We start from the raw sequence: 56482 nt of genomic DNA on the forward strand, positions 1-56482 counted from the left end.
TAGACCGGGACGTCCCGGTGCACCGCCGCCAGCAACTCCTGCGTGAAGACGGGCACGTGCCCCACCAGCAGTGGAGTGAGTGACGGCGGCAGCGCCGTCCACGGCAGATCACGATCCACATCAGACACCCTGCCCCCCAATTCCTGGTCTCGTCACAGTCTCTCGGGTCCGCAGAGGACGAGCAATACTCAACGGATCCGGTGGATCGCCGGCTGCCGGCGAGCTGGTCCGAGCGCATCTGCCGTCCTGTTCAGGGCGATCCGAGGGCCGGGCGACCGGCTGCTCGAGCTGCAGATGACCGGTCCTGCCGGGCCGTGAGGCGTCCTCCGTTGCAGGGGGAGCCACGTGTCTCCAGGGGGGTGAACTAGAATGCACCTCCAGTGTGACGGCCGACACGTCACGCGCACTGACGACGGACGGGAAGGGCGTCACATGGTGTCGACATCGCGTACTCCCGCCAGTGCCCCCACGGCTCCGGCCCTGGTCACGTCGATCCAGGACTGGACGCGGCTTTCCTCCCGATCCTTCGTGCCCCTGACCTGCACGACGACATCCCCCCGCACCTTCCGGGGTGACATGACGGCACGCGAGGCCGGGAAGGTGCACGTCACCCACTTGCGCTTCAGCCCCCACGTCGTCGAACGGACTCCCGCGGCGCCTGGTGACCTCGGAGCGGGCCGATTCAAGGTCGGGGTGCAGCTGGAGGGGCGTGGAATCGTGGAACAGGGGGACGGCACCGCGGTGCTGGGGGTCGGGGACATGGCCCTCTACGACACCTCTGCGCCCTACCGTCTGGAGTTCCCCGACGACGCGCGGGTGCTGGTGCTGATGTTCGACCACGCTTCTCTGGATCTGCCCCCGAACGCGGTGACCCATATACGGGCCTGCCGGCTCGGGCCGGAGGATCCCGTCCACCGCATGGTGGGGTCTTTCCTCTCATCCTTGGCCGACCACATGGACGAACTGACGGGCATGACCGGCCAGCGCATGGGCAATTCTGCTCTGGACCTGCTCACCACGTCCTTCAACCGAGAGCTGGACGGCCAGGTCTCCGTCTCCTTGGACGAAGAGGATCGGCTGCGCGCCACCGTGCACGACTACATCGAGGCGCACCTGGCGGACCCTGAACTGGACCCGTCGATGATCGCCCGGGCCCACTACATCTCCGTGCGACGCCTGCACCAGGTGTTCCATGAAGAGGGCACCACCGTCTCGGCCTGGATCCGCACGCGTCGCCTGGAACGGTGCCGCCGGGCGCTGGAGGACCCCGTCAGCGCCGGTGTGCCGATCGCTCGAGTCGCGGCCCGGTGGGGCTTCACCGACGGCGCACACTTCTCCCGGGTGTTCAGGGCCGCCTACGGCATGACGCCCTCGCAGGTCCGGACGCGCGCACTGGCGGCTTGACCCGCCCGCCCGCGGGCAGATCGTCGCTCAGCCGTGGATGACCTGGGGGGCGCCCAAGTGCTTGAGGCCCTCGACGCTGAACTCCCGGCCGCCGCCGGCCCTGGCCTGCTCGACCAGGTTCGCGACGATGTCGTACTGGGCCTGGTTCTGCAACGGGCCCAGCACGTTGGTCTCGTCCAGCCCGATGCCCATCGGCGTCTTCGCGGCGACCTCGGTGAGAGCCTGGCAGACAGCGTCGTAGACGTCCTCGTGGACGTAAAGTCGCTTCAGCGCCGCACACGTCTGACCGGTGTTGATGAACGCTTCCAGAACAGGTCCTTGGCGATCGCGGCCGGGCCCACATCCGGGAGCAGCTGGTGGAGCACGTGGAGCAGGGCCCGCACCGACAGCGGGGTGTACTCCGACGGTTTGACCACCATGGTGCTGCCCATGCGCATGGCCGGAGCCAGCTGCCAAGCGGTGATCATCATCGGCCAGTTCCACGGCCCGATCGCTCCGACCACGCCCAGGGGGCGGTAGTGCAACTCGGCGCGGGTGCCGTCCTCCTCCACGAGGACCTCGGGTTCGAGTTCCAGGGCGGCGGTGCGCGGCCACCCCGCACACGCCCCGATCTCGAAGCGGGCGTTGGGGCCGTTGAGCGGCTTGCCCTGTTCCCGTGAGAGCAGCGCGGCCAGGGCCTCCGCGCTGGCCGCGACAGCGTCGGCGGCGGCCATGAGCAGGCTGCGGCGTTCGGCGTGGCCGCGGGAGGCCCACCCGGGTCGGGCGGCCCGAGTGGTGTCGAGGGCCGCCTCGAGGTTCGCCACGGAGTGCTCGGGGGCGCGGCCCACGCGCTCGCCCGTGGCGGGGTCCATGATCGGGCGCCCGCCTTCGGCCGACTCGATCGCCGCCAGGAGGTCCGCCGCGCTCGAGCAGGTGGGCTGGGCAGGGGAGTCAGCGGTCATGGTGCGTCTCCTCGTTGTCAGGCCGGTGCGTGGGTGACTGCGGAGTCCCGGTGTGGTCGGAGGCGGACTTCTCCGAGTACTTCCCCCACTGTGCTGGTCGTCGCGCCCCTCCGGGCAGGACGCGAGTGCCGAGGCTCTCGACGTTGCGTGCACGACCGTGATCGACATCGGAGGGCGGCGGACACCGCGGCAGGGAGGGGCAGCCGCGGTGGCCACGGTGGCCACGGTGTCGGAGACCACCGTTCTTGACTTTCCGTGCACGCCGACCGCCATCCCGGGAACGAACCCGTCCGGCCCGAGGACAAGCGGTGTAATGCACGTCACCATGGGTGGAAATCACCGTTTCCGCCGGAACCCCGGTCCGCTCCGTCACACCTGGAGAACTGCCATGAGCGACACCACCCACACCCTCCGCCCGTCAGCACTGGGCGTCACGCACCCCTTGGACCTGCTGACACCTGCCGAGATCTCGGCCGCCCGCGCCGTGCTGGAGAAGGCCGGCCTGCTGCTCCCGAGCACCCGGTTCCCCCGGGTGCTGCCGGTGGAGCCGTCGAAGTCCGTGGTCCTGCGCCACGTCGAGGGCGATGACGAGTTCGACCGCTCGCTCGACATCACTCTGCTGGACACCGACACCGGCCGCACGCGCCGGGCCGTGGTGTCCGTGACCGCGGGAGAGGTCCGCTCGCTCGAGACCCTGCCCACCGGGGAGCACCCCTACGGCCAGGCCCAGTACCTGTTCGAGGAGTACGACCGGGCCGCGGCGATCGTCAAGGCGGACCCGCGCTGGCAGGCGGCCATGGCCCGGCGCGGCATCGAGGACACCACCCACACGTTCGTCTCCCCGCTGGCGCCGGGATTCTTCCCGCGAGAGGACGAGACCGGCAAGCGGGTGATCCGCTCCCTGACCTTCCACCGCCGCTTCGAGGGTGACAACCCGTGGGGCCACCCGGTCGAGGGGCTCATCGCCCACGTCGACCTCACGGCCGGCGAGGTCCTCCGCCTGGAGGACGAGGGCGACGTGCCGGTGCCCATGGCCGACGCCAACTACACCCCCGAGCACGTCGGCCCTGCGCGCACGACATTGAAGCCCTTGGACATCGTCCAGCCGGAGGGCCCGTCCTTCCAGGTGGAGGGCACCCATGTCACCTGGGAGAACTGGAAGCTGCGCATCGGGTTCAACGCCCAGGAGGGCCTGGTGCTCAACCAGGTCACCTTCCGCGACGACACCGGGGAGCAGCCCGAGGACCGCTCCGTGCTCTACCGCGGCTCCGTGCCGGAGATGGTGGTGCCCTACGGGGACACCACGAGCACCCGCTTCTGGATCAGCTATTTCGACGCGGGGGAGTACCTGCTCGGCAAGAACGCGAACTCCCTGAAGCTCGGCTGTGACTGCCTGGGGGTCATCCGGTACTTCGACGCGTTCGTGGCCGACGACGAGGGCCACCCCATGGAGATCCCGCACGCGGTGTGCATGCACGAGGAGGACTACGGGATCCTCTGGAAGCACACCGAGCCCGGGGAGGCCCCGCAGGTGCGCCGCTCCCGCCGGCTGGTGATCAGCTACTTCGCCACGATCGGCAACTACGAGTACGGCTTCTTCTGGTACTTCTACCTCGACGGCTCCATCCAGGTGGAGGCCAAGGCCACCGGCATCGTGTTCGCCGGCGCCTGCCTGCCCGGGCAGCCCAACCGTCACTCGGCCGAGATCGCCCCCGGCATCCAGGCCCCGGTGCACCAGCACATCTTCTGCGCCCGGCTCGACGTCGCCGTCGACGGCACGGAGAACTCGGTGCAGGAGGAGAACCTGGTGGCCCTGCCCATGGGCGACGACAACCCGTACGGCAACGCCTTCACGTGGTCGCGCACCGACGTGACCCGCGAGTCCGAGGGCGTCCGGGACGCGAACACCGAGACGGGGCGCAAGTGGTTCGTCACCAATCCCCACCGGCGCAACCACGTCGGCGAGCCCACCGCCTACCACCTGATCCCCATGCCGGGCCCGCGGCTGCTGGCCGCGGAGGGCTCCTCGGCCCGGAAGCGGGCGGAGTTCGCCACCCACCACCTGTGGGTCACCGCCTTCGACGCCGAGGAGCGGTTCCCGGCCGGGGACTTCCCCAACCAGCACGCCGGCGGGGGCCTCGGGGACTGGGTGAAGCAGGACCGGGACCTGGTCAGCACGGACGTGGTGCTGTGGCACACCTTCGGGCCCACCCACATCCCGCGCACCGAGGACTGGCCGATCATGCCGGTGGACTACTACGGCTTCTGGTTCAAGCCCTACGGCTTCCTGGACCGCAACCCGGCGCTGGACCTGCCGGACTGGTCCACCGCCGGCGGGCGCTGCTGCGGCACCGAGGTCGGCCACGCCGACGCGGTCCCGGCGGCGGAGAGCGCCCACGCGATCACCGGCACCGGCGACCACCCCACCCACGACTGCCGCTGCGAGGGCTGAACCATGAGCACCAGCACCACACCGTCCGAGAACCTGCCCGCCCCCGGTGGTCCCCCGTCCCACGGCCACCTCGATGCCGGCGGGGGACTGGACCGCCGGACGCTGACCGTTCCCTCCCTGGTCTTCCTCATCATCGCGGCCTCAGCACCCCTGACCGTCCTGGCCGGTGGGGTGACCTCCACCTACGCCGTGGCCGGGCTGCTGGGGGTGCCCCTGGGCTACGTCCTGCTCGGGGTGCTGCTGGCCCTGTTCGCCGTGGGCTACGGGGCGATGTCCGCCCGGATCACCAACGCCGGCGCCTTCTACGCCTACATCGCCGACGGGCTGGGCCGGCGCCAGGGCATCGGCGCCTCCTGGCTGGCGCTGATCAGCTACAACGCCATGCAGATCGGCATCTACGGGCTCTTCGGGTTCGCCCTGTCGTCCTTCCTCGAAGCGCGCCTGGGCCTCGGGGTGCCGTGGTGGATCTCCGCCCTGGTAGGACTCGTCGTAGTGGGTCTGCTGGGCATCAGCCGAGTGGACCTCTCGGCCAAGGTGATCGCCGTGCTGGTCGCCCTGGAATTCGTGGTGGTGATCGTGGTCGACGTGCTCTGCCTGGCCGTGGCCCCGGAGGGCATCAGCGCCCAGCCGCTGATCCCCACCGAACTGTTCACCTACGGCATCGGCGCGGTCCTGGCCTTCGGGATCGCCGCATTCATGGGCTTCGAGTCCGGCGCCATCTACAGCGAGGAGGTGAAGGACCCCGCACGCTCCGTGCCGAAGGCCACGTTCACGGCCGTGGCGATCATCTCCGTGTTCTACGCCGTTTCCGCCTGGGCCCTGGCCGTCGGCGTGGGCCCAGGCCAGATCGTCGCGGCCTCCCGGGAGCACGGGCCCGACCTCGTGTTCGTCCTCCTCGCCCAGCACGGCGGGGTGCTGCTGACCGACACCGCCCAGGTCCTGTTCATCACCAGCCTGCTGGCCGCACTCATCGCCTTCCACAACGCCGTGGCCCGCTACTTCTTCTCCCTGGGCCGTGAGAGCGTGCTGCCGTCCTGGCTGGGCGCGGTGGGCGCTCGCAACCACGCTCCGGTGGCTGGATCCCTGACCCAGAGCGCCTTCGCGGTGGTCCTGGTGGCCGTCTTCGCGATCGCCGGCCAAGGCTCGGAACTGGGCCCGTTGTTCCCGGTGCTCACGCTCTTCACCTGGCTCACCAACGCCGGGGCCTTCGGGCTGATCTTCCTCCTGGCCGTCACCTCCGTGGCCGTCATCGGCCACTTCCGCCGTGATCCCGGTGGGCACTCGGCCTGGGTGCGCTGGATCGCCCCGGTGCTCTCGGCCGCCGGCCTCGGCACGGTCTTCGTTCTCATCCTGGTGAACTTCGACGTCCTCATCGGCGCCGAAGGCCCCAGTCCGCTGGCGGTGGTGATGCCCGGGATCATCCTGCTCACCGGCGCGGCCGGTCTCGTGTGGGGTGAGTACCTCCGGCGCCGCCGGCCCGAGGTCTTCACCGGAGTCGGCTCCGGTCGGACCGTCGACGAGGCCACCGCCGCGGTCCCGGCTCACCAGGCTGCCGGCGATGTCCGCCACTGAGGCGCGGCGACCTGCTCCTGCAGGTGTGCCAGGGCGGGGTGCAATGCCGCCTGTGCCCGTCGCGGTCGGGCTGCTGCACGGCTGTCTCGTGCTGTGCGTCGCCGGCTCGACAGCGGCTCACGGATGGATGGCGGTGGGCGGTGGACACGGTGCCGGGTGGTCGCTGGCCATGGCCGTCATGGCTGTGCTGTGTGCGTTCTGCGTGGTGGGTCTGATGCGCCGGCCGCTGGCGGTGGCTCCTGTGCGCATGGCCATGGTCATGGCGCTCACCATGGCGCTGCTCCACGTCCTGATGATTCCGCTCATGGCAGGTGCCGCAGGAAGAGCAACGCATCATCATGCGCATCACGGAGGGGGAGGCCCCGGGGCGGCTCCTGTGGCCTCGTCCGCGGGCGGAGCGGACCTCAGCGCCATGATGCTGGTCATCGTGCTCGAGCTGACCGCAGGGGGCTTGGCAGCCGCTCGACTGCGCCGTCGTTGACCCCGGGTCCTGAACGGCACGGTCGGCCGGGTGCCGCCGAGGATGTGCACGGGACAAGCCCTGCCGCGGTCGACATCCGCCCGAGGAGAAAGCCAGCAGGACCAGAGCTCCGACCGCCCGGTCGGCGTTGTTCCACCAGTGCTGCACCACGAGGTTCAGAATGGCGCCCCCGGTCAGCGCCACCACGAGCCCGGTCGGCACGCTGCCGTGTCCGCAGGCCCGCAGCAGGCGCCCGGTCTGGTCCTCGACGGCACGGCGTCCTCGGGACAGTTCGGCGCTGAGGTCGCTGCTCTCGCGGGTGGTGTCGATGAGCCGGCCCATGGTGCCACGCAGCGCGTCATCGCTCAGACCGGGCCCGGCGAAGCACCGGACCACCCGCCCGGCGGTAGTCATGGTGGGGGTGGCGCAATCCACTTCGTATCATATACGATATTAATCAAGAGACCTGGGCCACACCACTGGACGTGCTGGACCCGGGCCACCTCCGAGGACCACGAAGGCAGGACGGCATGGCAGAGACGACACCGGCTCCTCCCGGGGCTACCGGGCCCGTTGACTTCACCGATCGGGCGAACCGCCCCGGAAAGATCATCGCCCTGCACCTGAACTACCCCTCCCGCATCGCTCAGCGGGGCCGCTCCCCGAAGTTCCCCGGCTACTTCCTCAAGGCCGGGACCTCCGTCGCCCGGACCGGCGCCACGATCGAGCGCCCGGCCGGCACCGAGCTGCTGGCCTACGAGGGCGAGATCGCCCTGGTCATCGGGCAGACGTGCCGCCGGGTGCGCCCGGAGGAGGGCTGGTCCAAGGTCTCCGGCGTCACCGCCGCCAACGACTGGGGCCTGTACGACCTGCGCCATGCCGACAAGGGCTCCAACGTCAAGAACAAGTCCGGGGACGGCTACACCCCGCTGGGCCCGGACGTCATCCCGGCCGCCGGGCTCGATCCGGCCGCGCTGCGCATCCGGACCTGGGTCAACGGGGACCTCGTCCAGGACGACACCACCGAGGCGCTGGTCTTCCCCTTCGGCCAGCTCGTGGCGGACCTGTCCCAGCTCATGACGCTGGAGGAGGGCGATGTCATCCTGACGGGCACCCCGGCCGGCTCCTCCGTGGCCCAGCCGGGCGACGTCGTCGAGGTCGAGGTGGACGCCCCCGGCGCGCCCGGCGCTCCCTCCAGCGGACGGCTGGTCACCCGCGTGGTGGCCGGCGAGGAGCCGATGGCGCCCTACGGACACGGCCCGCAGGTGGACGACACGCAGCGGGAGGAGGCCTGGGGTTCGCGCGAGGCCGCCGGACTGCCGCCGGCCGCGGCGGACGCCGAGCCGTACCACTACGTGCCCGCCTCGCCGGCCCCCGATCGCAGCCTGCTCACCGACGAGCTCTCGGCGAAGATCAACGAGACGGCCGTGGCCACCATCACCGCGCAGCTGCGCAAGCGAGGGATCGACAACGCCACGATCGACGGCGTGCGGCCCACCCATCCCGGCCGCCGCATCCTCGGCTACGCCGCGACCCTGCGCTACGTGCCCAACCGGGAGGACCTGTTCAAGGCCTTCGGGGGCGGGTTCAACGCCCAGAAGCGCGCCATGGACACGGTGCAGCCGGACGACGTGGTGGTCATGGAGGCCCGCGGTGAGAAGGGGACCGGCACCCTCGGCGACGTCCTCGCCCTGCGCGCCAAGGTGCGTGGTGCCAACGCGGTGATCACCGACGGCGGCGTGCGGGACAGTGCCGCTGTCGCGGAGGTCGGCATCCAGGTCTACTCCAACGGCGCCCACCCGGCCGTGCTCGGCCGCCGCCACATCCCCTGGGAGGTCGGCGGAACGGTGGCCTGCGGCGGGACCACCGTCCAGCCGGGCGACATCGTCATCGGCGACGACGACGGCGTCGTGGTCGTCCCCCCGCAGCTGCTGGCCGAGGTGATCGCCGACGCCTGGGAGCAGGAACAACAGGACGCGTGGGTGTATGACCGGGTGGCCGAAGGCCACCCGGTGGACGGACTGTTCCCGCCCAACGCCGAATGGAAGCGCAAGTACCTGGAGTACCAGCAGCTGCGCGCCGGCCGGGACGACCGGTGAGCACCGAGGTCCTCCAGTCCAAGTCGGAGGAGGCCTACCAGGCCATCCTCGGGGGTGTCCAGCAGGGCCGCTTCGCCCCGGGCAGCCGCCTGGTGCTGGCCCAGCTGGCCGCCGAGCTCGGGATGTCCGTGGTGCCGGTGCGCGAGGCCGTGCGGAGGCTTCAACAGGACGGCCTGGTGGCCTATCAACGCAATGTCGGTGCCACCGTGGTGGGCATCGACCCCGTGGAGTACCAGAACACCATGGAGACCCTGGCCCTGGTCGAGGGATTCTCCACGGCCCAGTGCGCGCCGCTGATCACCGAAGCCGAGCTGCAACGGGCCCGCGGGATCAACGACCAGATGCGCCGAGTGCTGGACGAGTTCGATCCGGTGCAGTTCACCTCGCTGAACAAGCAGTTCCACTCCACGCTCTACGAGCACCACCAGAACGCGCACATCCTCGACCTGGTGCACCGCGGCTGGAACCGGCTGGCCGCCCTGCGCTCGTCCACCTTCGCCTACGTCCCCGGCCGGGCCCGTGCCTCCGTGGACGAACACGACCACCTGCTGGACCTCATCGCCGAGGGCGCCCCCTTCGACGTCGTCGAGACCGCCGCGAGACAGCACCGCCTCAACACGCTCGACGCCTACCTGGCCTCACGGACTCCACCTCAAGACGCTGCACGCCGAAAGGACACACCATGAGCACCGAGACCACCCCCGACACCGCACAGCGCTGGGTTCCGGCCAACCTGCCGGGAAAGATCCAGCACTACATCAACGGCGAGCACGTCGACTCGATCGACGGCGACACCTTCGACGTGCTGGACCCGGTCACCAACCAGTCCTACATCAAGGCCGCCTCCGGCAAGGTCGCCGACATCGACGCCGCCGTCGCGGCCGCCAAGGACGCCTTCGAGAACGGCCCGTGGCCCAGCATGCTCCCGCGCGAACGCTCCCGGGTGCTGCACAAGATCGCCGACATCGTGGAAACCCGCGGCCAGGACCTCGCCGAGATGGAGTGCTTCGACACCGGCCTGCCGATCAAGCAGGCGCTCGGTCAGGCCCAGCGCGCCGCCGAGAACTTCCGCTTCTTCGCCGACCTGATCGTCGCCCAGCACGACGACACCTACAAGGTGCCCGGCCGCCAGGTGAACTACGTCAATCGCAAGCCGATCGGCGTGGCGGGGCTCATCACCCCGTGGAACACCCCGTTCATGCTGGAGTCCTGGAAGCTGGGACCGGCGCTGGCCACCGGCAACACCGTGGTGCTCAAGCCGGCCGAGTTCACCCCGCTGTCCGCCTCCCTGTGGCCGGGCATCTTCGAGGAGGCCGGCCTGCCGGCCGGTGTGTTCAACATCGTCCACGGCTACGGCGAGGAGGGCTTCGCCGGCGACTCCCTGGTCAAGCACCCGGACGTCCCGCTGATCTCCTTCACCGGCGAGTCCCGCACCGGCCAGATCATCTTCGGCAACGCCGCGCCGTACCTGAAGGGCCTGTCCATGGAGCTGGGCGGCAAGTCCCCCGCCGTCGTCTTCGACGACGCTGACCTGGACGCCGCGATCGACGCGACGATCTTCGGGGTCTTCTCCCTCAACGGCGAACGCTGCACCGCGGGCTCGCGCATCCTGGTCCAGCGCGGCATCTACGACGAGTTCGTGGAGCGCTACTCCGCCCAGGCCGAGCGCGTGCGGGTCGGCCTGCCGCACGAGGAGGCCACCGAGGTCGGTGCCCTGGTGCACCCCGAGCACTTCGAGAAGGTCATGTCCTACGTGGAGATCGGCAAGGGCGAGGCCCGCCTCACCGCCGGCGGCAGCCGCCCGGAGGAGTTCCCCGAGGGCAACTTCATCCGGCCGACCGTCTTCGCCGACGTCGCCCCGGACGCCCGGATCTTCCAGGAGGAGATCTTCGGCCCCGTCGTGGCGATCACCCCCTTCGACACGGACGAGGAGGCCCTGGCGCTGGCCAACAACACCAAGTACGGACTCGCCGCCTACATCTGGACGAACGACCTGAAGCGGTCCCACAACTTCGCCCAGAACGTCGAGGCCGGCATGGTGTGGCTCAACTCCAACAACGTCCGCGACCTGCGCACCCCCTTCGGCGGCGTCAAGGCCTCGGGGCTGGGCCACGAGGGCGGCTACCGCTCGATCGACTTCTACACCGACCAGCAGGCCGTGCACATCAACCTCGGCGAGGTCCACAACCCCGTCTTCGGCAAGGACGAGGCCGCCGCCTCCGCCCGGACCGGCGACGCCTGAGCCACGGCGTCGTCCGTCCGCCAGCCCGACCGTCACCCCGCACCCCGACCAGAGCAAGGACAGCCATGACCCACCTCGACGACCGGACGATGACGTCCTCCGGCTTCTACGTCTCGCAGGAAGCCCCGATCCGTTCCGACAACCCGGTCCCCACCCCGCAGGCCCCCGCGCCGGACATCCTGCGCTGCGCCTACATGGAGCTCGTCGTCACCGACCTGAAGCGCTCGCGGGAGTTCTACGTGGACGTGCTGGGGCTCACCGTGACCGAGGAGGACGAGAACACCGTCTACCTGCGGTCCCTGGAGGAGTTCATCCACCACAACCTCGTGCTCCGGAAGGGCCCGGTGGCCGCCGTCGCCGCCTTCTCCTACCGCGTGCGCAGCCCCGAGGACCTGGACAAGGCCGTGGCCTTCTACGAGGAGCTCGGCTGCCGCGTGGAGCGCCGTCCGGAGGGCTTCACCAAGGGCATCGGCGACTCGGTGCGCGTCGAGGACCCGCTGGGCTTCCCGTACGAGTTCTTCCACGACGTCGAGCACGTCGAGCGGCTGGCCTGGCGCTACGACCTGTACACCCCGGGCGCCCTGGTCCGCCTGGACCACTTCAACCAGGTCACCCCGGACGTGCCGCGCGCCACGAAGTTCATGCAGGACCTGGGCTTCCGCGTCACCGAGGACATCCAGGACGACGAGGGCACCGTGTACGCCGCCTGGATGCGCCGCAAGCCGACCGTGCACGACACCGCCATGACCGGTGGCGACGGCCCGCGCATGCACCACGTCGCCTTCGCCACCCACGAGAAGCACAACATCCTGGCGATCTGCGACAAGATGGGCGCCCTGCGCATCTCCGACCGCATCGAGCGCGGACCCGGCCGGCACGGGGTCTCGAACGCGTTCTACCTGTACATCCTCGACCCGGACGGCCACCGGATCGAGATCTACACCCAGGACTACTACACCGGAGACCCGGACAACCCGGTCGTCACCTGGGACGTGCACGACAACCAGCGCCGTGACTTCTGGGGCAACCCGGTCGTTCCGTCCTGGTACACCGAGGCCTCCCTGGTCCTGGACCTGGACGGCAACCCGCAGGAGGTCGTGAAGCGCACCCAGAACTCCGAGATGGAGGTGACCATCGGCGCCGACGGGTTCTCCTACACCCGCGAGGGTGACGAGGACGGCACCTACAAGGGCGAGGCCGCCAAGGGCTTCAAGCTCGGAAACCAGCTCTGAGCGGGGGACCGGGACGATGCTGGACCACGAGACCCATGTGAAGATCGCCGATGAGCTGCACCGGGCGGGGCTGGACCGCACGCCGGTGCCGCGGCTGACGCAGAGGTACCCGCAGATGGAGATCGAGGACTCCTACGCGGTGCAGAGGATCTGGGCGCAGCGGCAGGAGGAGGCCGGCCGCACCAAGGCCGGGCACAAGATCGGGCTGACCTCCAAGGCCATGCAGGACGCCACCGGCATCGACGAGCCGGACTACGGGGTGATCTTCGACGACCAGGTGGTCGAGTCCGGCCACGTCTACGAGTGGGCGAGGTACACCCACCCACGCATCGAGATGGAGCTGGCCTTCGTCCTGAGTGAGGACCTCGCCGGCCCCGGCGTGAACCTCTTCGACGTGCTGCGCGCCACCGAGTACGTGGTGCCGGCCCTCGAGGTGCTGGACTCGCGCATCGAGATGGAGGGCCGGACCATCACGGACACCATCTCGGACAACGCCGCGCTCGGTTCCATGGTGATCGGGGGCCGCCCGGTCGCCCCGGACGCCGTCGACCTGCGCTGGGTCGCCGGGGCGCTGTGGCGCAACGAGGAGATCATCGAGACCGGGGTGGCCTCCGGGGTGCTCAACCACCCGGCCAACGGGGTGCACTGGCTGGCGAACCGGATCGCCGGCCACGGGGACCGGCTGGAGGCCGGGGAGATCATCCTCGCCGGGTCCTTCACCCGCCCCATGTGGGTCTACGCCGGGGACACCGTGTACGCCGACTACGGACAGTTAGGGACCATCACATGCCGATTCGCCTAGAACCGCAGCCCAGCCTCAAGGACCTGTTCACGACATCGGCGCGCGCCGACCGGAACGGCCGGCCCGTCGCCGGGATGTTCATCAGCTCCGGTGACCCGTCCAGCACCGAGATCTGCGCGTCCGCAGGTCTGGACTACCTCCTGCTCGACGGCGAACACGCGCCGCTGGGTCTGGAGACCGTCCAGTCCCAGCTGCGGGCCATGGCCGGCTACCCGGTCGTCCCCGTGGTGCGCGTGCCCGCCCTCGACACCGTGCTGGTCAAGCAGTACCTCGACCTGGGCGCACAGTCCCTCGTCATCCCGATGGTGGACAGCGCCGCGGACGCCGAGGCGGCGGTGCGTGCCATGCACTACCCGCCGCACGGGGTCCGGGGCGTCGGGTCCGCACTGGCCCGCTCGGCGAGATGGAACCGGATCCCGGACTACCTGAACCGGGCCGCCGACCTGGTCACCCTGGTCGTCCAGGTCGAGTCGGCGGCCGCCGTCGAGAACGCCCGGCAGATCGCCGCAGTCGACGGCATCGACGGCATCTTCATCGGTCCCTCCGACCTGGCCGCCTCCATGGGCCTGATCGGCCGGCAGGACCACCCGGACGTGGTCGCGGCCGTGAAGACCGTGATCGACCAGGTCAAGGCGGCCGGAAAGTTCGTCGGTGTCAATGCCTTCGCCGCCGACCGGGCCCTCGACTACGTGGCGGCCGGGGCCGACTTCGTGAACGTCGGGGCCGACGTCGCGCTCCTGGCCCGAGCCACCGAGACCCTGGCCGACACCTGGTGCGGCACCGCCGCGCCGACCGAATAGACCGCAGAACCACCTCCCCGCATTAGGAGACCCCATGCTGTTCCACCACCACGGGTACGTATCCACGGACCCCCGTGTCCAGCCCGCCGCCGGTGTGGGCATCGACCGTTCCCCGGAGCTGCCCGAGACCATGGACGTGCTCGTGGTCGGCGCGGGCCCCGCCGGCATGACTGCCACCGCCCAGCTGGCGAGCTTCCCGGAGGTCATGACCTGCCTCGTCGACCGCCGCCCCTACCGACTGGAGATCGGCCAGGCCGACGGCATCCAGGCCCGCAGCGTCGAGACGTTCCAGGCCTTCGGCTTCGCCCAGGAGATCATCGCCGAGGCGTTCCACCTGAGCGAGATGAACTTCTGGAAGCCGGACCCGGCCAACCCGGAGCACATCGTCCGGACCGCACGGGCCGTGGACGACCCCACGGGTGTCAGCGAGTTCCCGCACCTGATCGTCAACCAGGCGCGCGTGCTGGACTACTTCGCCCGCTTCGCGAGGAACGCCCCGTCCCGGACCGAACCGTACTTCGGCTGGGAGTTCGTCAAGCTCGAGGTCGGCGAGGGGGAGCACCCGGTCGCCGTCACCCTGAAGCGCACCGGCGACCAGCCGGAGGGCGGTGCAAGCCGGGGCGAGGAGCGCGTCGTGCGCACCAAGTACGTCCTCGGGGCCGACGGCGCGCACTCGAAGGTCCGCCGGGACATCGGTGCCCAGCACGTGGGCGCGGTGTCCTACCACGCGTGGGGCGTCATGGACGTCCTGGCCGAGACCGATTTCCCGGACATCCGCACCAAGTGCGCCATCCAGTCCAAGCACGGATCGATCCTGCACATCCCGCGCGAGGGCGGCTTCCTGTTCCGCATGTACGTGGACCTGGGCGAGGTCAACGCGGACGACGCCGGCGCGGTCCGCAAGACCCCGATCGAGTCGATCGTCGCCCAGGCCAATCAGATCGTCACGCCCTACACCGTGGACGTGAAGGACGTGGCGTGGTGGAGCGTCTATGAGGTCGGCCACCGAGTGACGGACCGCTTCGACGACATCCCCACCGAGGAAGCGGGACAGCGCAGCCCGCGGGTGTTCATCGCTGGTGACGCCTGCCACACCCACTCGGCCAAGGCCGGCCAGGGCATGAACGTCTCCATCCAGGACGCGTTCAACCTCGGCTGGAAGCTGGGCCACGTGCTGACCGGGTTGAGCCCGGAGTCGCTGCTGTCCACCTACTCGGCCGAGCGCCAGCCGGTGGCCCAGAACCTCATCGACTTCGACCGGGAATGGTCCTCCATGATGGCCGCCAAGCCGGAGGAGCTGGAGAGTGCGTCCGCGCTGGAGGACTTCTACCAGAAGACCGCCGAGTTCCCGGCGGGCTTCATGACGGAGTACCCGGCCGGGCTGCTCGTGGGCGAGCCGACGTACCAGGACCTTGCCACAGGTTTCCCGCTGGGCAAGCGCTTCAAGGCCCACCCGGTCAAGCGCGTCTCGGACACCAACCCGAAGTTCCTGGGCCACCAGCACACCGCCGACGGCCGGTGGCGTGTCTACGCCTTCGCCGACGCCGCCGTGTCGTCCGCTGAGGACTCGAAGCTGCGGACCTGGGCCGAGTGGATGGACTCCGCGGAGTCACCGGTGCGCCGGTTCACTCCGGGAGGCCAGGACCTCGACGCCCTGTTCGACCTCAACGTGGTCTACCAGCAGCCGCACGAGGGGGTGGAGCTGATGAAGGTTCCCTCCGTGTTCCGCCCGAAGGTCGGCAAGTTCCAGATCTCCAACCTGAACAAGGTGTGGGGCACGGACCCGGAGGACGACATCTACGAGGCCCGCGGCCTGAGCAGGGACGGCGTGGTCGTGGTGGTCCGCCCGGACCAGTACGTCGCCCACGTGCTGCCGCTGACCGCGACCTCCGAGCTGTCGGACTTCCTGACGCCGATCTTCACCCGCTGACCGGTCGCGGCAGGCTCCGCCCGCGGCTCCCGCCATCGACGTCTCCGAGGTGACCGTGAGCTGATCCCGGCACTCCGGCCGGACCGACCAGCGCCGTGGGGCGGAGCTCCTCGCCGGCTCCCTCCACGTGCGGTCGCGCCCCGAGCCGTCCGACCTCACACCACCCGGGCGTCGATGAGGGCGGGGCCGTCCGCCTGCAGAGCGTCCTGGTAGGCGCGCTCGAACTCCTCCCGCGTGGTGGTGCGGGTGGCGCGCACCCCGTATCCCTGGGCGAGAGACACGAAATCGATCTCACCCAGGACCAGGCCCGGCACGTCAGGCACGCCCATGCGTTGGGCGAATCCGGCCAGTGCGCCGTATCCGGAGTTGTTGACTATCACGAACACGGTGCGGGTGCCCCGCTGCGCCGCCGTGTACAGCGCGGTGATGCCGTAGTTGGCGGACCCGTCGCCGACAGTGGCCACGACAGTCGCCTCCGGCCTGGCGAGGGAGATCCCGACGGCGGCCGGCAGCCCGAAGCCGAGACCGCCGGAGGCCGGGAAGTGATACCCGCCCGGTCGGTCGATCGCGACCCGCTCGAGATATTCCAGGTCGAGGGTGGTGGTCTCATTGACGTAGACCACGCGGTCGTCGACGTGCTGGTTCAGAACCTCCAGGATCTCTGTTCCCGTCATCCCTTCCGGGGAGGTCCTCGCCGCGGGCAGCCGGCGCTCCGGACGCCGAGCACCGCGATCCCGCACGCCCTGGGCCAGCACGGTGACGGCGTCGGCGACGTCGGCGATGACTGCCCGGCCGAAGGGTGCGCGGGTGGCCTCGGCCGGGTCCTGGGTCACCTGCCACACCTGCGTGCCCGGCTCGAGGTAGGCCCCTGGCTCCCACCGGTGGTACCGGAACACGGGTGCACCAAGCACCAGCACCGCGTCGTGCCCGGACAGTCGGCGGCGCACCGACTCGATGCCCGGGACCATGACGCCGCCGAAGTTGGGGTGGGTGGTGGGAAACGGGGCACGCGACGGTGACGGTGCCACGTACACCGCCGCATCGGCGTGCTCGGCCAGCTGGACCACGGCATGGAGAACCGCAGGATCCGCGACGGCGGCTGCGTCGACCTGGGGTCCCAGCACCAGCGCCGGGCGCTGTGCGTCGTCGACGGCGGCGATCAGCTCACGGGCGATCTGGTCGGGCAGCGTACCCGCTGTGGTCACCGAGCGCTCGATGAGCAGGGCGTCATCGGGAAGGGCCGGTTCGTTCCAGTCGTCCAGGGGGACCGACACGTAGACCGGGCCTTGTGGGTGGGTGGTGGCCTCGAGCACGGCCTGGGACAGCGTGCGCGGCACATCGGCGGCGGACAGCGGTTCGTGCGCGTACTTGGTCAGGGGGTAGGTCAGCATTCCCGCCTCCATGTTGGCGAGCATGGCCTGCTGCCCGACGGTGCGCCGGACCTGCTGCCCCGCCAGCAGCACCAGCGGCATGTGAGCATACCGGGCGTTGGTCAACGCGCCCATGGCGTTGCCGGTTCCGGACGCGGCGTGCAGGTTCACGAGGACCGGCTTGCCGGTGGCGCGAGAATAGCCCTCGGCCATGCCCACCACCACCTGCTCGTGCAGTCCCAGCACGAAGTCGAAGTCCTCGCCCAGCCCGGCCAGGAAGGGCAGCTCGTTGGATCCCGGGTTACCGAAGATCGTGGTCATTCCGTGAGCACGGAACACATCCGTGGAGGCCTCCAGAACTGTCCTGTCGTCTCCCATTGTTCGACTCCCATCAATTGAGTGGTGCAACGTGGCCGGGACTGCCTCCAGTTTGGCTCACTCTCGGGGGGTGATCGTTCTCAGGCCGCTGGGTGGCCGTGGTCGATGGTCGCAAACTCCACTGGTGTCCGACGACCGAGACGTCGTTGCCGGCGCACGCTGCGACCCGTCCCATGGACCCACGAGGCCGGGACGGGTGAGCTCGTGCACGACCTCTCGGGTTCGACACCGGACCTATCCCACCGGTCGTGGCAACACCTACAAGATGAGGTGTTCGATGGGTGTCATCGAGAAGCAGCAGCGGGTCCAGGTCTGCCGAGGACGGATCGTCTCTCCCGGCCGCTGCCCCGGAGGGCGCGCACGGCCCAGGACCAGCGCATCGCGGCGGCCCTGCGCGAGGATGTGCAACCGCGTGGTCATCGGGTGATCTCGGGCGTGTGCCGGCCCGAGCGGCTGCCCCGCGGGGTGGGTGTGGCGTTCCGAGTCCTCGGCGGTCACTTCGGTGACTATCGTGGCTGGTCGGCGATCGAGGCCCGGGCCCGGCAGATCGCCCGGGAGCTGGACGCGCGACCGGTCGCCGACGGCATGTGACCCGATGCGCGCGCATCCCGACCACCGCCTCCGGCACGACGAGAGCCATGCCGCTGGTAACCCTGCTGATCGGGGTGCCCCTGCTCGTGGGGGCCGCAGCCCGGTGGCGGCGCGGCAGCACCCGGGCCGGGCTGGTGCTGCTGGGCGCCCTGGGGTATTTCCTCTACGTCTACGCCGGCTGCGCGCTGGGGGGCGATCGCCTACCACGAGCTGTTCCTGCTCTACGTGGTGCTCTTCTCCGCGGCCCTGTACGCCTTCGTGCTGGTCTTCGCGGCCCTCTTCCGGCAGGACCCGGCCCGGTTGTTCCCGCCCGGCACGCCCCGGCGGGGACCGGCGGCGCTGATGTTCGCCGGCACTGTGGTGCTGGTGGTGGTCTGGGGTGCCCCGCTGGTGGCGGCCGCGCTCACAGGGGTGGCCCCGGAGGGACTGGGCCCGTACTCCACCGAGTTCACCGAGGCCCTGGATCTGGCGGTGATCACCCCGGCCACCGTCTGGGCCGGGGTGCTGACCCTGCGCCGTGACCCGCAGGGGTACCTGATCGCGGTGTCCCTGCTGGTGCAGGAGATCCTGCTGGCGCCGCTGATCATCGCCCAGACGGTCCTGCAGCTGCGGGCCGGGGTGACCCTCACCCTGCCGGAGATCCTCGGACCGATGATCGGCTTCGTGGCCCTGGCCGTGGCGGCGATCGCGGTGCTCGTGATGGTCCTGAGGCCGGTCCCCGCAGCGGCGCCCCGAGCCGGGCGAGCACCACGGGCACGAGCGGGAGACGCGCCATGACGCTCCGTCCTCCCGCGGCGCGGAAGCACAGGGCCGGCCTCCGGTCCCGCCGCTGATCGTGCTGCCCGGACTCTGCCGATCGATGCCCCTGCGGCGATCAGGAGTCAGTGTTCGACGGGCATCGACTGGCTGGGCGTCCTGGGGCTCATGGGCCGGAGGGGTAGGCGGGACATGTGCTCAGGCGTCCACTGCGCGGCGCCTCCCGGGCTCTGTCAGCCACCCCCGTGCGGACAACCAGGAGGCGCACAGCGCCGGCCAGGCCTCCGGCTCGCCGGTGCCCTCGGCCAGCCTGAGGCCGTGCGCTCCTTCCGGGAAGACATGCAGGGCGTGGGGTACGCCCGCGCGTGCCAGCGACTGGGCCAGGAGGTACGAGTGCTGCACCGGCACCGATGGGTCGTCGGCGGTGTGCCAGACGAAGAACGGCGGGGCCGCCGCGGTCACCAGACGGTCCAGGGATGTGGCGGCTCGTGCCTCGGCGCTGGGGGTGGTGCCCAGGAGTTCCCGTTGGCTGCCCTTGTCGGTGTCGAGTTCCATGGACACCACCGGGTAGCAGAGGATCACCGCGTCGACCCGGTCGGGGCCCGACGGCGAGGCGGTCAGGGCGGCCTGACCGGCCAGGTGTCCACCTGCAGAGGACCCCAGCAGGGCAATCCGCTCAGCGCCGCTCTTTCTGAGCCGGCGGATCTCGTCCCGTACCGCTTCCAGCGGAGCAGGGTGCCTGGTGCGCACCGGGTAGCGGAACACGCTTGCTGGGAGGCCGAGCTGCCCGAGCCACTCGGCAATCGGTTCTGCCTCGTTGTCGGCATGAGCGGCGTACCCGCCTCCGGGGAGGACGACGACGTGCATGACGGTGTCCGGGTCTGTTGAGCGCGTGACGCCGCAGCTCGACGAGAGGGCCGGGACCGCTGAGGGCTGTGGTGGGGTCATGGGTTCAAGATCCTAGGAGCTGCGGTCCCTGCAGGCGTCGGCCTCGCAGCGGGACGGGTTGGGCATTCGGCGCGGATGTGGTGGTCGCCGTCCGTGCTGTGATCTCGGCTCCCTGGGCGGGTCGAACATGCGCCTCCGGTTCGGGGTGCCGAGGCACTCATTGAAGTCTATATGTTGACTGTCAACAGTCAGCCGCAGTACCGTGATCTGAAGCACAACCTCCCGCCGGCCTGAAGCAAGGATCCGCACTGCATGTTCTCCTCCCGACTGGGTTGGTCGTCCGTCAGCGTCCGGCACCGGCCGCTGCCCGAGGCTCAGCGCACCATCTGTGAGATCGGCTTCCAGGAGATCGATCTGGGGGCCCTGCCCGAGGTCTGTGATCACGTCCCCTCCGTGCCGGACGGCACCGCGGTGGATCAGATGGCCGCCGACGTCAGTGCCTCGGGCCTGCACATGCGCTCGGTCAACGGGGACGTGGGCGACCTCAACCTGAGCATCGGCAACGGCGAGGCCGACTTCGCCGCCGGTCTGCGGAGCCTCCAGCGCGCCGGATACGGCGGCCACTTCTCGCTCGAGCCCGAGACCCGGGGCGTCACCCACGAGCAGCCCCCGGCGGCCGCCCAGTACAACTCGTCCCTGCTGTCAAAACTGTTCACCAACCACCATCACCCGACCCAAGGAGCACCATGACCACCACCCAGCGCACCGCCGTCATCACCGGAGCCACCTCCGAGAAGGGCATCGGAGTCACCACCGCCCACCGTTTCGCCCGTGAAGGATGGGGGGTGGTGATCCTGGACCTCGACGCCGAGAAGTCGGCCCGGGTCGCCCAGGACATCGGACAGGCGCACGGTGGGCCCGCCTTCGGGCACGCGGTCGACGTCGCGGACGAAACCTCCGTGGCCGCCGCCCACGACGCAGTGGCCGCCGAGGTCGCCGCCGGCACCCTGCCGCCGGTCGGCGCCGTGGTCAACATCGCGGGCATCACCTCGCCGGTCCCGTTCCTGGAGACCACGCTGGAGCTGTGGCACAAGGTCATGGACGTCAACGCCACCGGCACCTACCTGGTCACCAAGGCGTTCCTGCCCGAGATGATCGAGGCCGGCTGGGGCCGGGTCGTGAACATGTCCTCCGTGTCCGCCCAGCGTGGCGGCGGGGTCTTCGGGAAGGTGCCCTACTCCGCGGCCAAGGCCGCCATCCTGGGCTTCACCAAGGCGCTGGCCCGCGAGCTGGGCCCGACCGGTGTCACGGTCAACGCGGTGACTCCCGGCGCGGTCGACACCAACATCCGGGTGGGCAGCACCGACGAGCAGGAGGCCGCCATCGCGGCGGGCATCCCGGTCGGGCGCACCGCCACCACCGAGGAGATCGCCGCGTCCATCACCTTCCTCGCCTCCGAGGACTCCTCCTACCTGACCGGGGTGACCCTCGACATCAACGGCGGAAGCCACATGCACTGACGCGGTTCATCCGCTTCGTGTCCGCCGCCGCCCCGCACCCGCGGGGCGGCGGCACCATCACATCCCAGGAGACGCCATGCACCGTTCTGCTCGATCCCTCTCCTCCGTTCCGTCCCGTGCCTCGGCATCGACGGGGGTGCGGGTCCACGACCTGACCGATCTGCGGGCCGGCGACGTCGTCGAGGTCCGGCGCTGGGACACGGTGCAACGCCGGGGGGTGGTCGACGTGGCCTGCCCTCGCCTGGGCGTGCTGTGGATCCTGGACGGTCCCCTGCGCGACCGGACACTGGTCCATGCCTCCGAGTGCTCCATCTGGAGGGTGCCACAGCGGGCGCGCGCCTCGTGAGGCGCCGGGGCTCGGCCCGACGACCGGTCGGCGGCGAACAGCGGTGAGGGCCGGACGGAGAACTTCTCCGTCCGGCCCTCACTGGTGCTCTGTGCCTCGACCTGCCGAGTTCAGTCCACGCGTTCGGTGTGGCGGGGGTGGAGCAGGGACCGGACCTTCTCGGCGATCTTGGTCGTGGAGACCCCGTAGCGGTCGTTGAGGGTGGGCAGGGCGCCGGCGTCGAGGAACTCGTCGGGCAGCCCGATCGGGGTGATCTGGCGCAGCACCCCGTCGCGGACGGCGGTGTGGGCGACCGCGTCGAAGAGTCCTCCGATGACGGTGTGGTTCTCGCAGGTCAGCACCAGCCGGTCCTTGGACAGCTCGGCCAGGATGGTGGCCTCGTCGAGGGGTTTGAGGGTGGGCACGTGCAGCACGGCGACGTCGACCTTGTCGGCTTCCAGGGCCCGGGCGGCCTCCAGTGCGCGTTCGGTCATGAGGCCGGTGGAGATCAGCAGGACCTCGGCCCCGTCGCGGATGAGCTTGGCCTTGCCGAGCTCGAAGGTGTAGTCGTACTCGTCGAGCACCCGCGGGACCTTCCCGCGTAGGATGCGCATGTAGGTGGGCCCCTCGTGGGCGGCCAGCTGGGCGACGGCCTGTTCGATGTCCACCGCGTCGCAGGGGTCCACGATGGTGAGGTTGGGCATCCCGCGCAGGATCGCGACGTCCTCGGTGGCCTGGTGGGAGGGCCCGTAACCGGTGGTGAGCCCGGGCAGGGCGCAGACCATGTTCACGTTGAGGTTCGCCTCGGCGATGTCCAGGCACAGGAAGTCGTAGGCCCGGCGGGTGGCGAACACCGAGTAGGTGGAGGCGAAGGGCACGAATCCCTCCATGGCCAGGCCGGCGGCGGCCCCCAGCAGGGCCTGCTCGGCCATGCCGACCTGGTAGAACCGGTCGGGCATCGCGTCGCGCAGGATGTGCAGGTCGGTGTACTTGGCCAGGTCAGCAGACAGACCCACGATCCGCTCGTCGTGCTCGGCCAGCTCCACCAGGGCATGGCCCAGGGGAGCCGCGGTGGTCCGCTGTCCCTCCCGGGCCAGGGAGGCGCTCATCGCGTCCGAGGTCAGCCGCTTCTTCTGGGCGGGGCTGTTCTGAGCAGTGGGGTTCGGGGAGGTGTTCATGCCTGGGACGACTCCTTCAGTCGGTCGTGGGCCTGCTGCCACTCGTCGGCGGCGACGGTCATGAAGTGCAGCTTCTCGCGGTTCTCCAGGAAGTCCACGCCCTTGCCGAGCTTGGTGTTGGCGATCAGGCACCGCGGCTGGCCGGCCTCGAGGCCGCGCAGCTCTTCCAGGGCGGTGAGCACGGCGGCGATGTCGTTGCCATCGACCCGGCGGGTGATCCAGCCGAAGGCCTCGAACTTCCCCTCGATCGGTTCCATGCCCAGCATGTCCTGGCTCTTGCCGTCGGCCTGCTGGTCGTTGAAGTCCACGATCGCGATCAGGTTGTCGAGCTCGTGGTGGGCGGCCACGGCGGCGGCCTCCCAGGTGGAGCCCTCGTTGAGCTCCCCGTCGGAGAGGATGTTGTAGACGAACGCCGGGTTCTTCTTGCGCTTCAGGCCCAGGGCGACGCCGTTGGCGACGACCAGGCCGTGGCCCAGGGACCCGCCGGAGATCTCCACTCCGGGGGTGTAGGAGGCCATCGCCGACATCGGCAGCCGGGAGTCGTCGGTCGCGTAGGTCTCCAGCTCCTCCAGCGGCAGGAACTTCGCCTCGGCCAGGGCGGCGTAGAGAGCGATGGCGTAGTGGCCGATCGAGAGCAGGCAGCGGTCCCGGCCCTCCCACTCCGGGTCCTCGGGACGAAGGTTGAGCTGGTCGGCGTAGAGCACCGCCAGCACGTCGGCGATGTCCAGAGCCTGACCGATGTAGCCCTGCCCCTGGACCTCGCCCTGGATCAGCGCGTTGGTCCGGATGCGGAAGGCCGCCTCCTTGATCCGTTGCAGACGCTCGGTCTCGGCCGGGGCCGGTTCGGTGGTTGTTGCCATGAGCTTCACCTCGGGTGACGTGGGGTGTGTGGGCGAGTGATGGGTCGTGGGGAGACGGCAGGGACCTGCCTCCGCTACGCCGTTCGGCACTGACGGGGCCCTCCTGCCCGGGTCGGCTCATGCCGCTCCGGGGCTGTCCAACCGCCGGGATCGCGGTGAGATCGAGGCCGGACCTCCACAGTTGACTGTTAACAGTGAAGCACGTCACGTCGTCCGCCGCAAGGGCCCCGAGGGCTGGTTGCGGAGGGGGAGCTCGTGGACCGCATCCGGTTGCCACCCTGGGGCCGCACGCCGTCAACGGTTAACCGCCACGTATGATCGAGGCACAGCCGGACCCGCCCGGACCAGTCTGGTGTTGTCCCTGCCAGTGGCCCTGGTGCTGACTCGGTGGGTGAGGAGGGCTTCGAGCCTTCTGTCGCCATCCTCGGAGGAGGGCGAGCACGCCCTCGCGCCCGAGGCGCGGTGCCGCAGCCATTCCCTCTCCCCAGCTCATGAAGGACAGCCTCAATGACTACTCGGACAGCGGCCCTCGCCGGACTGGCCAAGGTGAACCTGCGCCAGCAGGCGCTGACGGCACTGCGCCGGGCCATCACCACCGGGGAGCTGCCCCCGGGCACCCACCTGGTGGAGACGGAACTGTCCGAACAGTTGCAGATCAGCCGTGGCACCCTGCGCGAGGCCATGCGCCAGCTCCAGCAGGAAGGCCTCATTGCCGCCGGCGCCCGCGGCCGGCTGTCCGTGCGCAGCCTGGACGCCAAGGAGATCCTGGACATCTTCGCCGTCCGAGCGGCCCTGGAGGCCCTGGCGGTTCGGGCACTGAGCCAGGCGGAGGACCGCGATGCGGCCGTGGCCACCCTGCGCGAGGCGGTGCGGGCCATGGACGAAGCCGTCGACCACACGTTGGAGGAGCGCATCGAGGCGGACCTGAACTTCCACAGGACCCTGTGCCGGCTCACGGGGAACGCGATGCTGCTGCACTCCTGGAAGGCACTGGAAGGCTCGATCCGGATGTCGTTCATGTGGGCCGGCATGGATCGGGCGGTGGGCAACATGCGCGTGGATCGGCACACCGCCATCGTCGACGTCATCGCCGCCGGAGACGCTGCGGCAGCTGCCGACTACATGCTCGACCACATGGACGAGGCCGCCGCCAACCTCGTCTCCTGATGGCCTGATGGCCTGATGGCCTGATGGCCTGATGGCCTGATCGCCTGAACGACCGCCCACGGCCCCGGGCTTCCGCCGGTTCAGGGCGGCGACCCAGGCTGCCGGGTCGGCGCCGTCCGGCCTGGGTCCCTGGTGGACTGCCCGTCGGTGCGGCCGAGACCCGGTGCGGTGCCCTGGGTTCCGGCCGAGCACAGGGCCCTGGTCGTCGACCTGCCGCACCTGCCCGCCCGCAAGGGCAGCCCGCCCCAGGTCCTGCATCCCTGCCGCCTCGTCGCCGTGACCCACTTTTCCGGCCCACCATTGCGCCCCGCATGTGTCGTGTGACACACTGCCCGATACGAGCAGTTGACTGTTAACAGTCAACTGTGAGGGCGGGTCGTACGGCATCCGGCCGGACCCCGGACGGGTGCTCATCCCCGTCCACGGGGCCGGGCCGGCGCCCCGCGGTCTTCCGCCCCGCACCGTCCGGACACAGCGCGGGCACCCGGGCGAACGACGTCCGATCACCGGGTCGGTACCGCCCGTTGAGGACCGGTCGCCCCAGATGGACGACCGCCCGCCCGACTCCTGCCACCACCTTCCGACTGCCGGCACACCCGGCGCTACCCGTATTGGAGAAGACATGGACACGATCGTTCTGGTCCATCTCGCCATCGCGGTCATCGGCATCGTCCTGATGATCGTCTGGGCCAAGATCAATCCCGTCGTCGCGCTCGTCGTCGGCGCGCTGTACCTGGGTGTCGCTGCCGGGCTCGGCTTCGAAGCCTCCGTGACAGCCGTCAACACCGGTTTCGGCGCCCTGATGGCCGAGGTGGGTCTGATCATCGGCTTCGGCGTGATGATCGGCACCACGTTGACGGCGACCGGCACGATGCAGCGCGTTGTCGACGGCCTGCTGAAACTCGTCGGGCCCAAGCGGTCCCCGTACGTGCTGGGTCTCACCTCGGGCATCATCTTCCCGTCGATCTACTTCGACGTCGCCCTCGTGATCCTGGCCCCGATCGCCGGCGCCATCGCCAAGCGGACCGGCAAGAGCATCGCGACCCTGGCCGGTTCCCTGGCGATCGGCCTCGAGGTCGGCCTGCTGATCGTGGTCCCCGGCGTCGCGGCGATCGCCGTCGCCGGCCCTCTCGGGGTCGAGATCGGCACCATGCTGATCTGGGGCATCCCCCTGGGCATCTTCTTCATCGTCTCCAGCATCTTCGTGCACGACCTGATGATGCGGAAGTTCTTCAACCCGGCCACCGACCAGGACCACAGCTTCGACGACTCCATCTTCGGGGAGTCGATCGAGGAGGAGCGCGCCCGCCTCGAGACCCAGCGCGAGACGGGCCTGACCACCCGCGGGACCTCCGAGGTCGCCGGCAGTGCGGCCGGCGCCCTGGTGGTGACCACCCCGACCCGTCAGATGCCGCTGCTCGTGGCGATGCTGCCGGTCATCGTGCCGATCCTCCTCATCATCCTGGACACCGTCACCGGACTCATCGGCCAGGAGATCGCCGTCCTCGGCTTCCTCGGCAGCCCCGTCGTGGCCCTGCTCATCGGCCTGCTCATCGGCATCGTCCTGGCGATCCCGGCCGTCACCCGCGACGGCATCGACGACCTGCTCACCCGTGGAGCCCAGACCTCCGGCTCGATCCTCCTGTTCACCGGTGTGGCCGGCTCCCTGGGGCAGGTGATCACCGAGGTCGGCATCGGCGACATGATGGCAGCCCTGTTCCAGGCGAACGCCGCGATCCCGGTGCTGCTCACCTGGACCGTGGCCGCGGTCCTGCGCATCGCCCAGGGATCGGCGTCGGTGGCCGCGATCACCGCCGCCACCCTGCTCGCCCCGATCATGGGCTCCATCGACGCCCCGCCGATCCTGATCCTGCTGGCCGCCGGGACCGGCGCCGCGTTCGGTGCCCACGTCACCGACAACACCTTCTGGATCTTCAAGCAGATGCTCGGATTCACGACCAAGGGAACGTTCAAGATCTACACACTCGCGCAGTCGACCTTCGCCGTCATCGGTCTCGCCGTGTGCCTGCTGCTCGACCTCATCATCTGAGCACCGCCCGATCATCTGAGCACTGCCCGCCCCTCACATCCTCAGGAGACCTCATGCCACCCGTTCCACCGCGCCGGATCACCTTCATCGGCATCGGGGCCATCGGCCTGCCGATGGCCGAGCAGCTCCTGAGAGCCGGGTTCGACGTCACCGGTGTGGACCCGTTCGCCGACCAGCGGACGAAGGCGGCGGCACGAGGACTGCGCGCCGAAGAGACACCGGGATCCGCGGCCGAGGCCGACGTCGTCGTGTGCATGGTGGCCACACCGGAGCAGCTGCGGGCGGCCGCCCTGGGCGAGGCCGGCGTGCTCCAACAGATGCCGGCCGGCAGCGTCCTGGTGGTGATGAGCACTGTCGGACCTCGCGCGGTGCGCGTGGTCGCGGATGCGGCCCCACCTGGTGTGCGCGTGCTCGACGTCCCCGTCACCGGAGGGGTCGCCCGCGCGCTCACCGGGGAGCTCAGTCTGTTCGCCTCGGGTGACCCCACGACGATCGACGACGTCCGGCCGGTCCTCGGCGCGCTGGGCACGGTCATCGACTGCGGCCCCGAGGTCGGCCAGGGCCAGGCCTACAAGGCGGTCAACCAGCTGCTGTGCTCGGTCCACATCGTCGCCGCGGCCGAGGCGCTCGCCTTCGCGGAAGAGCTCGGCCTGGACCCTGCTGACGTGCTTCCGGCTGTCTCCGGCGGCGCCGGGGGCTCCTGGATGCTCTCCGACCGGGGCCCGCGCATGCTGCAAGGACTGGATGCCGAGGTGACCAGCACCATCGGCATCTTCGTGAAGGACTCGACCCTGGTGAAGGACATCGCCGACGAGATCGGTTTCGACACCCCGATGCTCACCGCAGCCCAGGCGAAGTACCAGGCCGCGGCCGAGGCGGGCTGGGAGCGGAAGGACGACTCCCAGGTGATCCGGACCTACCGACGCTGACCCGCCCGCAGCGCCCCAGCGCATCCGTGCGGTCACGGCGAGGTGGTCCCCGGACGGCGCCGCTGCTCGAGGACGGTGAGAGAGCGTCCGCCGAGGTTCCGGACCGAGGATCGGGCGCAAGGGATCAGCGGGGCAGGGTGTCCGTGGGTGCTTCACCGTACTGGGTGCGGTGGACGGCGGCGAAGCGACCCGGGGGGTGAATCCCCACCGGGCGGACACCGTGGCCACGGTGGTCCGGGACGCGGGATCGGCGGCCAGCAGGTCGGCGTGGGCGGCGTCCAGCCGGGCCGTGCGCAGGTATCCCAGTGGCGTGGTGTCCAGGTGGCGGCGGAAGGCTGCCTGCAGGCCCCGCGGGCTCATCCTGGCCGCGGCGGCGATCCCCGTCAGGCCGACGGGATCGGCCAGGTGGGCCTCGATGAAGGTGATCGCCCGGCGCAGCGCTGCTGGGTGGGCCTGTTCCGGCGGATCCGGGTCGGAGCAGGCCTGAAGCGCTCTCCGGCGCGGAGCACGGCGGACCCGGTCCGGGCGGGTCGTGACGCCGCTCCGTCCCAGCCCCTTCCCCCTCATGGGTCCGGCAGAAGCGGCGGGCGGCCCACCGAGCCACCTACGGTGCCCCCCCCCGAAGCACACCCCCGATCGGTGACCCCGAAATGCCACCGCTCCGCAGAACCAGCTCCACACCGACGTCCCCCCGTGCCGGAACAGGGGCGCGGCACGGGGTGCTGCGGCTCGCCGGGGGAGCGTCCATGGCGGAATATGCCCCGTGGGCGACACTGTTGACGTGGGAACGTCAGTGTCCAGCGCTCAGGAGGCCGGTTTGTCCCCATCACGACCGGAGCGCGACGGCAACGATCCTCCGGAGCCCGAGCAGAACCGCTGGGACGCCGAGATCGAGTCGCTGATCAGCGACTACCAGGAGCTGCACAAGGACGACGCGCGCCTGCGTCGCATCGAGCGCATCATCCACACCGGGCACCGGGTCCACGACGAGGAGTCCGGGGCCCGTGCCGGCGAGATCCGTGAGGAGCAGATCGCCCCCGAGCTGAGGACCCAGGACGTCCGGCGGGTCGCCGCCGGACTGCTGCGCACCGAGGCGGACATGAAGGCCTACGCGGCCCGTTTTGCCCGGCGCAGCACCGAGACGGACCCGGCGGGACGAGACCTGGATCGCCAGGCGCACGCGCTGGACGCCGCCGGCAGGCACTGGCTGCTGATGATCGGCCAGAACCGTGACCACGGGCTGGTCGCGTGCCGCTTCGTCCGGGAGAAGGGCATCCCGCACGCCCGGGTGGTGTCCTTCACCGCCCAACGGCTGAGGCTGCCGATCCTGGTCGTGGAGCTCGGCCTGGACGAGGACGGACCCGCGGCGGGGTGCTGATCCCCGCTCCGTGCGGTACGGCTCCGGTCCGGAGGAACCGGAACGGGTGCCGCGCGGGGCATCGATGACCCCTCTGTGACGTGCTCCGGGAGCCCCATCGGCGGGCGCGCTTGAACCGGCACGACCACGCGCTCCGGCGCGGCGCCGGGTGGGACCCCGCACGAGATCCGGGGCGGTGGCAGGCGGTGCGCACGGATCTCACCCGCCGCCTGGCGGTGGGCATGCTCGAGTGCTTCCCGCTGATCGGGGACAGGGAACTGCGCTCCCTGTCCACGGCCGCGCAGGCCCGCCGCTACCGGATCGCCGTGGCGTTCCTCGACGACAACGCCCAGCTCCCCGTCACCGTCGAGGACGCCGCCCGGGCCGCGAGCGCCATGACGACCGCCCTGGTGCGGGTCTTCCGCGCCCACCACCCCTGGGCCGCACTCCCGGCCAGCACCTGCGCCGGGTCCGCCCGGCCGAGGCCCACGCCGACTGGTGGCCGGGGACCCCACCACCGGGGACACCGTGACCGCGATCGCCGCCCGGTGGGGTTCTCCCCACCCGGGCCACTTCGCGCCTGCCCCGACGCCTACGGGGTCACCCCGCGCCGGACCCTCGAGACCTGACGCCCGTCGCAGCCGGCGGGAGCGGAGGCGCCATGTCCGCGCTGAGGTCCGGCCGGGGGTGCCGCGGGGTCAGGTCCGCGTCGCCAGCACCAGCTCCGTGAGCGCGCTGAGCAGCGGACCCTCGACGCCCAGGGCGGGTGCCTGTCCGAGCGTCCCCACGGGATCGCGCCGCACGGCCTCGTGCACCCGCCGCTTGACCTCGTAGCTGATCTGGGCGTCGTTGAGCAGGTCGAAGACGCGGTCCGCGGGATCCTGGGCGGCCACGGTGCCCAGTCCCGCCGACCGCACCACGATCCGTGCCCCGGACGCGACCCCCTCGACGGTGACCGAGGTGCGGTGCCCGCGCACGCCGTCCCCGCGCCGGACCGCACGGACCGGGACGATCTCCCCGTCCACGGTCACGGTCGGCTCCGCCACCTCCTCGAAGCCGACGAAGGTGAGGGTCCAGGTGCGCGCCGCCGGCAGGCAGCCGAGGTTGCCCCGGGCCGGGCCGAGCGTGAACTCCCCGGCGGCGGCGTCGAGGGCGAGCGGAGTGCGTGCCCAGCGGGCCGCGTCGCGGCCGTCGCCGCTGTCGTCGTCCTCATCCAGGACGGTGCGGTGCGAGGCGCCGGCGACCACCAGGACCTCCAGCTCGGCGGGATTGCCGAAGCCCGGGGCGGCGTCGTCGTCGGACCCGGCGAGGGGCACGATCGCGCCGGCCCGGGCCAGGACGGGCACGTCGTCGAGGCCGCGGTGCAGCACGAGCTCCCGCCCGCCGTCGTAGACGGTGCCCGTGAACAGGTCCGTCCAGGACCCCTCCGGCAGCCACACCGGCACCGCCGCGCGGGTGACCACGGGGTCCGCGGGGGAGGTGACGGGCGCGACCATCAGCTCGGCCCCGAACAGGTACTGGTGGCCGTACCGGTAGGCCTGCTCCGCCTCCGGGTGCTCGTGGTACAGCGGCCGGACCAGGGGGACGCCCTCCACGGCGGCGGCCCGGTTCGCGGTGTGCAGATAGGGGACCAGGCGGTGCCGCAGGCGGAGGCCGCGCTCCATGACCTCCGCACAGGGGGAGCGGTAGCGCCACGGCTCCTTGGCGATGAAGTCGTTGTCGCCCGAGTGCAGGCGCAGGATCGGCGAGAACACCCCGAACTGCAGCCAGCGGGTGGCCAGCTCGTCGTCGCGGGCGCCGAAGATGTGCCCGCCGATGTCGTGGCTCCACCAGCCGAAGCCGATGTTCGCCGCCGTCGCCGTGAAGTACGGCTGGAACGCCAGGGAGTCCCAGGAGATGACGGTGTCGCCGGAGAAACCCACCGGGTACCGGTGGCTGCCCGGCCCGGCGTAGCGGGAGAGCGTCAGCGGGCGGGACCCGTCCGCTCCCGAGTCCAGGAAGTGGTAGTGGTTGAGCACCCACAGGGGGTCCACGCCCGGCAGCCGGGAGTGCGGCCCGGACTGCCAGTCGACCCACCAGAAGTCCACGCCGTCGGCCTCCAGCCCGCGGTGCAGGACCTCGAAGTACGCGGCCACGAAGTCCCGGTCGGTGACGTCGAAGGCCACGGGCTCCTCCGAGCCCGGTTCGCGCCCCAGGGCCTCGAGCATCGCGGGGTGGGCGTCCTCGAAGGAGCGCACCCCGTCGGCCGGGTGCAGGTTGAGCGTGACCCGGTAGCCGCGCTCGTGCGCCCAGGCGAGGAAGCCCCGGGGGTCCGGGAAGAGCTCGCGGTTCCAGGTGTAGCCCGTCCAGCCCGAGCCGTGCCGGCGCTCCACGTGCTCGTCCGTGAGGTGCCAGTCCATGTCCACCACCAGCACGGAGAACGGCAGCCGGCGCCGGTCGAACTCGTCGACCAGTTCCCGGTACTCGGCCTCGTCGTAGGCGTGGTAGCGGCTCCACCAGTTGCCGAGCGCCCAGCGGGGCAGGACGGGCTGCGGCCCGGACAGGGCGTAGAAGTCGCGCAGCGCCTGCTGGTGGTCGTGGCCCCAGCCGAAGAAGTAGAGGTCCGCGGCGCCCTCCTCGCCGGTGCGCGGCGCGTACCAGCCGTCGTCCGTGAGCAGCACCGAGGCGGAGTCGTCGATCACCCCGAAGCCCTCGCGGGACGTGATGCCCGGCTCGAGCGGGATCGGGCCGTCGGCCTCGTCCAGGGTGCGGGCGGTCCCGCCCAGGGTGGGCACGGGGGCGCCGTAGCGCCACACGCTGTGGTAGCTGGTCACGCCGCCGCGGATCTGCGCGGACAGCCCCGTCGGGCTGAAGGCCCGCTCGTCGTAGCTGAGGTGGATCCGCTCGGTCAGGAGCTCGATCCCGGACGCCGTGCGCCGCACCCGGAAGTCCGGTACGGGGAACTGGCGGTCGACGGCGAACGCGGACGGGCGGTCCTCGAAGCGGCCGGTGGGGCTGTGCTCCAGGCGCAGCAGCCCGGCGCTCAGCACGCTGATCCGGTACTGCTCGCCGGCGACGACGGCGTCCGGGTCGACGGTGCCGTCTCCGGCGGGGAGGAAGTGGGGGAGGGGCATGCGCCCACCCTAGGCGGACCGGGGCGGGAATAATCCAGGCCGGGCGCCGCTTGTCGGTAGTAGTTCAAATTTGAAGCAAGTGTGCGGGTCGTCCGGCCGGACACCGCCGCGGAGCAGGAGGACCACATGCAGTTCGGCATCTTCACCATCGGGGACGTCACCGAGGACCCCACCACGGGGCGCACCCCCACCGAGCACGAGCGGATCAAGGCGACCGTCACGATCGCGAAGAAGGCGGAGGAGGTGGGCCTGGACGTCTTCGCCACGGGCCAGCACCACAACCCGCCGTTCGTGGCCCCGGGCAACCCGCCCGTCCTGCTGGCGAGCATCGCGGCGCAGACCGAGCGGCTCCAGCTGTCCACGGCCACCACCCTGATCACCACCACCGACCCGGTGCGCATCGCGGAGGACTACGCCTACCTGCAGCACCTGACCGACGGCCGCGTGGACCTCACCATGGGCCGCGGCAACACCGGCCCGGTCTATCCCTGGTTCGGCCAGGACATCCGCCAGGGCATCCCCCTGGCGATCGAGCACTACAGCCTGCTCCACCGGCTGTGGCGGGAGGACGTGGTGAACTGGCAGGGTCGGTTCCGCAGCTCCCTGCAGGGCTTCACCTCGACCCCGCGCCCGCTCGACGGCGTGGCCCCCTTCGTGTGGCACGGCTCGATCCGCTCCCCCGAGATCCCGGAGCAGGCCGCCTACTACGGCGACGGGTTCTTCCACAACAACATCTTCTGGCCAGCCGAGCACACCCGGCGGATGGTGGAGTTCTACCGGGCCCGCTACGAGCACTACGGCCACGGCTCCGCCGACCAGGCGATCGTGGGCCTGGGCGGTCAGGTGTTCATGCGCCGGAACTCCCAGGACGCCGTGCGGGAGTTCCGCCCCTACTTCGACAGGGCCCCCGTCTACGGCCACGGGCCCTCGCTGGAGGACTTCACGGAGCAGACGCCGCTGACCGTGGGCTCCCCGCAGCAGGTCATCGAGAAGACGCTGGCGTTCCGCGACTACGCGGGCGACTACCAGCGCCAGCTGTTCCTGATGGACCACGCCGGCCTGCCGCTGAAGACCGTCCTGGAGCAGCTCGACCTGCTCGGCGAGGAGGTCGTGCCGGTGCTGCGCCGGGAGTTCGCCGCGCTCAAGCCCGCCCACGTGCCGGAGGCCCCGACCCACGCCTCGCTGGTGGCCCGCCACCGCGCCGGCCAGGACCCGGTGCCCGGCGGCGCCGAGGACTCGCCCGCCGGCCGGGCCCGTGCCGCGCAGACCGCGGAGAAGGCCCACCGATGAGCCCCCGGAACGTCACCACGACGACGCCGGACCCCGGCGCGGCGCGCCCGCTCACCCTGGCCGTGGTGTCGGCGGGGATGTCCGACGCGTCCTCCACCTCCCTGCTGGCCGACCGGCTCGCCGAGGCCGCCCGCGACGCCCTGGACGGGACGCCGGTGCGGATCGAGCGCGTGGAGCTGCGCCCGCTGGCCCACGCCATCGCCGACCACCTGCTCACCGGGTTCCCCGGCCCGGCCCTGCGGAGCGCGCTGGAGACGGTCACCGGGGCGGACGCCCTCATCGCGGCCACCCCGACGTACCAGGCCTCCTGCTCGGGGCTGTTCAAGTCCTTCTTCGACCTCGTCGACGAGACCGCGCTGGAGGACCTGCCCGTCCTGGTCGCGGCGACCGGGGGCACCGCGCGCCACTCCCTCATGCTCGACACCGCCATGCGCCCGCTGTTCACCCACCTCAAGGCGCTGGTGCTGCCCCTGGGGGTCTACGCGGCCACCGAGGACTGGGCCGGCGTCTCCCTCGAGTCGCGCGTCCGGCGGGCCGGGGCGCAGCTGGCGCACCAGCTCGCGCATCGGCACGCGACGGCCGGGGAGCCGGCCGCGCGGGCGGGCGGCGAGGTCCCGGCCGGCGCGGTCGGCCGCGAGCCGGGCGGCGGGTTCGAGGTGGTCCCCGACTTCGCGGACCTGCTCGCCCGGGCCGGCCAGTGACCGACCGGCCGGCGACCGGGCCGGAGGCCGCCGCCCGTCCCTGGGACGTGTGGCAGCTGTTCTTCGAGACCACCGCCCGGCTGACCACCGAGATCGAGGCCCGGCTCAAGGAGCACGGCTGCTCGCTCATGGACTACCAGGTGCTCCTGCTGCTGCGCAACGCGGAGGACCACCGGGTGCGGATGGGGGAGCTGGCCCAGCGGATGGTCTTCTCCCCGAGCCGGCTCAGCTACCAGGTCGGCGTGCTCGAGAAGCGCGGCTGGGTGCGGCGCCGACGCTGCGCCGAGGACGCGCGCGGCCTCGAGGCCGAGCTCACCGACGAGGGGCTGCGCGCCTTCCGCCGCCTGCGGCCCGCCCACGCCCGCGACGTCGAGGAGCTGTTCCTCCGCGCGCTCGAGGGTGACGACGCCGACCGGCTGGCCGCCATCATGGGCCGGCTGGCCCGCACCCTGCCCTGAGGGGCGGGGCGGTCACGGCACCGACGTCCCGGCGCGGGCGGTCAGCGCAGCACGGCCCGCACGCCGGGGCGGGCGGCCACCACGAGCCAGGCCGCGTCCACGACGGCCTTGAGCGCGCCCGTCGCAAGGCCCAGCGACGCGTCGAAGGGGCCCGCGAGCACCAGCACGGCGTTGGCCAGGGTGGTCAGGAGCGCCATGGACGCGAAGACGATGCCGAGGATCCACGCCCACTGCCGCTGCTCGCGCAGCGGGAAGTACACCAGGGCGTAGAGCCCGGCGGTGAGCCCGAAGCCGAACAGGAGCGAGATGACGAGGACGATCGTCCCGAACGCCGCGCTCGCGGGCAGGCCGGAAGACTGCTCGGGCGCCGCCAGGTACCCCACCGCGCCGCCGAGGACCGCGACCCCGAAGGACGCCACGGTGAGCCGGAGCAGCAGTCGCAGGTCGGCGCTCGCCGGTGGCCGGGGCGGGCGGGCCTTCGCGTAGGGGGCAGCGCCGGGCGGCGGCGGGCCGCCGTGGCCCCGGGGCTCGTAGGGCTGCTGGGACATTGTCGGCGCCTCCTGGCACAGCGGACGGACACGGGGCAGGGACCCTGACAGGACCCCGCACCGAACCTATCCGCCTCGATCGCTTTCGCGAACACCCGCCGGGTCGACCCGCCCTGTGCGGCGGACCGTGACGCCCGGAGCGCTCGGACGGCGTGCCGCCCGGGGCCGGTCAGGCGGCGGGGGACCCGTCCGCGACAAGGGCCGCGGTCGCCGCCGCGATGGCCTGCTCCTCGTCGGTGGGCACCACGAGCACCTCGAGCGCGGAGCCCGGCGCGGAGATCCGGCGGACCTCCCGCGAGCGGGCGGCGTTGGCGTCGTCGTCGAGCACGACCCCGAGGGCGCCCAGCCGGCCGCAGACGCGGGCGCGGAAGGCCGAGGCGTTCTCCCCGATCCCGGCCGTGAAGACCAGCGCCTGCGCGCCGTCCACGGCCACGTGGTAGCCGCCCACGTACTTCGCCAGGCGGTGGGCGGCCATCTCCAGGGCCAGCTCGGCGCGCTCGTCGCCGCGGTCGGCGGCCTCCTGGACGGCGCGCATGTCGTGGTCGCCGGCGATCGCCCGCAGACCGGACTCCTTGTTGAGCACGGCGTCGAGCCGCTCCGGGGTCATCCCCGGGTCCCGGCGCAGGACGGCCGTGACCACGGAGGGGTCCAGGTCCCCGGTGCGGGTTCCCATCACCAGACCCGCCAGCGGGGTGTAGCCCATCGACGTGTCGTAGGAGGCGCCGTCCTTGACCGCGGTCACCGATGCGCCGTTGCCCAGGTGCGCCACCACGCAGCTGAACCGCTCGCGCGGGACGCCCAGGAACTGCGCCGCCTGCCCCGTCACCCAGTCGTGGGACGTGCCGTGGAACCCGTAGCGGCGGATGCCCCAGCGCTCGTAGAACTCCTCCGGCACGGCGTAGCGCCACACGTGCTCGGGCATCGTGCGGTGGAACGCGGTGTCGAACACGCAGATCTGCGGCAGGCGCGGCCACGTCTTCTGCACGGCCCGCAGGCCCAGGACGGCGGCGGGGTTGTGCAGCGGCGCCAGCGGGACCAGCCGCTCGATGTCCCGGATGATCTCGTGGGTCGCGAGCACCGGCGCGGAGAAGCGCTCGCCGCCGTGGACCACGCGGTGGCCCGCGGCGTCGATCGTGCGCCCTCCCAGCTCGGCCTCCAGCCGCTCCGCGAGCAGCTCGAGCGCCTGCGTGTGGTCCTCGATCTGCGAGCTGCCGATGTTCTCGATCAGCCCGGAGGTCAGCACCGTCCCGCCGTCCTCGCCGGCCTCGAGCTCCCGGACCTGGTACTTGAGCGAGGACGAGCCGCAGTTGACGACGAGCACGAGCATGGAGGACTCCCGGGGGCTGTGGGGACGGGGACGGTGGAGGCGGTGGGTCACATGCCCTGCGCCTGGATCGCGGTGATCGCGACCGTGTTGACGATGTCGTCCACGGTGCACCCGCGCGAGAGGTCGTTGACGGGCTTGCGCAGCCCCTGCAGCACCGGGCCCACGGCCACGGCGCCGGCCGACTGCTGGACGGCCTTGTAGGTGTTGTTGCCGGTGTTGAGGTCCGGGAAGACGAACACGGTCGCCCGGCCGGCCACGGCGGAGCCGGGCAGCTTCGAGGCCGCGATCGAGGCGTCCACCGCGGCGTCGTACTGGATGGGGCCCTCCACCTCGAGCTCCGGGTCCGCGCCGCGCACGATCTCGGTGACCGCCCGGACCTTGTCCACGTCCTCGCCGGAGCCGGACCCGCCGGTCGAGTAGGACAGCATCGCCACCCTGGGCTCCACCCCGAACTGGCGGGCGGTGCGGGCGGAGGCGAGCGCGATGTCCGCGAGCTGCTGCGCGTCCGGGTTGGGGTTCACGGCACAGTCGCCGTAGACCAGCACGCGGTCCTCGAGGAGCATGAAGAACACGGAGGAGACGATCTTCACGCCCTCGGAGGTCTTCACGAACTCCAGGGCGGGGCGGATGGTGTTGGCGGTGGTGTGCGCGGCGCCGGAGACCATGCCGTCCACGTCCCCCAACTGCACCATCATGGTGCCGAAGTAGGAGCCGTCGAGCATCCGCTCCAGCGCGGTCTCCTTCTGCACGCCCTTGTGGGCGCGCAGCCGCACGTACTCCCCGGCGTACTTCTCGCGCAGCGCCTCGTCGTGCTCGAAGTCCACGAGGGTCAGCCCGTCCTCGGCGAAGTCGAGGTTGATGCCCTCCGTCTGGCACAGCTGCGTGATCCGCCCGGGGTCGCCCAGGACCGTGAGGTCGCAGAAGTTGCGGCGGTGGATCATCTCCGCGGCCCGCAGGACGCGGGGGTCCTCGCCCTCGGGCAGCACGATGTTCTTCCGGTCCGCCCGGGCGGTCTCGACCAGTTCGTGGAGGAAGCGCAGGGGCGTGCGCTTGGCCGGGCGCGGCAGGTCGAGCCGGCTCACGAGCTCCTCGCCGTCCACCCGCCGGGCCCACTCGCCGAGCGCGGCCGCGACCTTGCGCGGGTGCGCCCCGGAGAGGGTGCCCCGGGTCCGGGACACCTCCCGGGCGGCCCGGTAGGTGTCCAGCCCGGTGGTCAGCACGGGGAACGGCGCCGCGGCGGTGAGCTCCCGGATCCGCCCCTCGGTGTCGAAGCCGCCCGTCAGCAGCATCCCGGAGGGGACGGGCAGGGCGGGGGAGAGGGCGGAGGCCAGGGACGCGACGACGATGTCGGAGCGGTCTCCCGGCGTGATGACGAAGTCGCCGTCGGCGAGCTGCTCCAGGTAGTGGCCCACGGTCATCGCGGCGATCTTGACACCCTTGACGTCGCGGTCCAGGGAGACCGCGGACGGGCCGTCCCCGAACCCGTGCCGGTCCCGCAGCTCGGCGACGGTGGGCGCGGCGACCGCCTCGTTCTCGGCGATGACGTACACGGGCAGGCCCCGCACGCCGCGGGCGGCGTTGTGCTCGATCCGCTCCACCCAGTCGGGGCGGACGCGGTTGACGATGACCGCGAAGATGTCGCACCGCACCTGGTTCAGCTCGGCACGGGTGACCTCGACCGCGTTGAGCACGTCCTCGGGGCTCTCGGACTCGTCGGCGCCGATGACGGCCAGGACGGAGGCGCCCAGGTTGTTGGCCATCCGGGCGTTCATGTCGAACTCGGCGGTGGCCGCGTTGTGCGCCAGGAGGTCGGTGCCGTCCACCACGATCACGTCGCAGTGCCGGGCCATCTCGCCGTAGACGGTCACGGCCATCGCGTCCAGCTCGTCGTGGTCCCCGGCGGCGAGCAGCTCCCGGGTGCGGGCCAGGGAGATGCCGCCGCGGCAGCGCTCGTCCGGGAGGTCGAAATTGCGCTTCATCAGCTGCACCATCGGGTCCTCCGCCGGGGTCCCCCCGAGGTGGACGGGCCGGAAGTAGCCCAGGCGGTCCGTCTTGCGGAACAGCGAGTCGGCCAGGCCGAGGGCCACGAGCGACTTGCCGGACTGCGGCGTCATGGCGCTGACGTAGATGCCTTGGGTCATGGTGGCGAGGTCCTCCGACGGTCGGGCTGGGTCCGTGCCCAGTCTAGGGCCCGCCCACCGGAGGGCCGGGGCGGTGCGTCGGGGCGCGAGGACCCGCCGGGGCCCGGACCGCGACCCGGACGGGACCGACCCGGACGGGACCGCTCCGCCCGGACTGCTCGGGCCGGGCTGCTGGGGCCGGGCCGCTGGGGCCGGGCTGCTGGGGCCGGGCCGCTCAGGCCAGGGAGAGGAACATCTTCTCCAGCTCGGCCTTGTCCAGGCTCGGGTCCTCCGAGCGCAGGCACTGGTCCAGACCCGTGGCGATGATGGAGAAGCCCGCCTTGTCGAGGGCGCGGGAGACGGCGGAGAGCTGCGTCACCACGTCCTTGCACTCGCGGCTCTCCTCGAGCATGCGGATGACGGCGCCGAGCTGGCCCTGGGCCCGCTTGAGCCGGTTGATGGTGGGGGTGAGGTCCTGGGGGTCGAGTTGCACGGGGCGCTCCTGGGTGGGGTGGTCTGCTCCCACGAGTCTATACCCCCTGGGGGATCTTGTATACCCAGGGGGGTATAGTGCAGAATGATGGCACATCCACCGACACCCCGGAAGGAACTGCCGCATGACCTCGCACGTCGCCCCCGCCGAGCTGAAGTCCTGGATCGAGTCCGGAGAGGAGGTCGCCGTCCTCGACGTGCGCTCCGCCGCCGAGTTCGCAGCCGAGCACATCGACGGCGCCTGCAACGTCCCCGTCGACCTCGTCGCCGACCACGCGCAGGACATCGCCGAGGCCCTCGGCGGCAAGGTCGCCCTGATCTGCCGCTCCGGCGCCCGGGCCTCCCGCGCCCAGGGCATCCTCTCCTCGGCCGGCGCCGCGAACACCTACGTCGTCGACGGCACCGTCGACGACTTCGAGAGGGCCGGCGGCGCGGTCGTCCGCGGCGCCTCGACCTGGGCCGTGGACCGCCAGGTCCGCATGGTCGCCGGCTCGCTCGTGCTGGCGAGCGTGGTGGGCGGGCAGCTGGTCTCCCCGAAGCTGCGCGCCGTCGCCGCGGGCGTCGGCGGTGGGCTCGCGTACTCCGCGCTGTCCAACACCTGCGCCATGGCCAACGTGCTCTCGAAGATGCCCTGGAACCGGGGCGCCAAGGATCCCTCGAAGGTCGCCGTGCTGGAGCAGCTCGCCGACCGGTGATCCGCCGAGCCGATCCGATGGGCTGAGCAGCCGATCGGTTGAGCCCGGGTCCGGCCCCGCCGCCGCGTCACTGCGTAACGGCGGGGCCGTCGTCGTCCCCGGGGTTCACCCGGGCGCCGCCGGGTGGGAGGATGGGGGCATGCTGGTTGCCTTCTCCGTCTCCCCGTCCGGTGGCGAGAACCCGAGCGGTTCCGTCCACGACGCCGTCGCCGCCGCCGTCCGCGTGGTCCGCGAGTCCGGCCTGCCGCACGAGACCGACGCCATGTTCACCACGATCGAGGGCGAGTGGGACGAGGTCATGGACGTCGTCAAGCGCGCCACCGAGGCCGTGGGCGCCTACGGGCCCCGGGTCTCCCTCGTGCTCAAGGCCGACATCCGCCCCGGCCACACGGGCGAGATGCAGGGCAAGGTCGAACGCCTCGAGGCCGCGATCCAGCGGCAGGCGATCGAGTCCTGAGCACTGCCCCCGCGGCGGTCCACCTGCGGACCGCCGGACCGTCCGACGTCGAGGTCTGGTCCGCCCTGCACCTGCGCTGCCTCGACGAGACCTACCGGCCGCTCTTCGGCGACGCCTTCGCCGGCCGGCAGCAGGCCGCCGCCGATCGCACCGCCGGCTACGACCGCACCCTCCTCGCCGACCCGGACGTGCGCACCCTCCTCGCGGTCGACGACGACGGGACCCCTCTCGGGCTGGTCTCCGCCGGCCCGGCCCCCGCCGCGTGGGAGGGGCGGGCCGGGGTGCCCGCCCCGCTCGTCCCGCTGCAGCTGTTCCAGCTCTACGTGCTGGGGGCCGCCCACGGCACGGGCGTCGGCGCCGCCCTGCAGGAGGCCGCCATCGGCTCCGCGGACGCGTACCTGTGGATCATGGACGGCAACGCCCGCGCCGAGCGCTTCTACGCCAGGCACGGCTTCCGGGCCCTGGCCGAGTCCTTCCCCGCCGGTGGGCCCTGGGCTGGGCAGCACATGCACCGCATGCTGCGGACGGGGACCGCGTGAGCCGGGCGTCCCGCCGCTCGCGCACCGCGCCGGCCCCCGCCGGGCCCACCGGCCCCGTGGCCGGGAGCTACGAGATCTCGACCGGCACCGCCGAGCTCGTGCCCGACGCCTACGCCCCCGGCTCCTGGGTGCTGCACGTCAACGGGGTCCCCTCCTCCCACGTGGACCCGGAGCACCCCGAGCGGCTGGACTTCGAGTACATGCGCTGGATCGCCGCGGTCGTGGACGCCCACGTCGGTGCGCACCTGGACCCGGAGCGGCTGCGGGTGCTGCACCTCGGCGGCGGCGCCTGCTCGCTCGCCCGGTTCCTCGCCCACGCGCACCCGGCGGCGCGGCAGGTCGTCGTCGAGCTCGACGGGCGGCTCGCCGAGCTGGTCCGGGAGTGGTTCGACCTCCCGCGCGCCCCGCTGCTGCGGATCCGGGTGGGGGAGGCCCGGGCCGTGACGGAGTCGCTGAGCCCTGCCACCCGGGACGTCGTGGTCCGCGACGTCTTCGCCGGCGCCCTGACCCCCGAGCCGCTCACCACGGTGGAGTTCGCCCGGCACGTGGAGCGCGTCCTGGCCCCGGGCGGGCTGTACGTGCTCAACTGCGGTGACACCCGGGACCTGGCCGGGGCCCGCGCCGAGCTCGCCGCGCTGTCCGAGGTGTTCGAGCACGTCGCCGCCGTGGCGGACCCGGCGATGCTCAAGGGCCGCCGCTACGGCAACATCGTGCTGGCCGCCTCCTCCGCGCCGCTGCCGCTGGAGGGCTCGCCCGGGGCGGCCGCGCTGAGCCGGGAGCTCCTCGGCGGCGCGGTGCCCGCGCAGTACAAGGACGAGGCGTGGGTGCGCTCGTTCACCGGCGGCACCCCGCCGCGCCACGACCCCGTGCCCGAGGGGGACCGCCGTGGAGCCTGAGCCCGCGACCGAGCAGGACGTCCGCGCGCTCGCCGCGCGGCACGGCCTGGACCTGGAGCCGGGCACCCTCCGGTTCGAGGAGGCGGGACTGGACTACCGGGTGGTGTTCGCCGCCGTCTCCGGGACCGGCGAGCAGTGGGTGCTGCGGATCCCGCGCCGCCCCGACGTCGCGGCCAAGGTGGCCGACGAGCGGCGGATCCTCGACTTCGTGCGCCCACGGCTCGCCGCGGCCGTCCCCGACTGGCGGATCGCGGGACCGGGGCTCGTCGCCTATCCCCTGCTGCCCGGCCGGCCCGGTCTCACCCTCGACGCCGCGGGACAGCCGGTCTGGCACTACGACACGGCCTCCCCGGAGTACGCCCGGTCCCTGGCGGAGCTCGTCGCGTCCCTCCACCGCCTGGACGCCCCCGCCGCGGCCGCGGCCGGGGTCCCCGCCGCGACCCCCGACCAGGTGCGCCGGCGGTGGGCGTCCGACCTCGAGCGGGTGCTCGGGGAGTTCGACGTCTCCGCGGAGCTCGCCGCCCGGTGGAGGGCCTGGCTCGACGACGACGGGCTGTGGCCGCGCCGCACCGTCCTCACGCACGGCGAGCTCTATCCCGCCCACCTGCTGCTCGACGACGGCGACCGGATCCTGTCCGTCCTGGACTGGACGACGGCCGGCGTCGGCGACCCGGCCCTGGACCTCATGTACCAGCACCTCATCGCCCCGCCCGAGTCCTTCGCGGCGACCGTCCGCGCCTACGAGGAGCTCACCGGCCGCCACGAACCCCGCCTCGCCGACCGCTGCGAGGCGCTCGTGGCCGCGGGACCCCTCAACTACGCCCTCTTCGCCCTGGCGTCCGGGGAACCGGGCCACCGGGAGGCCGCCGCCGCGCAGCTGCGTCCGTGAGGCCTCCACGCTCCGCCGCCGGCGCGTCCGCGGCGCCTGTCCGCGGCTCCTCCGTCGGGCCGGGGCCCGCGGCCCGCCGGCGCCGAGCGCAGACGCCCCGGGGCTCAGAGGGTGAGCAGGACCTTGGTGGCGCGGCGTTCGTCCATGGCCCGGTAGCCCTCGGCGGCCTGCTCCAGGGGCAGGGTGAGGTCGAAGACCTTGCCGGGGTCGATCTTCCGGTCCCGGATGAGCTGGATCAGCTCGGGCAGGAACCGGCGCACCGGGGCGGGCCCGCCGCGGGTGTGGATGCCGGCGAAGAACAGCTCGATGCCGGGGATCTGCACGTCGTGGTTGACGCCCACGTAGCCCAGGTGGACGCCGCCGCGGGTGGCGCCCACGGCCTGCATGAAGGACTCCTGGGTGCCCACGGCCTCGATCACCGAGTGCGCCCCGATCCCATGGGTGAGCTCCTTGATCCTCGCCACGCCCTCCTCGCCGCGGTCCTCGACGATGTCGGCGGCGCCGTAGTAGCGGGCGAGCTCCTGGCGCTGCGGGTGCCGTGACACCGCGATGATGCGCTCCGCCCCGAGCTGCTGGGCGGCGAGGACCGCCATGAGCCCGACGGCGCCGTCGCCGACGACGGCGACGGTCTTGCCGGGTCCGGCCTCGGCGGCGACGGCGGCGAACCAGCCGGTGCCCAGCACGTCGGAGGCGGCCAGCAGCGAGGGGATCAGCTCGGGGTCCGGCTGTCCCGGGGTGGCCACGAGGGTGCCGTCGGCGTGCGGGATGCGGGCCTTCTGCGCCTGGGTGCCGATGGTGCCGGCGACGAACTCGGCGTGCACGCACTTGGACTGGAACCCGGCGCGGCAGATCTCGCAGGTGTTGTCGGAGATGACGAAGGACCCGACGACGAAGTCGCCGACCTGAAGGGTCTTCACCTCGGCGCCGATCTCCTCGACCACCCCGACGTACTCGTGGCCCATCAGGGTGTGGTCGACGTCCTCGACGCCGCGGTAGGGCCACAGGTCGGAGCCGCAGATGCAGGTCGCGCTCAGCCGGATGATCGCGTCCGTGGGCTCGACGATCTCCGGGTCCTGGCGGTCCTCGACCCGGACGTCGCCGAGGGCGTGCATGATGACTCCACGCATGGTGGTGTCCTCCTTCTGGTGCGGTGGTCCGTGGTGCGGTGGTCCGTGGTGCGGACGGTCGGGTGCGAGCTGCGCCGGCCGGAGGGCCGTTGCGCAGGACGGGGCATGCTCCCCAGTCAACCCCCGGCTCCCGCCGCGAGGGTGCCCTGCCGGGGGGTGTACCGGCAGGGCACCCTCCGGCTCCGGCCGCGCCCTATCCTGGCGGGATGGACAACCGCACCGAGGTCCGGGACTGCCTCGTCTCGCGCCGGGCCAAGCTCACCCCGGCCCAGGCCGGTCTGCCGACCGGGGGCAACCGCCGGGTGCCGGGGCTGCGCCGCTCCGAGGTGGCGGCCCTGGCCGGGGTGAGCGTGGAGTACTACGCCAAGCTCGAGCGCGGGGCGGTTGCCGGGGCCTCGGCCTCGGTGCTGGAGGCGGTCGCCGCCGCGCTGCGCCTGGACGAGACCGAGCGGGCGCACCTGCTCGACCTGGCGCGGGCGGCCGACGGCGTGTCCGCCGCCCGGCGCCCGCGCCGCCGGGCGGCGAGGCAGGCGAGCTCCCGGCCGGGGCTCCAGTGGGCGCTCGAGGCGATCACCGGCGGGGTGGCGTTCGTGCGGAACCAGCACCAGGACCTGCTGGCCACCAACGCCCTGGGCCGGGCCTTCTGCGCCCCGCTGCTCGGCGACGGCGGACGCACCCCCAACCTCGCCCGGTTCCGGTTCCTGGATCCGGCCTCCCGGGAGTTCTGCCCGGACTGGGAGGTGTTCGCGGGCATGTGCGTGGCGATCATGCGCGCCGAGGCCGGCCGCGACCCGCACGACCGGGCGATGCAGGACCTCGTCGGGGAGCTGTCCACCCGCAGCGAGACCTTCCGCACCCTGTGGGCCACCCACGACGTGCGCACCCACGGCACCGGCACCAAGCGCTTCCGCCACCCGGTGGTGGGGGAGCTGACGCTGGCCTATCAGGAGCTGGCCGTCACCGCCGACCCCGGGCAGGTCCTCATGATCTACACCGCCGAGCCGGGCTCGGCCTCGGCCGAGAGGCTCCGGCTGCTCGGATCCTGGGCGGCCGACCGGCACGCCGCCGTCCCCGAGCGCTGATCCGCGGTTGCGGCCCGCGCACGGTGCGGCACCGGCGCGAGCCGCTCGCACCGGTGCCGCGCGCGTCCTGGGTCAGTCCTGCAGCGCGAGCAGCGCCGTGCTGTCGGCCGCCGTGCCCGCCAGCTGCGGCGCCCACCCGTCGTCGCCCTCGAGGTAGGTGCGGACCGTGAACCGCGCCTCCTCCCCGGCCGGCAGTTGCGGGCGGTCGGGGGTGACCTGCGCCCCCGGGCCCCGGTTGTGGTGCTCGGCGAAGCGTGCCTCGCGCCACGAGAAGCCGCTCATGTCCGTCCACGGGCTCGCCGAGACGTGGGCGCCGAGCCACGAGTCCCGGACCAGGACCTGCGCGACGGCCCGCGGATCCCCGCTGGGGTGCCACGGCCGGCCCAGGTGCACGGTGCCCCGTGCCGCATCGGACGTGAAGCGGCACCGGTCGAAGAGGTAGCCGTGCGCGATGCTGAGGTCCTGGCTGCCGGCCGTGACGTAGCCGTTGTTGGTGGCGGAGCCACGGTCGAGGGACCGGATCTCGCAGTCCTCGAAGACGGCCGTGCCGCGGCCGAAGACGAAGTCGACGTCGCCCTCCACCCAGCACCGGTCGAACCAGGACCTCGAGGCCACACCGCTCGCCGGCGAGTTGACCAGCAGGGTGTCCTGGTTGCCGAGGAAGCGCACCCCGGACAGCACCGCCCGGTCGCCCGTCAGGTGCAGGGCCACGGCCTGGCGGTCCTTCATCTCCGGGTGGGCGGCCTCGTCGAAGTCGTTGGCGAACGTGAGGTTGCGCGCCACGAAGTCCGCGCCGTCCACCCGGGCGGATGCGCTGCCGGACGTGCCGAAGGGTCCGCTGCCGTCGGGCTTCCCGGTGCCGGAGGCGTTGTCGTGCACCAGCACCACGTCCTCGGGGCGGTCGCCCGTCCCGACGAGCGAGATCCGGGGCTTGCCCGCCGGCACGCGCAGGACCTCCCGGTACTCCCCGGGCTGGATCCGGATCACCGTCCGGCGGGCGCCGCCCGGCTCCGCCGCGTCCACGGCGGCCTGCACGGTCCGGAACGGCCTGCCGGGGCCGACGTCGAGCACCACGGGGGTGTCCACGGGGCGCTCGCTCGGCCAGAACATCCGGGCCAGCGGGTCCGTCACGGCGTCGGGATCCGGGAACCAGCCCGGCGGCACGATCCGCTTCGACCGCAGCTCGCGCGCGACCAGCCGGGCGACGGCCAGCGCGCCGAGGGCCTGGAAGTGGGTGTTGTCCTCGGAGCCCTGCGGGTACTGCGGGTGCTGCCCCGGGGCCAGGTGCAGGAAGTGGGATGTGGTCCCCTCCGTGCCGAGGCGCTGCCACAGGTCCTTGGACGAGGCGGTCAGGTCCACCAGGGGCGTACCGGTGGCCGCGGCGAGCTCGCGCACCGCCTGCGGATAGGCGCCGTGGGTGTCCCGCGCGGCCCCGAAGGCGTCGAAGCGCCGGCGCTCCACGGGGGTGACCAGCACGGGCTGCGCCCCGCGCGCGGCGGCGCCGTCGAGGTAGCGGCGCAGGTACTCCTCGAAGGTGGAGCCCGGCAGGGTGCCGCGGGCCGGGTCCTCGACCTTCTCGTCGTTGTGGCCGAAGGAGATCAGCAGGTGGTCTCCCGGCTGCAGCAGGGACAGCGCCCGGTCCAGCAGCCCGGCGTCCGCGTAGCTCTTGGACGAGGCCCCGGACCAGGCGAGGTCGAGCACGCCGGCCTGGGGCCCCAGCAGCAGGGGCAGGGCCTGGCCCCACCCGGCGCGCGGGCGCTCGGAGTGCTGGTACGCGGAGGACGTCGAGTCCCCGACGACGACCAGCGCCGGCCGGGTGCGCCGCGTCCCGCCGCTGTTGCCGATGGCCCCCGTCGTGGCGAGGGCCGAGGAGGCCGTGGCACCCGTCAGCGCGGCAGAGCCGGCCGCCAGGGCGAACGCGGTCAGGACGGTGCGGCAGCTCGGCGCCCCGGGGGCCCTCACCGGTCGCCGCCGGTGCTCAGGACGGGGCCCGCGGTGCGGGCGAGCAGCGCCGGCACGGCCTGGGGTGCGTGGACCTTCGTGCGCAGCACGGGCGTCCAGGAGGTGTCGTGGGTCAGCCGCTCGGCCTCCGGGACGGCGGCGTTGTACGCGGCCCGCACGTCGACCTTCTTGCCGTTCACGGTGTTGTCCACGGTCGCGATGGTCGTGCCCTTGTACCGGCCGATGATCTCCGCGGCGTCCGTGCCGGCGGGGAGCGTGAAGGCGTTGGCCTCCGCGTAGAGGTGCGACTCGATCCCCGCGCCCAGGGAGTACACGTAGGGGACGGAGCCGTCCTCCGGCACCACGTAGTGGTTGTTGTAGACGTCCACCTGGCCGTAGCGCACCCGGGGGGCCCGCTGCCCGACGTCCTCGAACACGTTGTGGTGGACGGTCACCCGGAGCCTGCCCGGGTCGCCCCGGTTGGTGGAGTCGGTGGACCCGATGAGCATCAGCTTGTCGTGGTCGGTGAACCGGTTGTAGGACATGGTGACCAGGTCCGACCCGTTGGTCACGTCGACCGCGCCGTCGTGCACCTGGTAGGGGGTGCCGAAGTAGGAGGGCTGCTCGCTGTCCAGGTTCGGGGCGTCCGTGAACTCCGAGTGGTCGATCCAGACGTGGGTGGCGCCGTTGACCACCTGGAGCAGGTCGTACTCGCTGTTCCAGGCCCCGGTGCTCCCGTCGCCCGGGTCCCAGGCGGGGAAGCAGTCGGAGGAGTCGGAGAACGTGAGGTTGCGCAGGATGACGTTGTCGGTCCCGTTGATCCGCAGGGCCGCGCCGCGGATCTCGCTGTCCGCGCCCGCGCCGACGATCGTGGTGTTGCTCGGGATGTCCCAGCGGATCGTCCTCGCCTGATTGCGCGCGGCGACCCGGCGGGCGTCCTCCTGGGCGCCCGCCGGATCCCGGTCCCGGCCCCACGTGGCGGGGTCGTAGGCCTCCAGGTACTGCTCCAGGGAGTAGCCGGTGCCGGCCGCGTAGTCGTCGCAGCTCAGCGGGGAGCCGTCCGGCGCGGTGTTGGCGTCGATCCGGCCGTGGACGCGGACGATCTTCGGGCGGTCGCCCGCGGCCCCGAACGCCGCCAGCAGCTCGGTCCGGTTCGTGACGTCGTAGACGTCGGCGGGCTCCGCGGCCGAGCCGCCGGTCGTGCCGGTGCCCAGGGAGGCCCACCCGTCGTTCTCCGGGAGGATCTGGCGCTCGAGCGGTGTGCGGGCGGTCTGGGCCGCGGGGTCGGCGAGGGGGCTGGGGGCGGCCGACGCCGGGGTCGCCGCGAGGAGGGCGGCCGTCATGGCCACGGCGGTGGGGATGGACAGGTGCGCAGTGCGTTTCCGCATGGTTCCTCTTCCGTCATCAGGGGGACGCCCTCGAGGGGGTGGGTCACGTGTGACGGGGGTCACGGGAGGGCGTTGAGCAGGACGGTACCAGAAAGCGCTTTCCCAGAGAAGGTGCGCAGGTGTTCGGACGGTGCCGCCCACGCCTCGTCGCTCCCCTGTGGCCGAGGGGTCGTCATCTGCGAGAGCGTGCAGCGCTGAGCGCCGGAACGCGACCCCGCGGCGGAGTTCCGGTGGGGTCCGGGGGTCAGCGGGCGGCGCGCGACTCCTCGACCGACGCCACGAACTCCCGCGCCAGCTCCACGAGCTCGTGGGTGCGCTCGATCTGCGGCATGTGCCCGGTGTCCGGGAAGACGTGCAGCCGCGCCCCCGGCAGGGCGGCGGCCGCGGCCTCGGCGTGGCGGGCCGGCAGCACGGCGTCGGCGTCGCCCCACACCACGAGCACGGGCAGGCCCGACGCCCGCACCTTCTCCAGCAGGGCCTTCCGCCAGCCGGGCAGCACGCCGATCACCGGCAGCCCGATGCTCCGGTAGGTGCCCAGGAACGTGGCCCGGAAGTCCGGCTGGGAGCCCACCCGTGCCGCGTGCCGCAGCAGCTCCGGGGTGGCCAGGGACGGGTCGAAGAAGCAGTTCCGGTTGGACCGCACCGCGGCGGCCCGCGCCAGCGGCCGGAACCGGTGGCCCACCAGGGGCAACCGGGACAGCCCGGCCCAGACCATGGGCAGGGGGGAGACGTTGGCCTCCCGGCCGAACCCGGCGCTGTTGGCGAGCAGCAGCCCCGCGACCCGCCCGGGGTGCTCGGCGGCCACGGTCATGGCCACGGCTCCGCCCAGGGAGTTGCCCATGAGGTGCACCGGCCGGTCCTCGCCGAGCGCGTCGAGCACGCCGACCACGGCGCGGGCGAACGCCCCGAGCCCCGGCCGGTCCGGGCCGGCGGGGGTGAGCCCGAAACCGGGGAGGTCCATGCTGAGCACGCGGTGGTCCCGGGCCAGCAGGTCGTGGGCGGCCGACCAGTCCTCCAGGCTCCGGCCGATGCCGTGCAGCAGCACGAGCGGCGGCGCCTCCGTGGGCCCGGAGCGGCGGATGCGCACGGGCCGGCCGGCGAGATCCACCGTCGTCGTCGGGGCCGCCGGGGCCTCCAGGGCGTCCGGGGTGCCGGCGGGGGCGTCCGCGGCGGGGCGCGGGACCTGCTGGTCGGTCATGCGTGGGCCTCCTGCGGGCGGGCACCGCGGCGGGCCGCGGTGCGGGGGACGAGGTCGAGGGTGCGGGACAGCGGGGTGCGCAGGGTGGTCGCGGAGTCCAGCAGGTAGTTCTGCCGCACCCGCCACGGGTGCCGGTCGCCCTGGCGCGGAAAGGCGCCGATCGCGCGCTGGACGTAGCCGGACCTGAGGTCCAGCAGCGGCTGCTCGGCCATGCCCCGGCGGGCGCGCGGCACCACGGCCCCGGCGTCGTGGCGCTCCAGGTGCCGGAGCACCTTGCACACCAGCCGGTGGGTGAGGTCGGCGCGCAGGGTCCAGGACGCGTTGGTGTAGCCGATGCACAGCGCGAAGTTCGGCACGCCGGTGAGCATCGCGCCGTTCCACACGAACTGCTCGGGCAGCTCCACGGGCGTCCCGTCCACGGTCAGGACGATCCCGCCGAAGGGGAGCAGCCGCAGGCCCGTGGCGGTGACCACGAGGTCGGCCTTGAGGACCCGGCCGTCGCTCAGCCGGACGCCCTCGGGCACGAACGTGTCGATCGTGGCCGTGACGACCTCCGCCCGCCCCTTCCTCAGCGCCTTGAACAGGTCCGCGTCCGGCACCGCGCACAGCCGCTGGTCCCACGGGTCGTAGGACGGGGTGAAGTGCTCGGCCACGAGCTCCTCGGAGCCGAGGATGCGCGCGGCCCGGGATGTGAAGAACACCCGGGCCGCGGCCGGGCGGCGGCGGCAGAACTGGTAGACGGCCGTGCTGAACAGGATGTTCTTGGTCCGGATGACCCGGTGGGCGAGTCCCGCGGGCAGGGCCCGGCGCAGCGCGTCGGCCCGCTTGTCCCGGCCGGGCACGGCGCTGATCCACGTGGGGGAGCGCTGCAGCATCGTCACGCTCGCGGCTTCGGCGGCCATGGCCGGCACCAGGGTCACGGCGGTGGCGCCGCTGCCGACCACCAGCACGCGCCGGCCGGTCCAGTCCAGGTCCTCGGGCCAGAACTGCGGGTGCACCACCCGGCCCCGGAAGTCCGCCAAGCCGGGCAGCGCGGCGTCGTGGCCGCGGTCGTAGTCGTAGTAGCCGGCGCACGAGTACAGGAACGAGCACGTCATGGTTCGCTCGTGGACGGTGCCGTTCTCGTCGCGGGCCTCGAGGCCGAGGCTCCAGCGCTGCTCGGCGCCGGACCAGTCGGCCGAGACCACCCGGGTGCGGAGGCGGACGTGCCGGTCGATGCCGAACTCCGCCGCCGTCTCGTGGATGTAGGCGAGGATCGACGGGCCGTCCGCGAGAGCCTGCGGGTCCCGCCACGGTTTGAAGGAGTAGCCGAGCGTGAACATGTCGGAGTCGGAGCGCACGCCCGGGTAGCGGAACAGGTCCCAGGTCCCGCCCAGGTCGTCCCGGGCCTCCAGTACGGCGTAGGACAGCTCGGGGCGCTCGGTCTGCAGGCGGTAGGCCGCGCCGATGCCGGACAGGCCGGCTCCGACGACGACGACGTCCCGGTGGTCGCCCCCGCCGGAGAACTCGCCGAAGGGCTCGCCGAAGGCCTCGCCGGGGGACTCTCCGGGGGAGTCGCCGGGCTGTTGCCCGGGAGACTCGCGGGGAGACCCGCCGGGGACCTCGCGGGGCGGCTCGCTGGCGGTGGAAGGTGCTGGCATGCTTCCAGCATCGCCCGGCACGCTCGCGAAGACTTGACGCTGCGCGACGATTGCTTGACTCTGGGCGACATGACGGTCATCCGGTCCGCGGGCCTGCGCGGCTTCCGCGCCGCGGTCGCGGAGCTCGGCGGGGACGCCGAGGCCCTCGCCGACGCCGCCGGTCTGCCCCGGGCGGCCCTGGACACCGACGACCTCCTGGTCCCGGAGCGGGCCGTCGGGCGGGTGCTCGAGACCGCCGCACGAGAGCTGGGTTGCCCCGACCTGGGGCTGCGGGTCGCCGCGCGGCAGGACCCGGGCGTGCTCGGTCCGCTCGCGCTCGCCGCCCGCCACTCCGAGACGGTGCGCGACGCCCTCGAGTGCACCTCCCGCTACCTGTTCGTGCACGCCCCGTCCCTCGAGCTGGCGCTGGTGCAGGACCCCTACGGCGCCCGCGGAGTGACGGCGGTGCGCTACGGCGGCTCCTCCGCGACCGCCCAGGACCCCGGGCGGGGCAGCCCGCAGGGCACCGACCTGGGCCTGGGTCTGCTGCACCGGGCCCTGACCTCCCTGGTGGGCGGCCGCTACGGACTGCGCACGGTCGAGCTGGACCACCGGCCGGCGGCGCCGCTGCGGGCCTACGAGGAGTTCTTCGGGGCGCCCGTGCGCACCGGCCGCCCCGAGGTCCTCCTGCGGATCCCCACGAGCACGCTCGCCCGGCCGCTGCACGGGGACGCCGGCGTCCGGCAGGTGGCGCTCGCCTTCCTCGACGCCCAGCTCCCCGGGTCCGGCTCCGCGTGGGCGCCCCGGGTCCGGGGCGTGCTGGTGCAGCTGCTCGGCACCGCGGCACCGGAGATCGAGGCCGTGGCCCGGGTGCTGGACCTGCACCCCCGCACCCTGCAGCGCCGGCTCGCCGAGGAGGGCACCACCTTCGGCGCCGTCCTCGACGAGGCCCGGCGCAGCGCCGCCCTGCGCTGGCTCACCACCACCGACGTGCCCCTCGGCCAGATCGCCGGGCTGGTGGGGCTCTCGGAGTCCTCGGCCCTCACCCGGTGCGCCCGCCGCTGGTGGGGCGCGCCGCCGCGGGACGTCCGCCGCCGGGGCGTCCCGGCCGGCTGACGGTGTCGCCCCGCGTCAACTTCCTGTCGTGGAGGGTCAAGCCGCGATCGTGGCCTGCCCGCACACTGGACAGCAGGCCCCGAGCCCCGTACCCCTCATCCCCGCACCCCCGGTCCACGACCCCAGGAGCAGCCCGTGTCCCCGTCCGCACCCTTCCGTTTCGCCGGCGCCACCGCGGTGCTCACCGGCGCCGCCTCCGGCATCGGCGAGCAGCTGGCCCACGGCCTCGCCGCCCGCGGCACCCACCTGGTGCTGCTCGACCGGGACGCGGTGGGACTCGAGACCGTCGCCGGGGCGATCCGCTCCGGGCACCCGGACCTGCCGGTGCGCACGGTCGTCGCCGACCTGGCCGAGCTGTCCGCGCTGCCGGGCGTGGCCGAGCGGATCCGGGCCGAGCACCCGCGGATCGACCTGCTGGTCAACAACGCGGGGGTGGGCCTGGGCGGGTCCTTCGAGCAGGTCTCCGCGGAGGAGTTCGACTGGCTCATGGACATCAACTTCCGGGCGCCCGTGGTGCTCACCCGCGAGCTGCTGCCCGCCCTGCTCGCCGCCCCCGGCAGCCACCTCGTCAACCTCTCCAGCCTGTTCGGGCTCATCGCCCCGCCCGGACAGGTGGCCTACTCCGCCAGCAAGTACGCCCTGCGCGGGTTCACGGAGGGCCTGCGCCACGAGCTGGCGGGCCGGGTGGGGGTCACCGTGGTCCATCCGGGCGGGGTCCGGACCCGGATCGCCGACTCCGCGCGCACCCCGGCCGCGGTGCCCGAGGAGCGGGCGCGGAAGGAGCGGGAGGATTTCGCGGCGCTGCTGAGCTATCCGGCGGAGCGGGCGGCCGCCGACATCCTGGGGGCCGTGGAGCGGCGCCGGAACCGGCTGCTCGTGGCGCCCAGCGCCGTGCTGCCGGACCTCGTGGCGCGGCTCCTCCCCGGCTCCTACTGGCCGGTCCTGCGGCATGCGCCGCGGGTCCTGCAACGTCTTTCCGGGCGGCGGCGCCGGGCCTAGGCTGGGCGCATGACCAGCACGCTGTCCGCCATCGCCATCGACTGCCGCGACCCCGAGACCCTCGCCCGCTTCTGGTGCGCCGCCCTGGGCTACGTCGTCCACGGGGAGGCCGAGGGCTTCGTGGGCATCGTGCCCGCGGAGGGCGGCGGCCCGCACCTCGACTTCGTGGTCGTCCCCGAGCCCCGGACGGTCAAGAACCGGCTGCACCTCGACCTGCGCGCCGCGGACACCGACCAGGACTCCGAGGTCGCACGCCTCGAGTCCCTCGGGGCCCGCCGCGTGGACGTGGGCCAGGGACCCGAGGTGACCTGGGTGGTGCTGGCCGACCCGGAGGGCAACGAGTTCTGCGTGCTCTCCGACCTCGAGGACGACTGAGCCGGTTGGACCTGCTGGGCCGACCGAGCCGGCTGGATCGGCTGAGCCGGCGGGCTCAGGCGGGCACGCCGTCCACGTAGTACCAGCGGCCGTCCTCGCGCCGGAACCGGGAGTTCTCCCGCTGGGTCCCCCGGGCCCCGTCCGGACCGCGCCAGGAGGCGGTGAAGTCCACCCACCCCTCGTCGTCGAAGGGGCCGCCGCCCGTGGCGCCGTGGACGTCGAGCCGGGTCCAGCGCAGCGCCGGGTCCAGGTCCACGGACTCCGGGCGCGTGCCCGGGTGCCACGTGGCCAGCAGGTGGGCCTCGTCCCCGGCGGCGAAGGCGCTGAACCGCGAGCGCATGAGCAGCTCGGCCGTGGGCGCCGGGCGGCCGCCGTGGAAGCGGCCGCAGCACGCGCCGTAGGTCTCCCCGGTGCCGCAGGGGCAGCGGGCGTCGTCGTCGATCATGCCATCCAGCCTTCGACCACGCCCTTGCCGAAGAACACCACGAAGGCCGTCGCCACCACGTACATCAGCGGGTGGACCTCCTTGCCGCGGCCCTGCACCAGGCGGATGAAGACGTAGGAGACGAAGCCCGCGCCGATGCCGTCCGCGATGGAGTAGGTGAACGGCATGACGGCGAACGTCAGGAAGGACGGCACGGACAGGCCCCAGTCGTCCCACTCGATGCGCACGACCTGCTTGGCCATCAGGAAGCCCACCACGACCATGGCCGGGGCCACGGCCTCGAACGGCACCACGTTGACCAGCGGGGTGATGAACATGGCGAGCAGGAACAGCACGCCGGTGACCACGTTCGCCAGGCCGGTGCGGGCGCCGTCGGCGATGCCGGTGGAGGACTCCACGAAGATCTGGTTGGAGGACACGGAGCCCGCGCCGCCGGCGATCGCGCCGGCGGCGTCCACGAGCAGGATCTTGTCCACGTTCTGGATCTGCCCGTTGCGGCCCACGAGCCCGGCCTGCTGGGAGAGCCCGACCATCGTGCCCATCGCGTCGAAGAAGATCGAGAGCAGGATCGTGAAGATCAGCAGGGCCGCGGCGAGGGCGCCGAGGCTCTGGATGGCCTCGAACGGGGCGGCCGAGCCCACGAGGGAGAGGTCCGGCAGCGCCACGAACGAGGTGGGGGCCGCGGGCACGACGAGCGACCACCCGGTGGGGGCGTCCACCGAGGAGCCGGACGGGACGACCGCCTCGAGCACGTGGGCGAGGAGCGTGGTCGCGACCACGGCGATCAGGATCGCGCCGCGGACGTTGCGGACGATGAGGGCCACGGTCAGGAGCAGGCCGACCACGAACGTGAGCATGGGCCAGCCCAGCAGCGTCCCGCCGTCGCCGAGCTGCACGGGCACGGTGGTGCCGGCGGCGTCCGGGATGCGGCGCACGAAGCCGGCGTTCACGAAGCCGATCAGGGCGATGAACAGGCCGATGCCCACAACGATGGCGGTCTTCAGGGAGGCCGGCACGGCGTTGAACACGGCGGTGCGGAAGCCGGTGAGCACCAGGACGAACATGATCAGGCCCGCCCACACCACCAGACCCATCACCTGGGGCCAGGTGAGCTCCGGGGTGGTCACGATCGTCACGGCGAGGAACGCGTTGACGCCCAGGCCCGTGGCGATCGCGAAGGGTGCGCGGGCCACGACGCCCATGAGGATGGTCAGCACCCCGGCGACGAGCGCCGTCACGGCGGCGACGCGCTCCCCGCCCAGGACGTTGCCGGCGCCGTCCGGGCCGTAGCCGAGGATCAGCGGGTTGAGCACCACGATGTAGCTCATCGCGATGAACGTCGCCACGCCGCCGCGGACCTCGCTCGTCACCGAGGAGCCGCGCTCGCTGATCTTGAAGAAGCGGTCCAGGCCGTTGCGGGGCGGACCGGAGGGAGTCTCGGTGGAGACGGAAGCGGAGGATGCCATGTCGGTCCTTCAGGCGCTCGACGGGAGGGAGCGCGTCTCCACGAGGAGGGCTCCGGGCTGACGGCGGCACCGGCGTGCCACCGTGACGACACTACCTCTCTGCGTCCGGGCGCGTCCCGGGCGCGGACGCGCCCGGGACGGGACGCTGGTCGGGGCCGGCCGGGCCTTGCGCTCGGCGCCTTTGCACAGATCGGCCCTCGTGTCCACCCCTGTGTCCTGTCACGTCGGTTCATGGCGGTTTGTGACGACCGGCGTGACTGTCCTGCGGGACCCGCGAACAATCGACGGCATGACACAGACGACGCGCGCGCCCCGCGCTGCCCGGAAGCCGAAGCCCGAGGGGCAGTGGCAGGTCGACGGCCGGGAGCCCCTGAACCCGAACGAGGTCTTCAAGCAGGCCGACGACGGGCTCAACGTGCGCACCCGGATCGAGGAGGTCTACTCGAAGCACGGCTTCGCCTCGATCGACCCGCAGGACCTGCACGGACGCTTCCGCTGGTGGGGGCTCTACACCCAGCGCAGGCCGGGCATCGACGGCGGGCGGACGGGCTCGCTGTCCGACGCCGAGATCGAGGACGAGTACTTCATGATGCGCGTCCGGCTCGACGGCGGGGCCCTCACCCGCGAGCAGCTGCGGGTGCTCGGGCAGATCTCCGCGGACTTCGCGCGGGACTCGGCGGACATCACGGACCGGCAGAACATCCAGTACCACTGGATCCGCGTGGAGGACGTCCCGGAGATCTGGCGCCGGCTCGAGGACGCGGGCCTGGACACGGTCGAGGCCTGCGGGGACGTGCCGCGCGTGATCCTGGGCTCCCCGCTCGCCGGGATCGCCGAGGACGAGATCATCGACCCCACCCCGGTGATCGAGCAGATCAAGTCCACCTGGATCGGCTCC

At 72.2% G+C, this 56482-nt stretch carries 50 protein-coding genes and 2 pseudogenes (1 of these 52 cut by a window edge); 34 read left to right on the plus strand and 18 right to left on the minus strand.

The annotated features are described in order from the left end of the window. Positions 1-432: 432 nt before the first annotated feature. Positions 433-1404, plus strand: coding sequence for an AraC-like ligand-binding domain-containing protein (locus tag ACFYE3_RS00005; RefSeq protein WP_387806022.1), 972 nt, complete (start codon positions 433-435; stop codon positions 1402-1404). 84 nt (positions 1405-1488) lie between these two features. Here the strand turns inward: ACFYE3_RS00005 and ACFYE3_RS00010 are convergent. Next, a pseudogene (locus ACFYE3_RS00010) lies at positions 1489-2345 on the minus strand (aldehyde dehydrogenase family protein); the annotation flags it as partial. 388 nt (positions 2346-2733) lie between these two features. Here ACFYE3_RS00010 and ACFYE3_RS00015 point away from each other — a divergent pair. The 10 genes from ACFYE3_RS00015 to ACFYE3_RS00060 all read left to right on the plus strand — a co-directional run bounded on the left by ACFYE3_RS00015 (position 2734) and on the right by ACFYE3_RS00060 (position 15934). Continuing rightward, positions 2734-4797 (plus strand): primary-amine oxidase, encoded by a 2064-nt coding sequence (locus tag ACFYE3_RS00015; RefSeq protein ID WP_387605999.1) that lies wholly within the window; start codon positions 2734-2736, stop codon positions 4795-4797. 3 nt (positions 4798-4800) lie between these two features. Continuing rightward, positions 4801-6369: an APC family permease gene (locus tag ACFYE3_RS00020; protein ID WP_387605997.1), complete on the plus strand. Its 1569-nt coding sequence runs from the start codon at positions 4801-4803 to the stop codon at positions 6367-6369. Positions 6370-6421: 52 nt separating this feature from the next. Next, positions 6422-6850 carry a hypothetical protein gene (locus ACFYE3_RS00025; protein WP_387605996.1) on the plus strand — a complete coding sequence of 143 codons (429 nt, stop codon included), beginning with the start codon at positions 6422-6424 and terminating at the stop codon, positions 6848-6850. A 509-nt stretch (positions 6851-7359) separates the two neighbouring features. Beyond that, positions 7360-8928 (plus strand): fumarylacetoacetate hydrolase family protein, encoded by a 1569-nt coding sequence (locus tag ACFYE3_RS00030; RefSeq protein WP_387605994.1) that lies wholly within the window; start codon positions 7360-7362, stop codon positions 8926-8928. After that, positions 8925-9614 (plus strand): GntR family transcriptional regulator, encoded by a 690-nt coding sequence (locus ACFYE3_RS00035; RefSeq protein ID WP_387605992.1) that lies wholly within the window; start codon positions 8925-8927, stop codon positions 9612-9614. The genes ACFYE3_RS00030 and ACFYE3_RS00035 overlap by 4 nt, the downstream gene beginning before the upstream one ends. After that, the gene (hpaE, locus tag ACFYE3_RS00040) at positions 9611-11170 is read left to right on the plus strand and encodes a 5-carboxymethyl-2-hydroxymuconate semialdehyde dehydrogenase (protein ID WP_387605990.1); all 1560 of its coding nucleotides are present in this window, start codon (positions 9611-9613) and stop codon (positions 11168-11170) included. Before ACFYE3_RS00035 ends, hpaE begins: the two co-directional genes overlap by 4 nt. 65 nt (positions 11171-11235) lie before the next feature. Further along, positions 11236-12402, plus strand: a complete 1167-nt coding sequence (hpaD, locus tag ACFYE3_RS00045; RefSeq protein ID WP_387605988.1) for a 3,4-dihydroxyphenylacetate 2,3-dioxygenase — start codon at positions 11236-11238, stop codon at positions 12400-12402. Positions 12403-12418: 16 nt separating this feature from the next. Beyond that, positions 12419-13204, plus strand: a complete 786-nt coding sequence (locus tag ACFYE3_RS00050) for a 2-keto-4-pentenoate hydratase (RefSeq protein WP_387605987.1) — start codon at positions 12419-12421, stop codon at positions 13202-13204. After that, positions 13189-14004 (plus strand): HpcH/HpaI aldolase family protein, encoded by an 816-nt coding sequence (locus ACFYE3_RS00055; RefSeq protein ID WP_387605986.1) that lies wholly within the window; start codon positions 13189-13191, stop codon positions 14002-14004. The genes ACFYE3_RS00050 and ACFYE3_RS00055 overlap by 16 nt, the downstream gene beginning before the upstream one ends. A gap of 34 nt (positions 14005-14038) precedes the next feature. Further along, positions 14039-15934, plus strand: a complete 1896-nt coding sequence (locus tag ACFYE3_RS00060; protein ID WP_387605983.1) for an FAD-binding monooxygenase — start codon at positions 14039-14041, stop codon at positions 15932-15934. Positions 15935-16089: 155 nt separating this feature from the next. Here the strand turns inward: ACFYE3_RS00060 and mdlC are convergent, their stop codons facing one another. Continuing rightward, positions 16090-17682: a benzoylformate decarboxylase gene (gene mdlC / locus ACFYE3_RS00065; protein WP_387605982.1), complete on the minus strand. Its 1593-nt coding sequence runs from the start codon at positions 17680-17682 to the stop codon at positions 16090-16092. A 423-nt stretch (positions 17683-18105) separates the two neighbouring features. Here mdlC and ACFYE3_RS00070 point away from each other — a divergent pair, with 423 nt between their 5' ends. After that, positions 18106-18273, plus strand: coding sequence for a hypothetical protein (locus ACFYE3_RS00070; RefSeq protein ID WP_387806025.1), 168 nt, complete (start codon positions 18106-18108; stop codon positions 18271-18273). A 225-nt stretch (positions 18274-18498) separates the two neighbouring features. Beyond that, complete coding sequence (locus ACFYE3_RS00075; protein WP_387806028.1) at positions 18499-19050, plus strand: hypothetical protein; 552 nt, start codon at positions 18499-18501, stop codon at positions 19048-19050. 177 nt (positions 19051-19227) lie between these two features. On the opposite strand, the gene ACFYE3_RS00080 is transcribed toward ACFYE3_RS00075, so the two are convergent. After that, entirely contained in the window at positions 19228-19896 is a 669-nt protein-coding gene (locus tag ACFYE3_RS00080) for an alpha/beta hydrolase (RefSeq protein ID WP_387605978.1), read from the minus strand. A gap of 333 nt (positions 19897-20229) precedes the next feature. Here ACFYE3_RS00080 and ACFYE3_RS00085 point away from each other — a divergent pair, with 333 nt between their 5' ends. The 3 genes from ACFYE3_RS00085 to ACFYE3_RS00095 all read left to right on the plus strand — a co-directional run bounded on the left by ACFYE3_RS00085 (position 20230) and on the right by ACFYE3_RS00095 (position 21783). Next, positions 20230-20667, plus strand: coding sequence for a hypothetical protein (locus tag ACFYE3_RS00085; protein ID WP_387605976.1), 438 nt, complete (start codon positions 20230-20232; stop codon positions 20665-20667). Then, complete coding sequence (locus ACFYE3_RS00090) at positions 20664-21437, plus strand: SDR family NAD(P)-dependent oxidoreductase (protein WP_387605974.1); 774 nt, start codon at positions 20664-20666, stop codon at positions 21435-21437. The genes ACFYE3_RS00085 and ACFYE3_RS00090 overlap by 4 nt, the downstream gene beginning before the upstream one ends. A gap of 76 nt (positions 21438-21513) precedes the next feature. Beyond that, entirely contained in the window at positions 21514-21783 is a 270-nt protein-coding gene (locus ACFYE3_RS00095) for a hypothetical protein (RefSeq protein ID WP_387605972.1), read from the plus strand. A gap of 110 nt (positions 21784-21893) precedes the next feature. Here ACFYE3_RS00095 and ACFYE3_RS00100 read toward each other — a convergent pair whose 3' ends face one another. Both ACFYE3_RS00100 and ACFYE3_RS00105 read right to left on the minus strand, forming a co-directional pair. Further along, positions 21894-22940: a transketolase family protein gene (locus tag ACFYE3_RS00100; protein ID WP_387605970.1), complete on the minus strand. Its 1047-nt coding sequence runs from the start codon at positions 22938-22940 to the stop codon at positions 21894-21896. Then, positions 22937-23800 (minus strand): transketolase, encoded by an 864-nt coding sequence (locus ACFYE3_RS00105; protein ID WP_387605969.1) that lies wholly within the window; start codon positions 23798-23800, stop codon positions 22937-22939. The genes ACFYE3_RS00100 and ACFYE3_RS00105 overlap by 4 nt, the downstream gene beginning before the upstream one ends. Positions 23801-24307: 507 nt before the next feature. Between ACFYE3_RS00105 and ACFYE3_RS00110 the strand changes: the two genes are divergently transcribed. The 3 genes from ACFYE3_RS00110 (at position 24308) to ACFYE3_RS00120 (ending at position 27946) form a co-directional block, all read left to right on the plus strand. Next, positions 24308-24967: a GntR family transcriptional regulator gene (locus ACFYE3_RS00110; protein ID WP_387605967.1), complete on the plus strand. Its 660-nt coding sequence runs from the start codon at positions 24308-24310 to the stop codon at positions 24965-24967. 622 nt (positions 24968-25589) lie between these two features. Beyond that, the gene (locus tag ACFYE3_RS00115) at positions 25590-27017 is read left to right on the plus strand and encodes a GntP family permease (RefSeq protein ID WP_387605965.1); all 1428 of its coding nucleotides are present in this window, start codon (positions 25590-25592) and stop codon (positions 27015-27017) included. Positions 27018-27070: 53 nt separating this feature from the next. Next, entirely contained in the window at positions 27071-27946 is an 876-nt protein-coding gene (locus ACFYE3_RS00120; protein WP_387605963.1) for an NAD(P)-dependent oxidoreductase, read from the plus strand. Between the two features lie 207 nt (positions 27947-28153). Here ACFYE3_RS00120 and ACFYE3_RS00125 read toward each other — a convergent pair. After that, positions 28154-28513, minus strand: a pseudogene (locus ACFYE3_RS00125) (helix-turn-helix domain-containing protein); the annotation flags it as partial. A gap of 250 nt (positions 28514-28763) precedes the next feature. Between ACFYE3_RS00125 and ACFYE3_RS00130 the strand changes: the two are divergent. Both ACFYE3_RS00130 and ACFYE3_RS00135 read left to right on the plus strand, forming a co-directional pair. Further along, a complete protein-coding gene (locus ACFYE3_RS00130; protein WP_387605960.1) occupies positions 28764-29324 on the plus strand; it encodes a hypothetical protein in 561 nt (186 codons plus the stop codon). 110 nt (positions 29325-29434) lie between these two features. After that, on the plus strand, positions 29435-29932 hold the full coding sequence (locus tag ACFYE3_RS00135; protein ID WP_387605958.1) for a hypothetical protein: 498 nt from the start codon (positions 29435-29437) through the stop codon (positions 29930-29932). A 69-nt stretch (positions 29933-30001) separates the two neighbouring features. Here the strand turns inward: ACFYE3_RS00135 and ACFYE3_RS00140 are convergent, their stop codons facing one another. Continuing rightward, positions 30002-32416, minus strand: coding sequence for a glycoside hydrolase family 31 protein (locus ACFYE3_RS00140; RefSeq protein WP_387605955.1), 2415 nt, complete (start codon positions 32414-32416; stop codon positions 30002-30004). Positions 32417-32542: 126 nt separating this feature from the next. Between ACFYE3_RS00140 and ACFYE3_RS00145 the strand changes: the two genes are divergently transcribed. From ACFYE3_RS00145 to ACFYE3_RS00155, 3 genes are read left to right on the plus strand one after another with little or no spacing between them, the layout of a single operon-like run. Further along, entirely contained in the window at positions 32543-33706 is a 1164-nt protein-coding gene (locus tag ACFYE3_RS00145) for an LLM class flavin-dependent oxidoreductase (protein ID WP_368830930.1), read from the plus strand. Beyond that, on the plus strand, positions 33703-34407 hold the full coding sequence (locus tag ACFYE3_RS00150; RefSeq protein WP_387605952.1) for a CE1759 family FMN reductase: 705 nt from the start codon (positions 33703-33705) through the stop codon (positions 34405-34407). Before ACFYE3_RS00145 ends, ACFYE3_RS00150 begins: the two co-directional genes overlap by 4 nt. Beyond that, positions 34404-34865: a MarR family winged helix-turn-helix transcriptional regulator gene (locus ACFYE3_RS00155; protein ID WP_387605950.1), complete on the plus strand. Its 462-nt coding sequence runs from the start codon at positions 34404-34406 to the stop codon at positions 34863-34865. The genes ACFYE3_RS00150 and ACFYE3_RS00155 overlap by 4 nt, the downstream gene beginning before the upstream one ends. Before the next feature lie 41 nt (positions 34866-34906). On the opposite strand, the gene ACFYE3_RS00160 is transcribed toward ACFYE3_RS00155, so the two are convergent. From ACFYE3_RS00160 to ACFYE3_RS00175, 4 genes are all read right to left on the minus strand, one after another. After that, positions 34907-35413, minus strand: a complete 507-nt coding sequence (locus tag ACFYE3_RS00160; RefSeq protein ID WP_387605948.1) for a hypothetical protein — start codon at positions 35411-35413, stop codon at positions 34907-34909. 169 nt (positions 35414-35582) lie between these two features. Beyond that, the gene (locus tag ACFYE3_RS00165) at positions 35583-36740 is read right to left on the minus strand and encodes an acetate/propionate family kinase (RefSeq protein ID WP_387605947.1); all 1158 of its coding nucleotides are present in this window, start codon (positions 36738-36740) and stop codon (positions 35583-35585) included. 47 nt (positions 36741-36787) lie between these two features. Then, positions 36788-38881 (minus strand): phosphate acetyltransferase, encoded by a 2094-nt coding sequence (gene pta / locus ACFYE3_RS00170; RefSeq protein ID WP_387605945.1) that lies wholly within the window; start codon positions 38879-38881, stop codon positions 36788-36790. A gap of 214 nt (positions 38882-39095) precedes the next feature. Next, on the minus strand, positions 39096-39353 hold the full coding sequence (locus tag ACFYE3_RS00175; RefSeq protein ID WP_017832999.1) for a metal-sensitive transcriptional regulator: 258 nt from the start codon (positions 39351-39353) through the stop codon (positions 39096-39098). Between the two features lie 124 nt (positions 39354-39477). On the opposite strand from ACFYE3_RS00175, the gene ACFYE3_RS00180 reads away from it, so the two are divergent. The 5 genes from ACFYE3_RS00180 (at position 39478) to ACFYE3_RS00200 (ending at position 42828) form a co-directional block, all read left to right on the plus strand. Next, the gene (locus ACFYE3_RS00180; RefSeq protein WP_387605942.1) at positions 39478-40047 is read left to right on the plus strand and encodes a rhodanese-like domain-containing protein; all 570 of its coding nucleotides are present in this window, start codon (positions 39478-39480) and stop codon (positions 40045-40047) included. Between the two features lie 139 nt (positions 40048-40186). Beyond that, positions 40187-40504 carry a thiamine-binding protein gene (locus ACFYE3_RS00185; RefSeq protein WP_387605940.1) on the plus strand — a complete coding sequence of 106 codons (318 nt, stop codon included), beginning with the start codon at positions 40187-40189 and terminating at the stop codon, positions 40502-40504. A gap of 71 nt (positions 40505-40575) precedes the next feature. Next, the gene (locus ACFYE3_RS00190; protein ID WP_387806042.1) at positions 40576-41043 is read left to right on the plus strand and encodes a GNAT family N-acetyltransferase; all 468 of its coding nucleotides are present in this window, start codon (positions 40576-40578) and stop codon (positions 41041-41043) included. After that, positions 41040-41939 carry a spermidine synthase gene (locus ACFYE3_RS00195; RefSeq protein ID WP_387605939.1) on the plus strand — a complete coding sequence of 300 codons (900 nt, stop codon included), beginning with the start codon at positions 41040-41042 and terminating at the stop codon, positions 41937-41939. Before ACFYE3_RS00190 ends, ACFYE3_RS00195 begins: the two co-directional genes overlap by 4 nt. Next, positions 41929-42828 (plus strand): macrolide 2'-phosphotransferase, encoded by a 900-nt coding sequence (locus ACFYE3_RS00200; protein ID WP_387605937.1) that lies wholly within the window; start codon positions 41929-41931, stop codon positions 42826-42828. Before ACFYE3_RS00195 ends, ACFYE3_RS00200 begins: the two co-directional genes overlap by 11 nt. 104 nt (positions 42829-42932) lie before the next feature. Here ACFYE3_RS00200 and ACFYE3_RS00205 read toward each other — a convergent pair whose 3' ends face one another. Further along, positions 42933-43955 carry a zinc-dependent alcohol dehydrogenase family protein gene (locus ACFYE3_RS00205; RefSeq protein WP_387605935.1) on the minus strand — a complete coding sequence of 341 codons (1023 nt, stop codon included), beginning with the start codon at positions 43953-43955 and terminating at the stop codon, positions 42933-42935. A gap of 206 nt (positions 43956-44161) precedes the next feature. On the opposite strand from ACFYE3_RS00205, the gene ACFYE3_RS00210 reads away from it, so the two are divergent. Continuing rightward, positions 44162-45037, plus strand: coding sequence for a helix-turn-helix domain-containing protein (locus ACFYE3_RS00210; RefSeq protein ID WP_387605933.1), 876 nt, complete (start codon positions 44162-44164; stop codon positions 45035-45037). A 72-nt stretch (positions 45038-45109) separates the two neighbouring features. On the opposite strand, the gene ACFYE3_RS00215 is transcribed toward ACFYE3_RS00210, so the two are convergent. From ACFYE3_RS00215 to ACFYE3_RS00230, 4 genes are all read right to left on the minus strand, one after another. Continuing rightward, on the minus strand, positions 45110-46999 hold the full coding sequence (locus ACFYE3_RS00215) for a pectinesterase family protein (RefSeq protein ID WP_387605930.1): 1890 nt from the start codon (positions 46997-46999) through the stop codon (positions 45110-45112). Continuing rightward, positions 46996-48366, minus strand: coding sequence for a pectate lyase family protein (locus ACFYE3_RS00220; RefSeq protein ID WP_387605928.1), 1371 nt, complete (start codon positions 48364-48366; stop codon positions 46996-46998). Before ACFYE3_RS00220 ends, ACFYE3_RS00215 begins: the two co-directional genes overlap by 4 nt. 244 nt (positions 48367-48610) lie before the next feature. Next, positions 48611-49564, minus strand: a complete 954-nt coding sequence (locus ACFYE3_RS00225) for an alpha/beta fold hydrolase (RefSeq protein WP_387605925.1) — start codon at positions 49562-49564, stop codon at positions 48611-48613. Continuing rightward, a complete protein-coding gene (locus ACFYE3_RS00230) occupies positions 49561-51204 on the minus strand; it encodes a flavin-containing monooxygenase (RefSeq protein WP_387605924.1) in 1644 nt (547 codons plus the stop codon). Before ACFYE3_RS00230 ends, ACFYE3_RS00225 begins: the two co-directional genes overlap by 4 nt. Positions 51205-51273: 69 nt before the next feature. Between ACFYE3_RS00230 and ACFYE3_RS00235 the strand changes: the two genes are divergently transcribed. The 3 genes from ACFYE3_RS00235 to ACFYE3_RS00245 all read left to right on the plus strand — a co-directional run bounded on the left by ACFYE3_RS00235 (position 51274) and on the right by ACFYE3_RS00245 (position 53673). Beyond that, positions 51274-52299, plus strand: coding sequence for an AraC family transcriptional regulator (locus ACFYE3_RS00235; RefSeq protein ID WP_387605922.1), 1026 nt, complete (start codon positions 51274-51276; stop codon positions 52297-52299). A 135-nt stretch (positions 52300-52434) separates the two neighbouring features. Beyond that, positions 52435-53298, plus strand: coding sequence for an SDR family NAD(P)-dependent oxidoreductase (locus ACFYE3_RS00240; protein WP_387605920.1), 864 nt, complete (start codon positions 52435-52437; stop codon positions 53296-53298). Positions 53299-53307: 9 nt separating this feature from the next. Continuing rightward, a complete protein-coding gene (locus ACFYE3_RS00245) occupies positions 53308-53673 on the plus strand; it encodes a VOC family protein (protein WP_387605918.1) in 366 nt (121 codons plus the stop codon). Between the two features lie 55 nt (positions 53674-53728). Here ACFYE3_RS00245 and ACFYE3_RS00250 read toward each other — a convergent pair whose 3' ends face one another. Both ACFYE3_RS00250 and ACFYE3_RS00255 read right to left on the minus strand, forming a co-directional pair. Continuing rightward, positions 53729-54118 (minus strand): YchJ family protein, encoded by a 390-nt coding sequence (locus tag ACFYE3_RS00250; RefSeq protein WP_387605916.1) that lies wholly within the window; start codon positions 54116-54118, stop codon positions 53729-53731. After that, positions 54115-55584, minus strand: a complete 1470-nt coding sequence (locus ACFYE3_RS00255; protein WP_387605914.1) for an NCS2 family permease — start codon at positions 55582-55584, stop codon at positions 54115-54117. Before ACFYE3_RS00255 ends, ACFYE3_RS00250 begins: the two co-directional genes overlap by 4 nt. Positions 55585-55873: 289 nt before the next feature. Between ACFYE3_RS00255 and ACFYE3_RS00260 the strand changes: the two genes are divergently transcribed. Continuing rightward, positions 55874-56482: the start of a nitrite/sulfite reductase gene (locus ACFYE3_RS00260; RefSeq protein ID WP_387605911.1), read on the plus strand. 1086 nt of this gene lie beyond the right edge of the window; 609 of the gene's 1695 nt are visible here — the first part of the coding sequence; the start codon lies at positions 55874-55876; its stop codon lies off the right edge, out of view.

Source organism: Kocuria arenosa, from assembly GCF_042879215.1.
GTDB classification, from domain to species: Bacteria; Actinomycetota; Actinomycetes; order Actinomycetales; family Micrococcaceae; genus Kocuria; species Kocuria arenosa.

Excerpts from the sequence above, each read along its gene's own strand:
- mdlC (WP_387605982.1), bottom strand. The coding sequence starts at position 17,682 with ATGGGAGACGACAGGACAGTTCTGGAGGCCTCCACGGATGTGTTCCGT.
- ACFYE3_RS00245 (WP_387605918.1), top strand. The coding sequence starts at position 53,308 with ATGACCAGCACGCTGTCCGCCATCGCCATCGACTGCCGCGACCCCGAG.
- ACFYE3_RS00110 (WP_387605967.1), top strand. The coding sequence starts at position 24,308 with ATGACTACTCGGACAGCGGCCCTCGCCGGACTGGCCAAGGTGAACCTG.
- ACFYE3_RS00140 (WP_387605955.1), bottom strand. The coding sequence starts at position 32,416 with ATGCCCCTCCCCCACTTCCTCCCCGCCGGAGACGGCACCGTCGACCCG.
- ACFYE3_RS00220 (WP_387605928.1), bottom strand. The coding sequence starts at position 48,366 with ATGCGGAAACGCACTGCGCACCTGTCCATCCCCACCGCCGTGGCCATG.
- ACFYE3_RS00050 (WP_387605987.1), top strand. The coding sequence starts at position 12,419 with ATGCTGGACCACGAGACCCATGTGAAGATCGCCGATGAGCTGCACCGG.
- ACFYE3_RS00225 (WP_387605925.1), bottom strand. The coding sequence starts at position 49,564 with ATGACCGACCAGCAGGTCCCGCGCCCCGCCGCGGACGCCCCCGCCGGC.
- ACFYE3_RS00160 (WP_387605948.1), bottom strand. The coding sequence starts at position 35,413 with ATGTCCCAGCAGCCCTACGAGCCCCGGGGCCACGGCGGCCCGCCGCCG.
- ACFYE3_RS00015 (WP_387605999.1), top strand. The coding sequence starts at position 2,734 with ATGAGCGACACCACCCACACCCTCCGCCCGTCAGCACTGGGCGTCACG.
- hpaE (WP_387605990.1), top strand. The coding sequence starts at position 9,611 with ATGAGCACCGAGACCACCCCCGACACCGCACAGCGCTGGGTTCCGGCC.
- ACFYE3_RS00060 (WP_387605983.1), top strand. The coding sequence starts at position 14,039 with ATGCTGTTCCACCACCACGGGTACGTATCCACGGACCCCCGTGTCCAG.
- pta (WP_387605945.1), bottom strand. The coding sequence starts at position 38,881 with ATGACCCAAGGCATCTACGTCAGCGCCATGACGCCGCAGTCCGGCAAG.
- ACFYE3_RS00090 (WP_387605974.1), top strand. The coding sequence starts at position 20,664 with ATGACCACCACCCAGCGCACCGCCGTCATCACCGGAGCCACCTCCGAG.
- ACFYE3_RS00205 (WP_387605935.1), bottom strand. The coding sequence starts at position 43,955 with ATGCGTGGAGTCATCATGCACGCCCTCGGCGACGTCCGGGTCGAGGAC.
- ACFYE3_RS00230 (WP_387605924.1), bottom strand. The coding sequence starts at position 51,204 with ATGCCAGCACCTTCCACCGCCAGCGAGCCGCCCCGCGAGGTCCCCGGC.
- ACFYE3_RS00150 (WP_387605952.1), top strand. The coding sequence starts at position 33,703 with ATGAGCCCCCGGAACGTCACCACGACGACGCCGGACCCCGGCGCGGCG.
- ACFYE3_RS00080 (WP_387605978.1), bottom strand. The coding sequence starts at position 19,896 with ATGCACGTCGTCGTCCTCCCCGGAGGCGGGTACGCCGCTCATGCCGAC.
- ACFYE3_RS00180 (WP_387605942.1), top strand. The coding sequence starts at position 39,478 with ATGACCTCGCACGTCGCCCCCGCCGAGCTGAAGTCCTGGATCGAGTCC.
- ACFYE3_RS00085 (WP_387605976.1), top strand. The coding sequence starts at position 20,230 with ATGTTCTCCTCCCGACTGGGTTGGTCGTCCGTCAGCGTCCGGCACCGG.
- ACFYE3_RS00095 (WP_387605972.1), top strand. The coding sequence starts at position 21,514 with ATGCACCGTTCTGCTCGATCCCTCTCCTCCGTTCCGTCCCGTGCCTCG.
- ACFYE3_RS00210 (WP_387605933.1), top strand. The coding sequence starts at position 44,162 with ATGGACAACCGCACCGAGGTCCGGGACTGCCTCGTCTCGCGCCGGGCC.
- ACFYE3_RS00115 (WP_387605965.1), top strand. The coding sequence starts at position 25,590 with ATGGACACGATCGTTCTGGTCCATCTCGCCATCGCGGTCATCGGCATC.
- hpaD (WP_387605988.1), top strand. The coding sequence starts at position 11,236 with ATGACCCACCTCGACGACCGGACGATGACGTCCTCCGGCTTCTACGTC.
- ACFYE3_RS00005 (WP_387806022.1), top strand. The coding sequence starts at position 433 with ATGGTGTCGACATCGCGTACTCCCGCCAGTGCCCCCACGGCTCCGGCC.
- ACFYE3_RS00120 (WP_387605963.1), top strand. The coding sequence starts at position 27,071 with ATGCCACCCGTTCCACCGCGCCGGATCACCTTCATCGGCATCGGGGCC.
- ACFYE3_RS00105 (WP_387605969.1), bottom strand. The coding sequence starts at position 23,800 with ATGGCAACAACCACCGAACCGGCCCCGGCCGAGACCGAGCGTCTGCAA.
- ACFYE3_RS00145 (WP_368830930.1), top strand. The coding sequence starts at position 32,543 with ATGCAGTTCGGCATCTTCACCATCGGGGACGTCACCGAGGACCCCACC.
- ACFYE3_RS00100 (WP_387605970.1), bottom strand. The coding sequence starts at position 22,940 with ATGAACACCTCCCCGAACCCCACTGCTCAGAACAGCCCCGCCCAGAAG.
- ACFYE3_RS00030 (WP_387605994.1), top strand. The coding sequence starts at position 7,360 with ATGGCAGAGACGACACCGGCTCCTCCCGGGGCTACCGGGCCCGTTGAC.
- ACFYE3_RS00255 (WP_387605914.1), bottom strand. The coding sequence starts at position 55,584 with ATGGCATCCTCCGCTTCCGTCTCCACCGAGACTCCCTCCGGTCCGCCC.
- ACFYE3_RS00185 (WP_387605940.1), top strand. The coding sequence starts at position 40,187 with ATGCTGGTTGCCTTCTCCGTCTCCCCGTCCGGTGGCGAGAACCCGAGC.
- ACFYE3_RS00020 (WP_387605997.1), top strand. The coding sequence starts at position 4,801 with ATGAGCACCAGCACCACACCGTCCGAGAACCTGCCCGCCCCCGGTGGT.
- ACFYE3_RS00165 (WP_387605947.1), bottom strand. The coding sequence starts at position 36,740 with ATGCTCGTGCTCGTCGTCAACTGCGGCTCGTCCTCGCTCAAGTACCAG.
- ACFYE3_RS00055 (WP_387605986.1), top strand. The coding sequence starts at position 13,189 with ATGCCGATTCGCCTAGAACCGCAGCCCAGCCTCAAGGACCTGTTCACG.
- ACFYE3_RS00235 (WP_387605922.1), top strand. The coding sequence starts at position 51,274 with ATGACGGTCATCCGGTCCGCGGGCCTGCGCGGCTTCCGCGCCGCGGTC.
- ACFYE3_RS00250 (WP_387605916.1), bottom strand. The coding sequence starts at position 54,118 with ATGATCGACGACGACGCCCGCTGCCCCTGCGGCACCGGGGAGACCTAC.